Source organism: Plantibacter flavus (genome assembly GCF_900177615.1).
Classification (GTDB): domain Bacteria; phylum Actinomycetota; class Actinomycetes; order Actinomycetales; family Microbacteriaceae; genus Plantibacter; species Plantibacter flavus.
Genome location: NZ_FXAP01000001.1, coordinates 635312 through 691206, shown reverse-complemented (window position 1 = coordinate 691206; position 55895 = coordinate 635312). Strand labels below are relative to the sequence as shown.

The window sequence follows — 55895 nt, the reverse complement described above, 5'->3', positions numbered from 1 at the left end:
CGGCTGTCGCCGGAGCGCGGCGCTTCTGCTTCACGGTCACCCGGCCAAGCTAGCACGCAGCAGCACTCGGGGAGATCGGTGCGGGCCCTGCCTTCCGCGCATCCCGGAGGGCCTGCGTAGACATCCCGGAGCATGCTCGAGCCGCCAAATGAACGAAGCCTCGCCCCCTGATGATTCAGGAAAGCGAGGCTTCGTTCGGTGTTGTGACCCCAACGGGATTTGAACCCGTGCTGCCGCCGTGAGAGGGCGGTGTCCTAGGCCGCTAAACGATGGGGCCGTAAGCAACGGATATGAGTATGCCATACGATTTCGAGCCGTACAAATCGAGGCCACCAGCGGCATCCGACGGGCGTGTCGCGCGGTGGCCGCGGTCGGGCGGACAGGCTCAGGCGAGCACGCGGAGGGCACCGGGGACAACGTCGATCGTGACCGGCAGCGGACCGATCCGCTCCCCGTCGGCATAGGCGGTGATACCGTCCGCGGCGATCGAGACCGAACGGACCCGCGACAGTCGCACGATGTCGAGATCCGTGTGGGCACCCGAGAAGACCTTGGGGAACAGCCGGAGGAACCGGAACCGTGACACGGGTGCGACGACGAAGAGGTCGAATCGGCCGTCGGCGAGGTCCGCCTGCGGCGCGATGAGCATGCCGCCACCGATCGAGGTGTTGTTCGCGACGGCGAGGAGGACGGCGTCGACCGTCTCCGGCGCCCCGTCCACGGTCAGCTCGTATCGACGTGCGCGGAGGGCGAGGAGCTCACGGAGGATCGCGATCGTGTACCGACTGCGCCCGCGCGGCCGTCGCATGCGGTTCGCCCGTTCGTTGACGAGGGCGTCGAAGCCTGCGGACACCGCACCGACGAACCAGGTCGTCCGCTCGCCGTCCGTCACCGTGCCGGCGTCGATCACGCGCGGCTCGCCCTCGAGTGCACGGAGCAGGGACGCGATCGCGGCTGTGGGGTCCCCCAGCGGGATACCGAGTCCCCTGGCGATGTCGTTGCCCGTACCGGACGGGACCACGCCGAACGGCAGGCCCGAGTCGCGTACCGCCTCGACGGCCAGACTCACCATGCCGTCGCCACCGACGACGACGAGCGCGTCCAACCCGGCCTCGATCGCAGTCTGCACCGCACTCCGGAGCTGCCCGACGGTCTGCTCCTGCAGGCGGACGGCGCGGTGCCCGGCTTGCTCGAGGGCGTCGAGCACCATCGGGCCCACGGCTCGGGTCGAGCCGAACGACGCGGTCGGGTTGATGGCGACGCCGATGCGTCGGGGCTGCGTGGTCACCTGCCGATTCTGACAGGCCCACGGCGGGTGGACACCCGGACGACCGGGTTGCCCCCGGCGCTCCCACGGTATTCACTCGTCCTATGAGACTCACGAAGTTCGAACATGCAGCATTCCTCCTCGAGACGGACGGCACCAAGCTGATCGTCGACCCGGGTGCATTCACGTCCCCGATCGCCGATGTGGAGCACACCGCGGCGGTCCTGATCACGCACCTGCACCCCGACCACTGGACCGCGGAGCACCTCGACCGCATCCTCGCCGCGAGCCCGGAGGCAGTCCTCTACGGACCGGCCGGTGTCGCCGCCGCCGCGGATGGCTACGACATCACCGTCGTCGCCCCGGGAGACGTCGTCGAGGCCGGGCCGTTCACGCTCCGCTTCTTCGGCGGGACCCACGCGGTCATCCATTCGTCGATCCCGGTGATCGACAACGTCGGCGTCCTCATCAACGACCTCGTGTACTACCCCGGCGATTCCTTCGCCGTCCCCGAGGGGGTCGACGTCGACCTCCTGGCCGCGCCGGCGGGTGCACCGTGGATGAAGATCTCCGAGGGCATGGACTTCGTCACCGCCGTCGCGCCGAAGCGTGCGTTCGGGACGCACGAGATGGTGCTCTCAGGGCCGGGACAGAGCATGTCGCACGACCGCCTGCAGTGGGCGACCGAACAGGGCGGCGGGACCTACTACCCGCTCGCCCCGCTCGACACGCTCGAGGTCTGAGACCGGTCGACTACCGGCGGCGGAAGTTCGCCGCCGCCGGGCAGTCGAACGGGTCGCGTGCTGAGAGGCCGACCCGGTTGAGGTACTCGATGACGATGGCGTAGGACTGCAGCAGGGTCGTCTCGGTGTACGGCACCTGCTGGGTCTCGCAGTGCTCCCGCACGATGACGCGAGCGCGGGCCAGAGCCGGGCGAGGCATGCTCGGGAACAGGTGGTGCTCGATCTGGTAATTCAGGCCGCCCATGAAGGTGGCCATGCCGAAGCCGCGGACGTTGCGCGAGGTCAGCACCTGCTTGCGGAGGAAGTCGAGCTTCATGTCGGCCGGGATGATCGGCATGCCCTTGTGGTTCGGCGCGAAGGACGCACCCATGTAGACGCCGAAGACCGCGAGCTGGACGCCGAGGAACGCGAACGCCATGCCGACAGGCAGGAAGAGGAAGATCGCGGCCAGGTACAGACCGACGCGGGCGACGATCATGCTGATCTCGGCGGCGCGGCCGTCGACCTTGCCCGGACCGAAGAGGGTCTTGAAGGACAGCGCGTGGAGGTTGATGCCCTCCAACATGAGGAGGGGGAAGAAGAGGTAGCCCTGCTTGCGGGTGATGAGCGCCTGCAGGCCCTTGGCCTTGGCAGCGTCCTCCTCGATGAAGGAGATCGTGTCGATCTCGATGTCGGGGTCCTTGGTGACCTGGTTCGGGTTCGCGTGGTGGCGCGTGTGCTTCGTCATCCACCACGAGTAGCTGATGCCGACGATGCCCGCCGCGAGGAAGCGGCCGGCGCGGTCGTTCGCCCGGCCCGACTCGAAGACCTGGCGGTGCGAGGCCTCGTGGGCGAGGAAGGCGAACTGGGTGAGGATGATGCCGAGCGCGCCGGCGATGAGCAGCTGGAACCAGGACTCGCGGAGCAGGACGAACCCGGTGACGCAGCCGAGGAGCGCGATCACGAGGAACGAGAACGTGAGGATGTAGAACGTGCGGTGGCGGCGGAGGAGTCCCGCTTCGCGAACCGTCTTCAACAGCGACGAGTAGGAGCTGGTGACGTTCGCAGCGCCGGGCTTGCGGGGGCTCGTGGCACGAACCGGGCCGAGGATGGCTTCAGTTGACATGGGCACTCCGGAGGAATCGTGTCGACTTCCCAGCCGGGGCGATGAGCGGATGCTCGGTCGAGCGCGAGCTCTGCAGATGGCCACAGCCTACGGTCGGTGTCTGAAGAATCACCCCACATCACGACATCCGACCCCAGATCAGGCCACTCACCCGCCAGTTGTCGAGAAAAGACGCAGAATTGGCCAATCCGTTACGTGTTCGGCTGCCGTTTCGAGCCGCGATGGGCTAACGTGGATCGAAGTTGTTGTGTTGCGCAGGTATTTCAAGCCGCGTTTCCACCGATGGATACGCTGCTTTTCTGAGGAGCGAGCAAAGAACACCGCGACGAACGGGCCCGAAAGTCGGGAACGGTCACTCATGAAAGAGGAAATACATGTCAACTGGAACTGTGAAGTGGTTCAACGCCGAAAAGGGCTTCGGATTCATCACTCCTGACGACGGCAGCGCCGACGTCTTCGCACACTTCTCCGCCATCGCGACGAGCGGCTACCGCTCGCTCGAGGAGAACCAGAAGGTCGAGTTCGAGACCAACCAGGGCCCCAAGGGCCTGCAGGCCGAGAACATCCGCCCCCTCTGATTCTCTGATCAGTCGGAGCTGACGATCCGAGCGGCCGGTCATTCCAGCCCTCGCGTCTGAGACACCGAGAACCGCCCCTGACGTTCGCGTCAGGGGCGGTTCTGTGTGTCCGGGGTGGGTTTCGTGTTTTCTGGGCGGTTCCGCGCCTCCGGGCGACTCTCCTGCGGCTACTCCTGGACGGGGAGGATGAGCTCCGGCCCATCGCCCTGCAACGGCGCCACCCGGTGGAAGACGAGCTGCTCCGCGACGTCGGTCGCTGCGGACACCATCTCGTCGACCTCGTCCTGGTCGGCCTCGTGGTGCGGATCGAGCCAGGCGTCCCAGCATTCCGGAGGCAGCGTCACGGGCGTCCGTGGGTGCAGCTCCTGCAAGGGACCGACCGCCGGCCGCGTGAGGATGGTCGCGCTCAGCACCCAACGCCGCGGGTCGTCGTCCGGTAGCGAGCGGTCCCGCCACCACGAGTAGAGGGCCGCGAAGACGATCGGTTCACCACCAGCGGTCTGCACGTAGTACGGGGTCTTCGTCGCGCCCTCGGTGTGCCACTCGTAGTACCCGGCGGCAGGCACCAACGCGCGCTTCTGTTTGACCGATGGCGCGAACGTGGGCTTGGTGGTGACCTCCTCCGCGCGAGCGTTGAAGGTCGGGTACTGACTCTTCAGCTCGGTGGCGAACGACGGCACGAGTGACCACCGCGCCGATTCGAGCCGGCGGACCACCGGCCCCGTCTTCACCGAGTCGAGGATGATCGGGATCTGCTCGGTCGGGCGCACGTTGTACGAGGGCCCGGGCAGCTCGGCAGCCGCGTGGTCGATGTCGAAGAGCTCGATGAGTTCCTCGGTGGATTCGGTCACGACGAAACGTCCGCACATGGGCCCAGCGTACCGGGCGCCGCTGACACCGCGGACCGCGTGTCGGTGGGATGCGGGACCATGGTCGAGTCATCCGTCAGTCGTCGTCGAGACCGGATCGAGCCGGTTGACTTGTTCGAAGATATGTTCGAATATTGAGCCATGGCCCTCCGCGCACTCGTCGACTCCCCCGTCAGGGCGGACACCGCGACCGAGCTGCACGAACTCCAGGGGCGCATCAAGCGGATGCAGGGGACGCGCCTCGACACCCGATCCCTGCCGACCGCTCCTGAGCTCTCCCGGCTCCTGCCCGGTGGCGCCCTCCAGGCCGGAGGCAGCTACTCCGTGCTCGGCTCCACGGCACTCGCCATGTCGCTCATGGCCGGGCCGTCCGCAGCCGGGACCTGGTGCGCCGTGATCGGTCTCCCGTCGTTCGGCGTGGAGGCGGCGGCCTCCATGGGCATCGACCTCGAACGCCTCGTCCTCGTCCCCCAGCCCGGTCCGGACTGGCTCACGGTCACCGCGGCCATGGCCGACGTCGCCGGCGTGCTCATCACAGCGCCTCCCGGACGGATCGCCCCGAGCGACGCCGCCAGACTCGCGGCTCGCCTCCGGCAGCGCGAGGCCGCACTGATCGTCCTCGGTTCCTGGCCGCAGAGCGATGCGACGTTGCGCGTGACCGAGAGCTCTTGGAGCGGCCTCGGGGCGGGGCACGGACATCTCCGGCATCGGCGGCTCACCGTCAGCTCGATGCTCGGCCAGGGGGCTGCGGGCCGGCCCAGGACCGCGCACCTGACGCTGCCCCTGGGATCGACCGAGGATCGCACCACGCAGCTCGCCGGCTCCGGCCTCATCGACGACGACACGGTCGTCCGGCTCCCGATGGTCGTGAACCGATGACGACCGAACCACCTGCGGGACCGGTCGAGCGCACCATGGTCCTGTGGTGCCCCGACTGGCCGATCGTGGCGGCACGACTCTCCGGGACGCTGTCCGAGGACACGACCGACGCTCCACTGGCCCTGGTCGAGCATGGTGAGGTCCTGGCCTGCGACGCCCCCGCACGTCGAGCGGGAGTGCGGCGAGGACTCCGTGTCCGGGAGGCCGAGGCACGCTGTCCGGAACTGGCGACCGCCGACTACGATCCGATCGTCGACACCCGCGCCTTCGAGCCGATCCTCCTCGGCATCGAGGAGCTCATGCCGGGCGTCCAACCGTTCCGGGCCGGGCTCTGCGCCATCCGATCCCGAGGACCGAGCAGATACTACGGCGGCGAGTCGGCTGCGGCGGAGGTCCTCCTGGCCCGTCTCGACGAGCTCGGTGTCCCCGATGCACGGATCGGCATCGCCGACGGCCCCTTCGCCGCGGAGCAGGCCGCGAGGTCCACCGCGTTCCAGCAGGACGGTTCCCGGATCCTCGTCATCCCCTCCGGAGCCTCTCCCGCCTTCCTGGCCCCACTCCCCCTGTCCACCCTCGGGCGCCCCGAACTCAGCTCACTGCTGCACCGGCTCGGGATCAGCACCCTGGGGGCGTTCGGCGCACTGCCCGCGACCGAGGTCCGCGACCGCTTCGGAGCCGACGGCGCCCGAGCGCACCGCCTCGCAGCCGGCGCGGACGCCCGAAGCGTCGTCCCTCGCGTGCCACCCACCGAGCTGGCCGTGTCGATCGCCTTCGAGCCCCCACTCGACCGCATCGACCAGCTGACCTTCGGGTTCCGGCAGTCCGCGGAACGGTTCATCACCGGCCTGGCGGAGGCCGGCCTCGTGACCACCGCGATCACGATCAGCATGCGGAGTGAGCGCGGGGAGCGCTCCACCCGCACCTGGCTCCACCCACGCTGGTTCACCGCCGGCGACGTCCTCGATCGCGTGCGTTGGCAGTTGCAGGGCTCGTCGAACATCGATCACGGACTCGCCTCCCCCGTCGAACTCGTCGAGGTCGTCCCGGAGACCCTCGACGACGCCGCGGAACACGAGGAAGGGCTCTGGGGCAGCGGACCGGACGAACGCATCCACAGCGGACTCGCCCGCGTCCAGAGCATGCTCGGTCACGACGGCGTCGTGACCGCGGTGCCGTCCGGCGGACGCCTCCTCCTCGACCGCCGCATCCTCGTCCCCTGGGGCAGTGTCCCACCGGGTGGTGAGGCGGCCGTGGCCGAACGCCGGAACCGGCCGTGGCCCGGGACCATCCCGGGAGCGGCTCCGTCGACCGTCTTCGACACCACGGTGCCGGTCGAGGTCGTCGACGCGACGGGGCTGACCGTGGCGGTCGACGAGCGCAGCACCGTGAGTGCAGCGCCCGCACGGTTCTTCGCCCTCTCGGACTGGCACGTCATCGACGGCTGGGCCGGCCCCTGGAGCATCGACGAACGCTGGTGGGACGACGACGGCCACCATCGCGTCCACCGCCTCCAGGTCCTCGACGACTCGGGTGAGGCCTGGCTGCTCCTGTTGGAGGAGCAGCACTGGAGGGCCGAGGCCCGCTACGACTGAACCACATCACGTCCGCACCGCACCGCATGACGAAGGAGCCCAGCATGGGATGGAACAACCCCCCGGTCTCATGGTCGGAGTTCGAGCGCCGTCTGTCCGACGCGAGCCGTCCGGCCACCCTGCCGCTGGGAGCCGACGGCGGGGACAGCCCGGCCTGGTCGCGGAAGCGTCAACCGTACGTCCCCGAACCACCCGAGCAGCGCCCGCCGACGACGCGGGTCCCCTATGCGGAACTCCACGCGCACTCGAGCTTCAGCTTCCTCGACGGCGCGAGCCCGCCGGAGCGCCTCGTCGAGGAGGCTGCGGCACTCGGCCTGCACGCGCTCGCGCTCACCGATCACGACGGTTTCTACGGCGTCGTACGGATGGCCGAGGCGGCGGAACGGTTCCCCGACCTCCGGACGGTCTACGGTGCCGAACTGTCCATCGGCCTGGACCGGCCGCAGAACGGCGTCCCCGACCCCGTCGGGCATCACCTGCTCCTGCTCGCCCGTCGAGCAGAGGGGTATCACCGCCTGGCCGGCGCGATCACGGACGCACAACTCGCCGACGGAGCAGAGAAGGGCCACCCGGTCTACGACCTCGAGCGGCTCGCCGCCTCCGTCGCCGGCCACGTGACCGTGCTCACCGGGTGCCGCAAGGGGTTCGTCCGCACCGCGCTCCGTGAGCACGGTCTGGAGGCCGCCGCCGCGGCGGTCGACCGACTCGTCGCCCTGTTCGGTCCGGAGCACGTCGTCGTCGAGTTGAGCGACCACGGGCACCCGGAGGACTCGGCGGAGAACGATGCGCTCGCCGAGATCGCGGCGTTGCTCGACCTCACCGTCGTCGCGACGGGCAACGTCCATTACGCCACGCCCGAGCAGCATCGACTCCAGACCGCGCTGGCGGCCGTCCGAGCGCGACGCAGCCTCGACGAGCTCGACGGATGGCTTCCCGCGGCCGGAACCGCGCACCTGCGGAGCGGAGCCGAGATGGCGGACCGGTTCGCCAGATACCCCGGAGCGGTGGCACGGAGCGTCGAGCTGGCCGACGAACTCGCCTTCAGTCTGCGGGCGGTCCGCCCGAAGCTGCCGCGACAGCGCGTCCCGGAGGGCCACACGCCCATGAGCTGGCTTCGGCACCTCGTGCTCGAAGCCGTCCCCGTCAAGTACCCCGACGCCACTCCCGAACACCTCCGACGCATCGAACGGGAACTCGAGGTCATCGAGCAGAAGGACTTCCCCGGGTACTTCCTGATCGTGCACGACATCGTCAGTTTCGCCCGCGGCCGGGGCATCCTCTGCCAGGGACGCGGTTCCGCCGCGAACTCCGCCGTCTGTTACCTGCTCGGGATCACCGCCGTCGACTCGATCTTCTACGAGCTGCCGTTCGAACGGTTCCTCTCCAGCATGCGGGAGGAGGAGCCCGACATCGACGTCGACTTCGACTCCGACCGGCGCGAGGAGGCCATCCAGTACGTCTACGAGACCTACGGACGCCGCAACGCCGCTCAGGTCGCGAACATCATCAGCTATCGGCCGAAGTTCGCCGTCCGCGACACCGCCAAGGCGCTCGGGTACAGCCCCGGTCAGCAGGACGCCTGGTCGAAACAGGTCGAGCGTTGGGGCGGGGTCATGTCGAGCACCGACCACGACATCCCCGAGCGCGTCGTCGGCCTCGCGCAGCAGATGCTCACCCTGCCCCGGCACCTGGGCATCCACTCGGGTGGCATGGTGCTGACCGATCGCCCGGTCGGCGAGGTCTGCCCGATCGAGCACGGGCGCATGGACGGCCGCACGGTCCTCCAGTGGGACAAGGACGACTGCGCCTGGATGGGGCTCGTCAAGTTCGACCTCCTGGGTCTCGGCATGCTCTCGGCCATCCAGTACTGCTTCGACCTCGTGGCCGAGCACACCGGAGAGCGCTGGACCCTCGAGACCATCCCGAAGGACGAAGCAGGGGTCTACGACCAGCTCTGCCGGGCCGACACCATCGGGGTCTTCCAGGTGGAGAGCCGCGCGCAGATGGGCATGCTGCCACGCTTGCTCCCCCGCCGGTTCTACGATCTCGTCATCGAGGTCGCCATGATCCGCCCAGGGCCAATCCAGGGCGGCGCGGTGCACCCCTACCTGCGCCGGAAGACCGGCCAGGAGCCCATCACCTACCTCCACCCGAGCCTCGAACCGGTCCTCGAACGCACACTCGGCGTGCCGTTGTTCCAGGAGCAGCTGATGCAGATGGCGATGGCCGTGGGTGGGTGCTCGGCCGAGGATGCGGACCTCCTGCGCCGGGCGATGGGATCGAAGCGCGGCGAGGAGAAGATCGAGAGCCTCAAGGACACGCTGTACCTCGGCATGGCCGGTAACGGCATCGTCGGTGCGGACGCCGATGCCGTGTACGCCAAGATCCAGGCCTTCGCCAACTTCGGATTCGCCGAGAGCCACTCCCTGAGCTTCGCCCTCCTCGTCTACGTGAGCGCCTGGCTGCGCCTGCACTACCCAGGGGCCTTCCTCGCGGCGCTGCTCCGGGCGCAGCCCATGGGGTTCTACTCGCCGATGACGCTCGTCGCCGACGCCCGCCGACACGGCGTCTCCGTCCTGCGCCCCGATCTGCATCGCTCCGGCGCACAGGCCGGCCTCGAAGCGCTCGACCCGGAGGCCACCCCCGGCGCCCCGGTCACTCCCGGCGGGCGCACGCGCTGCCTCGAACACGAACAGGGACCGACCGGGCTCTTCGATCCACTCCTTCCCGACGATTCGGCAGGACACCGGCGCGACGGGGCACTCGCCGTCCGGCTGGGACTCTCCTCCGTCCAGGGGATCGGTGAGGAGCTCGCGAAGCGGATCGTCGCCGAACGGGAGTCCGGAGGGCTGTTCACCAGCCAGGCCGACCTGGCCAGGCGGATCGGCCTGAGCTCCTCGCAGCTGGAGTCGCTGTCGGCGGCAGGCGCGTTCGACGGATTCGGCCTCACCCGTCGTGAGGCGATGTGGGGCGCAGCGCAGGCCAGTCGGCATCGTCCCGACCAGCTCGAGGGGACGTTCACGACTGTGCAGCCGCCGTTGCTCCCGGTTCCGACGGCCGCCGAACAACTCATCTCCGACATCTGGTCGACCGGGATGTCGACCGACGACCACCCCATCCGCCACGTCCGTGCAGAACTCGCGCGACGAGGTGCGCTGCGGTCCGACGAACTCCTGACGGCGCAGACGGACCGTCGCGTGGAGGTCGGGGGTGTCGTGACGCATCGGCAGCGGCCGGCGACGGCGAGCGGCATCACCTTCATGAACCTCGAGGACGAAGCGGGACTCGTCAACGTGATCTGCACCGTCGGCGTCTGGAACCGGTATCGCCGCGTGGCCAGGGAAGCCCCGGCGATGGTGGTCCGCGGCATGCTGGAGCGATCACCGGAAGGCATCGTCAATCTGGTGGCGGATCGGTTGGAGGCGCTCCGGATCGGGGCGAACACCCGTTCTCGCGACTTCCAGTGACCGCTCACCACCAAACCGCGGCGGTCTCCTCCTCCGAACACCCACTACAGCACAGCACGAGACTCATGGGATTCCCAGGCAAGGCCAGGGAAGGAATGACCGGGAGCCACCCGGCGTTGTCCCCAGTGTTGAGTAGACCAGAAGGGGGTCACCCATGGCGAGAGTGTACGAAGAGATCGAAGGCCGGGCCGGCGAGGTGGAACGGTATCGTCACCACCCGAACGGCAAGGGCATGGTCGCAGCTCGTGCACTGATCGATCCGTCGGCGTTCATCGAACGCACCACGTTCGTGGAGGCTGACGCGGACATCCGTGCCAACGCCTGGATCGGTGCCGGAACCTGGATCGACCGGTCCGCGGTGATCGGCGAAGGCGCTTTCATCGGCGCGAACGTCCACATCGGGGAACGCTGCGTCATCGGACGCGGTGCGCGGGTCGGAAGCGACGCCCGTCTCGGGGCCGACGTTCAGGTCGCCCACGGCGCGAGCGTCGATCGTGATGCCCGAGTCGCAGACCGGACCGTCGTCGGCAGTGAACGCCCGGTCATGACCGAACCGACGGTCCGTCAGACGAACCGCGCCCCGCGCCGACCTCGTGCGAACGGCACCGACCGGTTCGGGAAGGCCGCCTGACCGGCGGACCACCCCACCACCGTCACGCAGGGCCCGGACTCGAGAGTCCGGGCTCTGCGTCGTTTCCGCCGGACGCGACACGCATGTCAGACGACTAACATATCAGGATGGACCTGAAGGACTACCTGCGCATCCTCCGCCATCGCTGGCTGCTCATCGTCGCGATCACCGCGGGAACCGCGGCGCTCGCCCACGGGTACACCCTCATCACCCAGCCCGTGTACCAGTCGACTGGCCAGCTCTTCGTCGCCGTCACCGGCGGCGACTCCGTCGGCGACCTCAATCAGGGCAACGCCTTCGCCCAGAGCCGCGTCGCCTCGTACGTGATCCTCGCCACCGGTTCGACCGTGCGGTCCACGGTGGCGGACCGCCTCGACCTCGACCCCGCATCGCTCATCGGGACCATCTCAGCGTCCAATCCCGCGCAGTCGGTCCTGATCGACATCTCCGCCGTCGACAGTGATCCGGTTGCGGCGGCCCGCATCGCGAACACCGCAGCCCAGGTGCTCGTCGACCTCGTCGACGACGTCGAGAGCGCCAACGAGGTGGACTCCCCCGGTGCGCTGGGCGATCCGACCCCGGTCGGGCTGACGATCGTGGAACAGGCGTCTCCACCCCGGTCCCCCATCGCGCCGAACGTGCTGCAGAACCTCGCGGTGGGCGTCTTCACCGGCCTCGCCCTGGGCGTCGGGATCACACTGCTCATCGAGGTCCTCGACACCCGACTCCGCGGTCGCTCGGCGATCGAGAAGCTCACGGACACGAGCATCCTCGGCGCCTTCCACACGGAACCCGCCGACGCGGCCCAACTCATCCTCGGATCGACGGAGAGCTACAGCCGGCGCGCCGAGAGCTTCCGGCAGCTTCGGACACACCTCCAGTTCGCCTCCATCGACGGCGGACTCCGCAGCGTCATGGTCACGTCCTCGGTCCCGGGCGAGGGGAAGAGCACCACCTCGGCGAACCTCGCGCTCGTCCTCGCGGAAGCGGGGAACTCCGTCCTCCTCGTCGATGCCGACCTGCGCCGACCTCGCCAGCACGAGATGTTCGGTCTCGAGGATGCGGTCGGGCTCACGACCGTGCTCACCGGCAGGATCAGCCTCGGCGATGCCGTGCAAGCGGTCAACGGGGCGGGGCGTCTCGCAGTCCTCACCTCCGGCGAGCTGCCGCCGAACCCGAGCGAACTGCTCGGATCAGCGGCGATGGAGCGCGCACTCTCAGAGATGGAACGCGCGTACGACGTGGTGGTCATCGACACGCCTCCGCTCATCAACGTCTCGGACCCGACAGCACTGTCGACCCTTGCGAGCGGCGTCCTGCTCGTGGCGTCGGCCGACGGCCGACTGCACCGCGACCAGCTCCGGCAATCCCTCGAGAACCTCAGCTTCGTCCAGGCGAAGCTCCTCGGGGTCGTCCTCAACCGCGTCGAAGTGGCTCGAGGGGAGCAGTCGTCGTCCTACGCGTACTACCACCGGACCGCCCCGACGCGTCGACCACGGCGGACCACGGCATGAACATCCCGGCCGGTCCGCCTCCGACCCGGATCCTGATCGTCTGCACCGGCAACATCTGTCGATCGCCGTACGCCGAGTTCCTCCTCGGCGGCGGGCTGGCGGAGGTCGACGCGTCCGGCTTCGAGGTGCGGAGCGCCGGGACGGGCGCGCTGCGCGGACACCCGATCGACGCCTCGAGCGCGGCGTTGCTCGGTCCACTCGCCGTGACGGCCGCAGGGTTCGCCGCAACGCAGCTCACCGCCGGCCTTGTCGGTCGACAGGACGTCGTCCTGACCATGACGCGGGAGCATCGCAGCGCCGTCCTCAGATCGTGCCCGGAGGCACTGCGTCGGACCTTCTCCCTGCGTGAGTTCGCGCGGCTCCTCGACACCGTCGACTCGGGACGACTCCCCCGCACGCGAGCAGCGCGCTGGATGCGTCTTGCCCCCGAACTGGCGGCCAACCGGACGAGCGCACGACTCCAGGACCCGGCCCAGGACGACGTCGTCGACCCGTTCGGTCAGGGCCCGGAGGTCTTCCGTCAGATGGAGTCGCAGATCGTCCCGGCGCTCGAGCGCATCATCGCATTCGAGCGCACTGCCGTCGAGGAGGATCCGGGGCTGCGATGAGGACGTCGGTGTGCCTCGGCGTCCACCGGCTCACGGACGGGCCGAGCACGCCGCAAACGACGAAGGCCCGCGAGGTGAACGCGGGCCTTCGTCGTGATGTTGCCGTCTGGCTGGGGTACCTGGACTCGAACCAAGAACAACTGAACCAGAATCAGTCGTGTTGCCAATTACACCATACCCCATTGTCAGAACCGAAGCCCCGACCGAAGAACAACACTAGCCTACGGAGGCGGCCGTCTCAAATCGAAGCGTCCCGGGCGCGTCGCGGATCACTCAGCTGGGGACACCCGCGAGGTCCCGGTTGAGTGCTCTGGACACCCGGGCGCCGTTCCCGGCCGCCACGATGAGTTGTTGCGGGCCGGGAGGCGTGATGTCGCCGGCGGCGTACAGGCCCGGCACGGACGTGCGACCCCAGGCATCGACCACGACGTACCCGTCCGTGTCGCGATCGAGGGCGAGCTGTCCCAGATATCCGAGGGGTGCGGCCCACTGCGGCCGGACGAAGCCCCCGGAGCGCGGGATGAGCGCACCGTCGGCGAGGCGGACACCCGTGAAGCCGTCGCGGCCACCCTCGAGCTCCGCGATCGCACCGCGCTCGACCTGGATGCCCGCGGAGGCGAGCGCGGCCTCCTCGGGGCCGGTGACGGTGTCGGTGCCGTTCGTGAAGACGATGAGGTCCGACGACCACTGTGCGATGAGGATCGCCCATTCCGCCAGGTCCGTCGTCTCGCCGATGAGCGCGAGCGGCGCGTCGGCCTTCTCGTACCCGTCGCACTCGACGCAGCTGTGCAGGTCCGTTCCGTAGAAGGCCCGCAAGTTCGCGACCTTCGGCAACGTCTCCGTGAGACCACTGGCGACGATGACCGTTCGGGTCACGACATCGCGATCCGGCTCGCCGCGGACCCCCTGGGCGACGACGTGGAAGCCGTCAGTCGTCGCCTCGATCGACTGCACGGACGCGAACTGGACCTCCGCGTTCTCGTACGCGGCCACCTCCTCGCGCCCCATTCGCCGGAGATCCAGCGGAGCGATGCCGTCGCGGGTGAGGAAGCCGTGCGAGCGCAACGTCGCAGCGTGCCGTGGGCGATTGCCGTCGAGCACGAGGATGCGCCGACGCGCGCGCGCCAGGTTCAGCGCGGCCGAGAGTCCCGCGGGTCCCGCGCCGACGACGACGACGTCGTACGAGTCGCTCATGACGCGAGGTGCGCGGAGAGCCGATCGAGTCGCGTGATCGATTCCGTCTTCCCGAGGATCTCGAGCGACTCGAACAGCGGCGGGGAGATCCGACGCCCGGAAGCGGCGACACGGAGTGGGCCGTAGGCGATACGCGGCTTCAGTCCGAGGCCCTCGATGAGCGCACCGGCGAGCGCGTCCTGGATCGATCCGGCCGTCCACTCCGGCTCGGGGACGAGCTCGAGCGCGCCGATGGACGCGGCGAGCACCTCGCCGGCGTTCGCCGGAAGACCCTTGAGCGCGTCCTCCTGGTACTCGAGCTCCGCGGCACCGCGGAACAGGAAGCCGAGGAGCGCGGGGACCTCGCCGAGCAGCGCGATGCGCTCCTGAACGAGCGGGGCGGCCTGCCCGAGCACGGCCTGCTCCGCCTCGGTGACGGGCTCGCTCACCACACCGGCCTCGACGAGGTACGGCGTGATGCGGCCGAGGAAGTCGGCCGGCTCCAGCAGTCGGATGTGGTCGCCGTTGATCGACTCCGCCTTCTTGAGGTCGAAGCGCGCCGGGTTCGGATTGACGTCGACGACGTCGAACGCGGCGATCATCTCCTCGATCGAGAAGACGTCGCGGTCGCCGCTCAGCGACCATCCGAGCAGCGCGAGGTAGTTGATGAGCCCCTCCGGCACGAAGCCGCGGTCGCGGTGGTGGAAGAGGTTCGCCTCCGGGTCGCGCTTGGAGAGCTTCTTGTTGCCCTCGCCCATGACGTACGGCAGGTGACCGAACCGCGGGACGAAGGTCGTGAGGCCGATGTCGATGAGCGCGTGATACAGCGCGATCTGCCGCGGCGTCGACGGCAGCAGGTCCTCGCCGCGGAGGACGTGGGTGATCTGCATGATGGCGTCGTCGACGGGGTTCACGAGCGTGTAGAGCGGCTTGCCGTTCGGGCGCACGAGGACGAAGTCCGTGAACGACCCGGCGGGGAAGGTGATCTCACCGCGAACGAGGTCGTCGAAGCTGAGGTCGTCGTCCGGGACCCGCAGGCGGAGCGCCGGCTCACGGCCTTCGGCACGGAACGCGGCGCGCTGCTCGTCGGTGAGGTCGCGGTCGAAGTTGTCGTAGCCGAACTGCTTCGGTCGGCCGGCCGCCTCGTTGCGCGCGTCGATCTCGTCGGCGTTCGAGAAGCTCTCGTAGAGGTGCCCGGCAGCCGTCAGCCGCGCGATCACGTCGGCATAGATGTCGCTCCGCTCGGACTGCCGGTACGGCGCGTGGGGTCCGCCGACGCCGACGCCCTCGTCCCAGTCGAGCCGCAGCCACGTGAGCGCGTCGACGAGCTGCTCGTAGCTCTCCTCGCTGTCGCGAGCGGCATCGGTGTCCTCGATCCGGAAGACGAGCTTGCCGCCCGTGTGCCGGGCGTACGCCCAGTTGAACAGCGCCGTGCGGACGAGACCGACGTGCGGTGTACCGGTCGGCGACGGGCAGAACCGGACGCGGACGTCGGTGCCGGAAGCCGTGGAGAAGGGGTGCGTAATCGTGTCAGACATCGCCTGTCATCTTAGTCGCGCCGCCCACGGACGCGGCGATCCGTAGGAGTGCAGCGACGGCGGGGATACGGTCCGCGTGCTCGGCGCTGACGAGGTGGAGCGCCCGGTCGTCGTCGTTGCGCGTCGGCAGCACGACCACCTCGGTCGGCAGCTGTGCGGCCGCGAGCGCGAGGGTGGGCAGTAGGGCGACGCCGAGCCCGGCCGCCACCAGGGCGGTGACCGCGATCGCATTGTCGGTCTCGTGCGCGATGACGGGCTCGAAGCCGCTCGACCGGCAGAGACCGAGGAGATGACCTCGGCAACGCGGACAACCCGCGATCCAACGCTCACCGGCGAGGGCCGCGAGGTCGACCTGTCGATCATCGGCTCGAGCGTGGCCGACCGGAAGCACGAGACGCATCGGGTCGGTTCCGAACCGGCGCACGCGGAGTCCGGCCGCGCTCTCCCGATGCGGGTCATCGGGATCGTCCGGATAGCTGAAGGTGATCGCGACGTCGGCTTCGCCGGCACGGACCGCGGCGACGGCCTCCGGCGGTTCAGCCTCGACGAAGGAGACCCCGATCCCCGGATGCTCGTCGGCCAGGCGAGCGAGGAGCTGCGGCACGAGCATGGACGACGCCGAAGGGAAGGCGACGAGACGCACCCGCCCACTCCGCAACCCCGCAAGTGCCGCGACCTCCTCGGAGGCCGCGCGGACCGCTCGGTCCACCGCCACCGCGTGTCCGGCGAGGATCGCACCGGCCTCGGTGAGGCGGACGCCGCGACCGACGCGCTCGACGACCGGCATGCCGAGCCGACGCTCGAGCCGGCGGAGATGCTGGCTCACCGCCGGTTGACTCGAGCCGAGCGCGTGCGCGGCGGCCGTGATCGACCCGGTCGAGGCGATGGCGCCGACGACGAGGAGGGAACCGGCGTCGAGGGCCGATGACGAGGGTTGCGGTGAAAGGGTGGACACCCTCGAAGCATAATCCCTCGTTATGGTTCTCATCGAGAGCCGGTCCTTGTCGCATGGATACACGGCGAAGAGACTGGATGCATGAGCACCCTCAGCCTCCAGGAAGCCAGCGGATCCTTCCCATCCGCACCCGGCTACCTGGCCGCCTGCACACTGGGACTGCCGACGATCGGCACGACGCACGCCATCATGGCCGACCTCTCCGCATGGCAGGCGGCTCGAACCGATGCAGCCGCCTACGGCGCCGTCGTCGAGCGGGTGCGCGGCTCCTTCGCCGAGCTGGTCCACGTACCGGTCCGCTCGGTGGCGATCGGATCCCAGACCTCCGCCATGGTCGCCATGGTCGCGGCGTCGGTGCCGGACGGCGCAGAGGTCCTCTGCGTCGAGGGCGACTTCAGCTCACTCGTCGCCCCGTTCCTCATGCAGGCGCACCGCGGCGTGCGTGTCCGCCACGCACCGCTCACCGAACTCGCCGCCCACATCGACGCCTCGACCTGGCTCGTCGCCTACTCCGCGGTGCAGTCCGCGACCGGCGCGGTCGCCGACGTGGTCGCGATCCGTGAGGCGGCGGCCGTCCACGGCACGATGACGCTCAACGACCTCACGCAGGCGGCCGGGTGGCTCCCCGTCGACGCCTCGGCCGACGACATCACCGTTTGCCACGCCTACAAGTGGCTCTGCGCTCCACGAGGCGTGGCGTTCATGACGGTGCGCGACGAGGTGATGGACCGCCTCCGGCCGAGCCAGGCCGGTTGGTACTCGGGTGACGACGTCTGGTCGTCCTGTTACGGCCCGTCGTTGCATCTCGCCGAGAGCGCACGACGGTTCGACGTCTCCCCCGCCTGGCAGGCCTGGGTCGGCGCCGAGCCCGCAATCGCCCTCTTCGCGGCGGTCGACGCCGTCGCCGTGTACGAGCACGACACCCGGCTCGCCGCGGCGCTTCGGGCGGGCATCGGCGAGAGCCGGTCGCTCCTCACCGGGACGGCCTCGGCCATCGTGACGTGGACGGATCCCGATGGACACGACCTCCGGGCACTGCAGTCGGCCGGGATCACGGCATCGGGTCGCGCCGGCCGGGCGAGGGTCGCGTTCCACCTCTGGAACACCGACGACGACGTCGCAGCTACGCTGACCGCTCTCGGTCAGCACAGCTGACGCGGGTCAGGGTCGGCGGCCGGTGTTCCGGAGGATGCCGATGCCCGAGACCTCGACCTCGACGACCTGGCCGTCGGTGAAGGGTCCGACGCCGGCCGGCGTCCCGGTCAGGATGACGTCGCCCGGGAGGAGCGTCCAGACGGCGGACGCGTACTCGACGATCGCGCCGATGGAGTGCACCATGTCGGAGAGCGGGGCGTGCTGGCGGACCTCGCCGTCGACGCGGGTCTCGATCGTCGCGCCGTCGAAGGAGAACTCCGTCTCGATGTAGGGACCGAGCGGGCAGAACGTGTCGAAGCCCTTCGCGCGGGCCCACTGGCCGTCGGACTCCTGGAGGTCGCGAGCGGTGACGTCGTTGGCGATCGTGTAGCCGAAGATGACCTCGTCGGCACGCTCCGCGCTGACGTTCTTGGCGACGCCGCCGATCACGATGGCGAGTTCGCCCTCGAAGTCGATGCGCTCGGACTGCTTCGGGAAGACGACGGCGTCCCCCGGCCCGACCACGGAGGTGTTGGGCTTGAGGAAGAGCAGCGGCTCGGTGGGAGCCTCCCCACCCATCTCGGCGGCGTGGTCGCGGTAGTTCTTGCCGACGGCGACGACCTTGGAACGAGGGATGACCGGCGCGAGCAGGACCGCATCCGCGAGCGGGACGCGCTCCCCCGTCGGTTCGAAGCCCGAGTAGAGCGGATCGCCGTCGAGGACGACGAGATCCGCATCGTCGATGATGCCGTAGCGGATGGCCTGATCGTGACTGAAGCGAGCGATTTTCACCAGGCCAGCCTATCCCGAGGTGCGGCGGCGACACGGAAGCCCCGCACGAGGTGCGGGGCTTCCCAGGCTGCTCGGAGGCTACTCGGCGTCGAGACGCGTCATCCACCCGTGACGGTCGGGCAGGCGGCCGTACTGGATGTCGGTCAGCTCCTGACGCAGCGACATCGTGAGTTCGCCCGCCGGAGCGTCGGCGTCGCCCACGGTGAAGTCCTTGGCCTTCAGCTGCGCGATCGGCGTGACGACCGCAGCCGTCCCGCACGCGAACACCTCGACGATGTCGCCGCTCTCGACGCCCTCGCGCCACTCGTCGATCGTGACCCGGCGGCGCTCCACCCGGTGTCCGCGGTCCTCCGCGAGCTGCAGGATGCTGTCTCTCGTGATGCCCTCGAGGATCGAGTCCGACTCCGGCGTGACGAGCGTGCCGTCGCGCTTGACGAGGACGACGTTCATTCCGCCGAGCTCTTCGATGTAGGTCGCCTCCTGTGCGTCCAGGAAGAGCACCTGGGCGCACCCGTGCTCGTACGCCTCGGCCTGCGGGAGCAGGGAGGACGCGTAGTTCCCGCCGGTCTTCGCCGCCCCAGTGCCACCCTTGCCTGCACGGCTGTAGTCGGTGGACAGCCAGATGGACACGGGGGTGACGCCGCCGGTGAAGTACGCGCCGGCGGGGCTGGCGATGACATAGTAGTTGACCTTCTTCGCCGGGCGGACGCCGAGGAAGGCCTCCTTGGCGAACATGAAGGGCCGCAGGTACAGGCTGGTCTCCGGCGCGGACGGCACCCAGGAGCCGTCGACGGCGATGAGCTGCTTGATCGACTCGACGAAGTACTCGACCGGGAGCTCCGGCAGCGCGAGCCGCTTGGCCGAGCGCTGCAGGCGGCGGCCGTTGGCGTCGGGGCGGAACGACCAGATGGAGCCGTCGGCGTGACGGTACGCCTTCAGTCCTTCGAAGATCTCCTGGGCGTAGTGGAGGACGGCGGCGGCCGGGTCGAGCGAGATCGGACCGTACGCCTGGACCCGTGGGCGGTGCCATCCACCGCGCTCGGACCAGCAGATGTCGACCATGTGGTCGGTGAAGTGCTGCCCGAAGCCCGGATCGGCGAGGATCGCGTCGCGCTCTGCGGCGGGGACGGGCTGCTCGTTGGGGGTCACGGTGAAGGCGAGTTCGCGCTGAGCCATGGGGAGGTTGATCGTCATGATGGTGTCTTCCGTCGTGATCTGCGTGTCTGGTGGGCGTCTACCGGTTCGCCGCGAGGGCCGCGATCGCATCGCCGACCTCGGTCGTCGTGCGCGCTGCGCCGGTGCGGGCGGCGATGTCGGCGGTGACGGCAGTGGCGACTCGCGCAGCCTCCGTCTCGAGGCCGAGATGCGACAGCATCAGGGAGACGGAGAGGATGGCGGCGGTCGGGTCGGCCAGCTGCTTCCCGGCGATGTCGGGCGCCGATCCGTGGACGGGCTCGAACATGCTCGGGTACGTGCCGTCCGGGTTGATGTTTCCCGAGGCCGCGAGTCCGATGCCGCCGCTGATCGCGCCGGCCAGATCGGTGAGGATGTCGCCGAAGAGGTTGTCCGTGACGATGACGTCAAATCTAGCAGGATCCGTGACGAGGAAGATGGTGGCCGCGTCGACGTGCAGGTAGTCGACCGCGACGTCGGGGAACTCCGCGGACACCGCGTCGACGACGCGCTTCCAGAGCGACCCGGCGAACACGAGGACGTTGGTCTTGTGGACGAGGGTCAGCTTCCCCTGACGCGCGGCGGCGGCGGCGAACGCGTAGCGCACCACTCGTTCCACCCCGTAGGCGGTGTTGACCGACACCTCGTTCGCGATCTCGTGCGGCGTGCCCTGGCGGATCGCTCCGCCGTTGCCGACGTACGGCCCCTCCGTGCCCTCACGGACGACGACGAAGTTCACGTCGCCGGGCTCGCTCAGCGGGCTCGGGACGCCCGGGTACACCACGGTCGGGCGCAGGTTGACGTAGTGGTCGAGGCTGAACCGGAGCTTGAGGAGCAGCCCACGCTCGATGTTCGCGTTCGCGAGGCGGGGGTCGCCGGGCACGCCGCCGACCGCTCCGAGGAGGATGGCGTCGTGCGAGGCGATCGCGGCGAGGTCCGCGTCGGTCAGCACGTCACCGGTCTCGAGGAACCGCGCCGCGCCGAGTGAGAAGGGCGTCTGCTCGAAGCGGACGTCGCCACCCTGCACCGCCGCATCGAGGACCTTGAGCGCCTCGCCGACGACCTCGGGACCGATCCCGTCGCCGGGGATGACTGCGAGCTTGACGGTGCGGGACATGCGACTCCTGAGGATGCGACGACGGTGTGCGCCCAGCTTAACGCCTCCGACCTCGGGCGGATCGTGCCACCCGTCTCCGGGTGGCACGATCGACGGAGCCCTACCGGACCCGGCGCAGACCGATCGCCGCGACGAGCATGGCGGCCACGATGAGGCCGACGCCGATCCACGCTGCGACACCGACTCCGCTGTCGAAGGCATGCCGCGCGGAGTCCATGAGCGCACCCGCGAGGTCGCCGGGCAGCTGCTCGGCGACGTTCGCCGCACCACCCAGGGTCTCCCCCGCCGCCTGCTGCTGGGCGGCGGTCAGTCCGTCCGGCAGGACGACCGACGAGCGGTAGGACGCGGTGAGCACGGTGCCGAGCGTCGCCGTGCCGAGCACCGCGCCCAGCTCGTAGGCGGTCTCGGAGACACCGGACGCCGCACCGGCCTTCTCCGGCGGCGCACTGGCGATCACGAGCTCGTTCGACACCGTCTCGGCGGAGCCGATGCCGAGCCCGAGGGCGACGAACGCGAGACCGATCCCGAGGGCCGACACGTCTCCCCCGGTGATCGCGATGGAGGCGTAGCCGACGGCGGAGACGACGAGTGCGATCGGGACCACGATGCCCGGACGGACCCGCTTGGAGATGGGCACGATCACGAGGCCGGCGATGATCATCACGATGAGCCCGGGGAGCAGGACGAGCCCGGCGTCGAGCGGCTGCAGGCCCAGCACCAGCTGCAGATGCTGCGACACGAAGAACAGCCCACCGACGAGCGCCGTCACGCTCAGCAGGTTGATGACCACGGCGCCGCTGAACGAGGCGCGCCGGAACAGGCTCAGGTCGAGCAGCGGGTGCTCGAGGCGGAGCTGACGGCGGATGAACAGGATGCCACTGACCACGCCGACGATCATCGAGACGACCGTGAGGACGTCGAAGCCGGCTTCCGCCAGGTGCTTGATGCTGAACACGAGCGGCGTCATCGTCAGGAGGATGAGCAGGATGCTCGGGACGTCGATGCGTCCGGGGTTCGGGTCCTTCGACTCCGGGATGAGGAAGGGCGCGAGGACGACGAGCGGCAGGAGGACCGGGACGGCAAGCAGGAACACCGCACCCCAGGCGAAGTGTTCGAGGATGATTCCACCGACGATCGGCCCGAGCGCACTGCCGGCGGCGAACCCGCTGGCCCAGACGGCGATGGCGAACCGTCGCTGGTCGCGGTCGAGGAAGATGTTCCGCAGCAGCGAGAGCGTCGACGGCATGAGCATCGCTCCGAAGAACCCGAGCGCCGCCCGAGCCGCGATCAGGAGCTCGGCACTGGGCGCGAACGCCGCGGCGACGGAGACGACACCGAATCCGATGGAGCCGATGAGCAGGAGGCGACGACGACCGATGCGGTCGCCGAGGCTGCCCATCGACACCAGCAGGCCGGCGAGGACCAGCGGGTAGATGTCGACGATCCAGAGCAGCTGCGTCCCGGACGGGGTGAGCGCGCTCGAGATCGCGGGCAACGCGAAGTTGAGGACCGTGTTGTCGACCGACACCAGCAGGACGGGGAGCATGAGGACGGCGAGCGCGAACCAGGCTCGCCGACCGGCACGGGGGGCTGTGACGGCGGTGGGTTCGGTGGCGGTGGACACGGTGACCTCTTTCAAAGCGTGGAGAACGGCGCCGGTCGGGCACCGCCCGCTCGACTATACCGTCCAGCCGGTATAGTATCAATCCGAATCCGACGAGCCGAATACGATGGAGCCATGGCGAAGCAGACCGCAGCCCGAGAACGCGTCCTCGACGCCTTCGCCGAACTCCTCATCGAGCAGGGCGAACGCGCCGCCACCCTCGACGCCGTCGCCGCGGCGGCCGGCGTCTCCAAAGGCGGACTGCTCTACCACTTCGGCAGCAAGGAGGCCCTCGTCGACGGCCTCATCGAGCGACTCTCGGACATGAGCGAGGCCGACACGGCGCGGATGCTCGCGGCCCCGGAGGGCGTCGTCGAGTACTTCGTGCGCACCTCCGTCGACTGCGGCACCCCGTTCGACCGGACGATCATCGCCGTCGCGCGGCTGGCGCAGGGACAGCACGCCCAGGCGAGCGACGCGATGGCGGACATCCGCCGGAGCTGGTTGCGCACGGTGGAGGACGCCGTCGGCGACCCCGACACCGCTCGTGCCATCGTGTTGATGTCCGACGGCCTCTACGCCAACACCGCGCAGCTCGGCATGGGCGTCAGCGACCCCGACGAGGGCAGCGACGAGTCGATCGAGCGGCTCCTGGCCGTCATCGCGCGGCTGCTTCCCGCCGGCGGGCGCTGAGCCGCGACGCCCGCTGGGCGCACCGGAACGGCGTCAGCGCCTCGGCCTACGGACGACGATGCCCCGCACCGGTCGGCGCGGGGCATCGGGTCGGAGCAGCGGTCGGGCTACTGCTCGGTGATGTCGATCTCGCGGAGCAGCGTCGCGTCGATCGTCTCGCGGATGACCTCGAGGACGTCGTCGGCGACCGGTGAATCGACCGTCAGCACGCTGAGCGCCGGGCCGCCGGCCTCGTGACGGGCGATCTGCATCCCGGCGATGTTGATGCCCGCCTCGCCGAACCGCTGACCGTAGACGGCCACGATGCCGGGCCGGTCGGTGTAGACCATCACGATGTGGTGCTTCGCGAACGGCACCTCGACGTCGTAGCCGTTGATCTCGACGATCTTCTCGGTCTGCTTCGTTCCCGTCAGCGTGCCCGACACCGAGATCTGCGATCCGTCGCTGAGGGCTCCGCGCAACGTGATGACGTTGCGGTACTCCTCGCTCACCTCGTCGGTGAGCAGGCGCGTGACGACACCGCGCTGCTCGGCGAGCAGCGGGGCGTTCACGTACGAGACCGTCTCGCTGACGATGTTGGTGAAGATCCCCTTGAGCGCGGCCAGCTTCAGCACGCTGACGTCGTACCCGCTCAGCTCACCGTGGACCTCGACGTCGACGCTCGTGAGCGACGAGGTCGACAGCGCGGCGAACACCTGCCCGAGCTTCTCGACGAGCGGGATGCCGGGACGGACGTAGGGGTCGATCACGCCGCCGGCGACGTTGACCGCGTCCGGGACGAGTTCGCCGCCGAGCGCGAGGCGCACGGACTTGGCGACCGAGACGCCGGCCTTCTCCTGTGCCTCATCCGTGGATGCACCGAGGTGCGGCGTCACGATGACGTTCTCGAGCCCGAGCAGCTTCGTGTCGGTGGGCGGCTCGCTGACGAAGACGTCGAGGCCGGCACCGGCGATGACGTGGTTGGACAGCGCCTCGTACAGCGCGTCCTCGTCGATCAGGCCACCGCGGGCGACGTTGACGACGTAGGCCGTCGGCTTCATGAGCGCGAACTGCGGGCCGGCGATCATGCCCGTCGTCTCCGGTGTCTTCGGCATGTGGATGGTGATGAAGTCGGACTGCGCCAGCAGCTCGTCGAGCGTGACCAGCTGCACCCCGAGCTGCTGCGCACGAGCGGACGTGATGTAGGGGTCGTACGCGATGACGTTCGTGCCGAACGCCTGCAGACGAGCAGTGATGAGGGCACCGATACGGCCGAGGCCGATGATGCCGATGGTCTTCTCGTACAGCTCGGTACCCGTGTACTTGGACCGCTTCCACTGCCCCTGGGCGAGCGCGGCGTGCGCGGCCGGGATGTGGCGGGCGAGGCTCAGGATGTGCCCGACGGTGAGCTCGGCCGCGGAGATGATGTTCGACGTGGGCGCGTTGACGACCATGACCCCGGCCGTCGTCGCCGCCTTGATGTCGACGTTGTCGAGACCGACACCCGCGCGCGCGACGACCTTCAACCGGGTGGACGCCTGGATGGCCTCCTCGTCGACCTTGGTCGCGGATCGGACCAGGATGGCGTCGGCGTCGGCGATCGCCGCGAGCAGAGCCGGGCGGTCCGTCCCGTCGACGGAACGCACGTCGAAGTCGGGCCCGAGGGCGTCGACGGTTGCTGGTGAGAGTTCTTCGGCGATCAGTACGACCGGTTTCGACACGGAACGGTTCCTTCGCAGTAGCAGTGGGGTGGGCAGCGCGTCGGTGTCCGGCGGCCATAGCAAGCCTATCGGAGGCGCACCGGGCGGTTCGTCGTGTGACGAGGCGACGGCCGGGTCAGACGGAGAGGTCGATCAGCTGCTGCGCGCCGAACATCGCGAGGACCGACAGCGAGATCGCCGCGACGACGCACAGGGCGACGAGGTAGCGCACGGCCTGCTCGCCGAGCGACCGGTCGCGACCGGTCCAGAAGGCGATCGCGAAGGCCACGATCGGCAGGAGCAGGCCGCCGATGAGGACGACCCACCCGAGCGGCAGGACCGGCACGGCGAGGCCGTTCGCCGTCCCGACGATGCCGACGAGGTTGCCGACGGCTTCGAAGACGTCATAGGCGAAGAACAGGCCGAACAGGACGGCGATGGACCAGCTGAGCCAGCCGGGTCGCTCGGCGGCGGGTTTCGACACGGGGTCCGCGGTGGTGGAGGGCATCAGGGTCACACTCCTCGGAGGAACGGCCAGGGCAGGATGAGCACGACACCGAGCAGGAGCATCGCGATCCTGACGACGGGTCTGCCGCCACGCGTCAACCAGAGCGTCGCGGCCATCCACACGGGTCCCGCGGCGACCGCGAGTCCCTGCCCGAGATCGAACATGAACCGCCCGACCGCATCGCTCGGGACGGCGGCGTCAGGACGGAACGCAGAGATCAGCCAACCGACGCTGTACAGCAGGAAGACCCCGCCGAAGATGCCGAGCGTGACGAGCATGACCGAACTCATCTGCTCGCGCTCCCCGGCGGCGGCCTCGTCCGTGACCCGGTCGGTGGGCTTCGCGACGTCGACCTCGACAGGAGGGGCCAGCGGTTCTTCGACCTGACCGGCCGACTCCGCGGCCGACGGGACCGCCGCGGTCGCCCGACCACGCGTGATCGGCTCCTGCGATGCGGGCTCGAGCGTGGTCCGGTCGCCGGAAGCCGAGGCATCGAGCGTCGGATCGTCGTCGCCCGCCCAGCTCAGCGCGTCTTCGTCCCGCGGCTCAGTCATACCGCCAGCCTATCGCCGCCGGGCCGACCACCGAGCGCGGCGATCCGGACTCGACGGAGCAGAATTGCCTGGTGAACCCGTTCCCGCTCCTGCAGTCCGTCCTGACCGTCGTCCTCGCGATCATGTTCATCGGCATGGGGGTCCTCCACTTCCTCCCGGGACCGGCGAGGACCATGGCCGCGATGATCCCGGCACCCTTCCGTTACAGCACCATCACACCGAGGACGCTCGTCGCCTTCACCGGTGTGTGCGAGATCGCGGGCGGCATCGGCCTGCTCGTCCCACCCACCAGGCTCGCCGCAGTGGTCTGCCTGATCGTGTTCCTCGTCGCGGTGTTCCCGGCGAACGCCGCAGCAGCGCGCCAGCCCGAGCGGTTCGGTCGCCTCGCCGTGCCGTTCGTCCCACGGCTCATCGGTCAGCTCGTGCTGATCATCGCCCTCGTCATCGTGGCGCTCTGATCGCTCGACGGGACCTGTCGACGATCCCGTCGGTGCCGACGGATCTCAGACGGCGACGGCAGCGCGCCTGGCCGCGGCCACCGCGCGAGCGACGGTCGTCGCGTCCGTGATGTCGTAGCTCGGCGACCCTCCGCCGGGGCCGGTCTCGGTGACCCGGCCGGCTCGACGCCGGGCGGAGAGGTGCACCGCGTCGACACCTGCCCGTGCGAGGGCGGGGATCGCATCGATCGTGACGCCGCCACCGGCCATGATCTGCATCGAGCTGTCGCCCCTCGAAGCCATCTGCGCGAGCTTCTCGGCACCGTCGATGCTCGCCCGCGCGCCGCCGGACGTCAGCAGACGGTCCACACCGGCGTCACGCAGCTGGTCGGCGGACCGGACGGGGTCGGTCGTCGCGTCGACGGCCCGATGGAAGGTCACCGCGAGCGAGCCCGCAGCCTGACGCAGCTGAGCCAGCGCCTCCAGGTCGATCGTGCGATCGGACCGGAGGGCGCCGACCACGATGCCCGCAGCGCCTGCGGCCTCGAGCGCGAGGATGTCGCCGGACATGACGTCGATCTCCGCGGGCGAGTAGACGAAACCGCCCTCTCGCGGACGCACGAGGACGTGCACGAAATCGCTGAGCCCGGCTTCGTCCGCAGCACGGACCGCCGCCATGACCAGTCCGATGGAGGGGGTGAGCCCACCGGTGCCGAGGGCCTGGCACAGCTCGACCCGCTGGGCTCCCTCGCGGATGGCGATGCGGACCCCCTCCACGTCCTGGACGGCGATCTCGACGGCGATTGGCGACTGGAGGCTCATTGGACCCATTGTTCCAGTGATCCGCTCGGGCCGAGGACGCGCACGCCGCTGCGCTACTTGTCCGTGCCCTGCGACACCGAACCCTGCAGCTGGCGCTGGAAGATCAGGTACACGATGAGCACGGGGACCACGGTGATCACGGACGCTGCGAAGAGCGCACCGAAGTCCACCGAGTACCCGGCCTGGGCGGCGAACGACGCCATCCCCTGCGTCAATACGTAGTTCTGCGGGTTCGAGTTGAGTGCCACCGGCAGGAGGAACTGGTTCCACAGCCCCACGAAGTTGAGGATCGCGACGGTCGCGAGCCCCGGCCTCGCCATGGGCAGCATCACCTGGAAGAAGGTCCGCCACTCCCCTGCTCCGTCGATCGCGGCCGCCTCCGCGATGGAGACCGGCAGCGACTTGAAGAACGAGAACAGGAAGAACACCGTGAACGGGAAGGCGAACGCCGCGTACGTGAGGATGAGTCCCGGGAGCGAGTTGAGCAACCCGAGGCTCTGCAGCACGAAGAACAACGGCACGATCGCGAGGAACACGGGGAACGTGAGGCCAGCGAGCATCAGGTAGTAGATCGCCCGGCTCCCGAAGAAGCGGAACCGCGCCAGCACGTACGCACACATCGAGCCGAACAGCATGGTCACGATGAGGGCGCCGAACACCACCACGATCGAGTTCAGGAAGAAGCTCCCGATCCCGGCCGTCGTCCACGCGTTCACGTAGTTGTCGAAGCTCCACTTCGATGGCAGCGAGAACGGCGAGGCGAAGATCTCGGAGCTCGTCTTGAACGACGACATGACCGTCCAGAGCAACGGGACGACGACCACGATCGACCAGATGATGAGCACCGTGTGCGATGCCGTCCCGACGACGCGGTCGCCCGTGGTCGGCTTGCGGCTGGCCGGTGTGCGCGTGCCGGTTCCGACGACCGCCGGGTTCGCGGTCGTCGCCGTGGTCTGGACGGTCATTCCGCCACCCCTTCATCGTTGCCGCCGGTGAGTCGGCTGACCAGGAAGACGACGCCCGCGAACATCAGGGTGACGAGCGCGAGCACGACCCCCATGGCGCAGGCGTAGCCGAACTGGCCCTTGGTGAACGCCGTCGTGAACAGCTGCTGCGACATCACGAGCGTCGTGTTGGACGGGCCGCCGCCGGGATTCAACGCGGCCATGTACACGAACGCGTCGAGGGCGAGGATGCCCATGTAGATGTACGCCGTCTGGATGTTGTCGCGGATCAGCGGGATCGTGATCGTGAGCGCGGTCCGCAGGCGACCCGCGCCGTCGATCCGTGCCGCCTCGTACACCTCGGCCGGCACGCCCTTGATCGCCGCGATGAAGAGCACCGTGTAGAACCCGATGAGTCCCCAGACGATGACGAACATGGTCGCGATCATCGCCGTGTCCGGCGAACCGAGCCAGGCGAAGGAGGTGAACTGGTCGAGCCCGATACCGGTCAGGAAGCCGTTCAGCAGACCGGACGACGGGTCGTAGATCTGCTTCCAGATGAGGCCGATGACGATGGCCGGCACGACATACGGGAAGAAGGTGATCACGCGGTACACGCTCGAGTTGCGGAGGCCGCGGATCGGACCGTTGCTCGGCCCGCCGATCGTGATGAGGGAGGCGAAGAGGAACGCGATCCCGAGGGTCACGAGCGGCAGGACGATCGCGAGCGCGACGCTGTTGCCCATGGACTGGAGGAAGGTCTGGTCCTGGAAGAGCTTCGTGTAGTTCGAGAACCCGACGAAGTCCATGCCCGGGGAGAACCCGGACCAGTTCGTCAACGAGTAGTACGCCGCCTGCGCGAACGGCGAGACCACGAAGACGACGTACCCCACCACCGGCACGATCAGGAAGACCAGGAAGAACGAGACCCGGTCGAACGTGAAGTCCCGGCGGCGCAACCGCCGGGCGGCGGGAGGGGTAGCCCCTCCCACCTTCCCGATCGGCGTGCCGACCGCCGTCATTTGACGGTGACCTTGTCCACGGAGTCGTCGTTACGGACCTTGTCGGAGATGTCCTGCATGCCCTTGGTGAGCGTGGCGACGTCGGAACCGCCCTGCAGGAACGTGTTCCAGAGGACGAGGAGGTCCGTGTTGAGTCCGTACAGGTCGATGAAGCTCCACGAGAACACGTCGGTGCCCGCGTCGTTCAACATCTTCACCTGGGACACGAGCGCCGTCGAACCGAAGCCGTCCTCGGGGATCGTGTCCTTGACGATCGTCGACGAGAAGGTCGTCTTGGCGAAGTTCACCGCGGCGTCGTTCGACAACATGGCCCGCAGGAACTCCTTGCCACCGCCGACGTTCTTGCCCTGCGACGGGACGATGAACCCTTCACCCGCGGTGCTGTGGAGCGCCGAGTACGGCAGGGCGGAGTCGGCGGAGACCGTCGGCTCGGGCGCGCCGGTCATCTTGAAGCCGTCCTTCGTCTGGGTCTTCATCTCGTTCTCGATCCAGCCACCCGAGGGGTAGAGGATGAAGTCCTCCGAGTTGCTCCACTGCGCCTGCGCAGCCGTGAACTGCGTTCCGGCGCCACCGGGCTTGACGTACCCGGCGTCGATGATCGCCTTGAGACCCTTGAGCACGTCCTGGACGGCCGGCTTCGACCAGCAGTCCGCCTCGAGGTTCTCGAGCGCCAGACGGACCTCGTCGCCACCCTCCTTGATCGCGGACGCGATCGCCATCGTCAGGTAGTAGGTGGCCGCCTCGGTACCCCAGCCGAACAGATACTTGCCCTGCGCCTTGGCCTTCGCACCGAGGTCGAGTGCCTCGGCCCAGGTCTTCGGGGGCGTCCAGCCGTTCGCCTCGAAGAGCGCCGCCGAGTACCAGACCGCGTAGACCGTCAGCACGTAGTTCAGCTGGACGAACTTGCCGTCGAAGGTGCCCGGCTCGACGACACCCGGGTAGAGGGTGTCCTTGATGACCTTGCCCTCGTAGTTCTTCGCTTCGATGACGTCCGTCAGGTCGGCGAGCTGCTCGCGGATGGTGTTGATGCCGATGAGGCCGGCGCCGCTGTTGTCGATGACGTCCGGCGGGTTGCCGGCGACGAACCGCGGCTGGAGGGTCTGCGCGATGTTCGTCGCGGCCGTGACCTTGACGGTCGAGCCCGCCTGCTGCTTCTCGACGAGCTTCCCGGCGAACTCGGTGTACTCGATGCCGTACCCGCCCTTGAAGATGACGGCGTCGACCGTCGAGTTGGCGGCCATGCCGAACGGGTTGTCGGCCGAGACCGGTCCGCCGGTGGTGGTGGCCCCGCCTCCGCCGCCGACACAGGACGCGAGCGTCCCGCCCAGCGGGAGGAGGATCGCGGTCGCGAGTGCTCCTCGCAGGAAATCGCGGCGTTGGAGCGTTGCTGGCTGCTTGTCCATCGGTCTACCTTCCAGTGATTCGAGTGTTGCCCGGGTGTGGTGCTGTCGGGGTGGTGGTGTCGGGTGTGTGGTGCGGGTGGTGCGACGCCTCGGGTTCAGGCGTCACGTCTGATCCGGCCTCGGTAGCGGTCCTCGAGCACACTGTTGTGCTCGTCGCCGCCCGGGATGTTGGCCGAGATGTAGAGCGGTGGGGTCTCGCCGGTCGCCGCGATCCTCGCCGCGACGCCGATGGTGAGGAGCTGCGCGAGGTAGGCCGCCGTGATCGAGGACACCGCGCCGACCGGGACACCGTCCTGGACCTCGATGGTCGCGTCGCCGAACGGAGCACGGTTGTCGAGCACCACGTCGGCCACCTCGGAGAGCCGCAGCCCACTCGGGTGCTTCGGCTCGACGCGCGAGGTGTGCTCGAGCGAGGTCACGGCGATGACGGGGTGGCCGTGCTCCTTGGCGATCAGGGCGAGTCCCACGATCGACCCGTTGACGCCGGAGTTCGACGCGATGATGAACACGTCGCCCTCCCCCACCGGTGAGATCGCGAAGAGCTCCGCCGCGACGTCGCCGCTGCGCTCCAGCGCGGCACCACCGAGGTCGTCGACGGACCGTTCGCCGCGGAGGACGACGTCCCGCAGGGCGATCTTGTTCGTCGGGATCAGTCCACCGGCGCGGCCGGCGATCTCCATTGCGAACGCCTCCGAGTGGCCGGTGCCGAACGCCTGGATGACCGCTCCGCGCTCGAGGGCCGCGACCAGCAGGTCGATCGCCGGATCGAGTTCGCCGGACCGTGCCGCCTGGGTGATGTCCGCGAGACGCGAGGTGACCTCGTCGGTGTAGCGATCGACGTGATCGGTCCAGGTGCTGGTGGATGTGGTGCTCATTCGGTTCCTCTCAGACGCCCACGGGCGAGGCGGTCTCGGACAGGGCTCCGGCCTTGGTCGGTCGGCGGTGCGGGGCGACCGCGAGGGCGGAGGCCGCGAGGCGCTTGGTCGTGCGCTCGAAGTTCTGCTGCGCGACGAACAGGTACAACAGATCCAGGACGAACAGCTGACCGTGCTTGGCGGAGAGGTCGTCGGGCTGCAGGAATCGTTCGTGGGCCGAGGTGATGATGGCCAGCGTCGACGCGGCGACGAGCGGGGAGTCCGGGTTGTTGCTGATCGCCACGGTGAGCGCGCCAGCGCGACCCGCCTGGCGGAGCATCTGGATGGTCTCCTCGGTGCGCCCGGTGTTGCTGATCCCCAGGGCGACGGAGTCCGGTCCCTGGATCGCCGCGCTGGTGAGGCCCGCGTGGACCTCCGACCAGGCGTGCGTGCTGATGCCGATCCGGTACAGCCTGGCCTGCATCTCGTCGGCGAGCATCGCGCTGCCGCCGACACCGTAGATGTCGACGTTCCGACTGCGCGCGATGGCTGCGGCGATCTCGAGCATGACCTCGAGGTCGATCACGTCGGCGGTCTCGCGCAGCGTCCGGGTGTGCGCGTTGAGCAGCGTGCTCAGGACGTCCGGAGCCGAGTCGTCGGGGCCGAACGCCCGGCCGATGTCGGTCTGCCAGGAGTCGCGTGCGGTGCTGCGACCGAAGTCCTTGGCGAGGTCGACCCGGAACGGCGCGTAGCCGGTGTATCCGATGATCCGGCAGAAGCGGGTGATGGTCGCCGCTGAGACGCCCGAATCGGCTGCGAGCTCACCGATCGTGAGGGTGAGGGGCGCGTCGGGGTTCTCCAACAGGTAGTCCGCGATACGCAGCATGACCCCGGACATCTCCGGCATCCGCGACCGAATCCGGTTGGTCACGCCGGTGGCGTGCTCGACCGGTGGGTCGGTGCGGATGGAAACAGTCATGGAAATTCCTTTTCTCCTTCGTTGGAGTGACGCGAAACTGATTCTTACAGTACGTTGTGGCCCACGGCAACATGTTTCGAGATGATGACGATGATGAAAACAACTCTGGCGGTCGACGCCGGCGGCACCTCGTCCCGCGCGGTGCTCGTTGACGCCTCCGGACGTCGCCTCGGTTCCGGGCGCGCGGGCGGCGGGAATCCGACGTCGTCCGGCGTGGACAGCGCTGCCACGCAGATCGCGCTCGCGGCTCGTGCAGCCCTCGACCAGGCCAGGACGACCTCGTCCATACCGCCCCTCCCGTCCGGGTCGCCCGTGGTGATCACGCAGGCGGGGCAGGTGTCCGACGCCTACCGCCGCGCATTGGACGCGCACCTCGTACCGCTCGGACTCGGACCGGTCGTGATCGAGCCGGATCTGCTCGGCATGTACGGCTCCGGCTCGGCGTCGCCGGACGGCGTCGTGCTCGTCGCGGGGACCGGGAGCGTCGCGGGACGGATCAGGGACCGTCTCGTCGTCCGGGAGGTCGGCGGCGCCGGCTGGCTCCTCGGTGACGGCGGCTCCGGGTTCTGGATCGCCCGACGCGTGATCCGCGCGGTCGCCGCCGACCTCGACGGCATCGGACCCCGCACGGGGCTCACCCCGCTGCTCTCCCAGGCGGTCGGGTTCACTCCGGACCCGTCTTCACCCGGTGACGCGGACCACCGCCGGTCCCCGGTACTCGACACACTCATCCGGTCGGTGAACGACGGTCCCCCCATCGCCATCGCCCGCCTGGCGCCGCTCGCCTTCCAAGCCGCGGACGACGACGTCGCGCGGTCCATCCTCGACGCTGCCGTCGACCGCTTGGCGGTCCTCGTGGAACGGGTGCTGGCTCCGGATTCCGACCACGGAGAGAGCACCCTCGTCGTCGGCGGCAGTGTGCTCGTCGACGGACTCCTCCCGTCCGTCCCCTCAGCCGCGGAGCGCCTGACATCGGCTGCCGCCGGGGCCAGACTCGTCCCGGTCGCCGACGGCCTCGTCGGAGCCGCCGCCCTGGGCATCAGGATGCTGGGCGGGGACGTCGACGACGCGACCCTCAGCCGCTTGCGCGAGGACCTGGCTGCTGGGGCGACGCGGTGACGGCGGACCGGATCGCCGTCATCGGCACCGGTGCCATGGGGCTGGCACACGTCCGCGCGCTCGCCGGACTCGGTGCAGCGGACAGGATCGCCTACCTGTGCTCGGCCCGGTCGCCGAGAGCCATGCCGGAGGCGCCGGCCGCACGACTCACCACCTCGGTCGACGAGGTGCTCCGGGATGCCTCCGTGGGGATCGTCGTCATCTGCACGCCGACCGACACCCATCGGGATCTCGCCGTCAGGGCGCTCCGTGCCGGCAAGCACGTCCTGCTGGAGAAACCGATCGCCCTGACGCTCGCCGACGCCCACACGATCCTGCGCACCGCCGACGAGTCCAGCCGGACGTTCATGGTCGCGCATGTCGTCAGGTTCTTCGGCGGGTACGAGGCGATCGACGACGCGGTGCGGGACGAGGCTGTCGGCACACCCCTCGCCGTCACGGCCGAACGGCTGAGCTCCCCCGCCGCCCCGTCACCGTGGTGGCAGGACGAGCGACGCTCCGGCGGCCCCCTCGTCGACTTCGCGATCCACGACTTCGACCAGCTGAACCAGCTCCTCGGTCAGCCGCGATCCGTGTCAGCACGACGCACCGGTACCGGTCGCCCGATCGAGACGACGGTCGACTACGCCGACGGCGGGATCGGGCGCGTCCTCACCTCCATGGAGCTCCCGCCGGCCTTCGGATTCAGCTCGGCCATCGAGGTGCTCGGCAGCACCGGGCTCCTCGCCCACCGATTCGTCGGCGGATCCCCGACCCACACACCGCCGCTCTCGGTCGACGCGCTCGGGTCGGCCGCCGCGCACGGCCCCTACGACCTCGACGAGACCGATCCCTACCGACGACAGATGGCCTCCTTCCTCGACTGCGTGGAGCGAGACGTCCAACCGTTCCGAGTGACCGGCCGGAGTGCCCTCGCGGCCCTGACGGTCGCGTTGGCGGCGAAGACATCGCTGGACACCGGCGTGCCCGTGCAGGTCGTCGAACCGCACGACGCCTGAACCGTCGACGCGCAGCCGGTCCGACGTCCTGACCACGCCGGCCCACCGGACAGCAGACATCCGACCTTTCGTGTTAGCCTGCCCCCGCACCGCCGTGAACCCACTCGACGATCGAAGGGCCGCCGTGACCGAGACCACCATCCCCCGACCCGACACCGCCTGGTTCAACGAGGCGAGATTCGGATTGTTCCTGCACTGGGGCCTCTACGCCCTCCCAGCACGCCATGAGTGGGTGCAGACGCGGGAACACCTCTCGGCCGAACACTACGAGCGCTACCGCGAGCACTTCGACCCCGACCGGTTCGACCCCCGCGCCTGGGCCAAGCAGGCCAAGGCGGCCGGCTTCCGGTACGCGGTCCTCACGACGAAGCACCACGACGGGTTCTGCCTGTGGGACTCGGCGCTCACCGACTTCACGTCCATGCACACGCCCGCCGGCCGTGACCTCGTGGCGGAGTTCGTGGAGGCCTTCCGCGCCGAGGGGCTCCGAATCGGCTTCTACCACTCGCTCATCGACTGGCATCACCCCGACTTCACGGTCGACGGCATCCACCCGCGACGCGACGACCCCGAGGCGCTCGCAGCGAACGCCGACCGGGACTGGTCCCGCTACCGGGACTACCTGCACGGCCAGGTGCGCGAGCTGCTCACCGGCTACGGCCCGATCGACTACCTCTTCTTCGACTTCAGCTACTCGCAGGGCATCGAAGGTCTGCCGGGGAAGGGCGCCGCCGACTGGGGCTCCGAGGAACTCGTCGAGATGATCCGCGGGCTGCAGCCGGAGATCCTCATCAACGACCGCCTCGAACTCCCGGGCGACGTCACCACCCCGGAGCAGTACCAGCCCGTGGTGACACCGGTCGGTCCCGACGGCCACCCCCTCCGGTGGGAGGCCTGCCAGACCCTGAACGGCAGCTGGGGGTACGACCGCGACAACCTCGACTACAAGTCGCCGGAGCTGCTCCTGCGGATGCTCATCGATTCGGTCTCGAAGAACGGCAACATGCTGCTGAACATCGGACCGACCGCGCGCGGGACGATCGATCCTCGCGCGATCGAACGACTCGAGGTCCTCGCCGACTGGTTCGCGCTCCACGAGCGCGCGATCCGAGGATGCGGACCGTCGGAGTTCAGCAGTCCGACCGACGTCCGATACACGCAACGCGGCGACCGGCTGTACGTGCACGTCTTCGCCTGGCCGTTCGTGCACCTGCACCTGCCCGGTCTCGGCGGCCGGGTGCGCTACGCGCAGCTGTTGTCGGACGGCTCCGAGGTGCCGTTCCAGGTGCATCGCCCGGAGCACGATCTGCCGAACCAGCACACCCAACCGAAGGGACTCGGTCCCGACACGGTGACCCTGCACCTGCCGATCGGTGAACCCGACACCCCGATCCCGGTCATCGAGATCTTCCTCGAGCCGGGCACGACCGGAGCAGCGACCGCCTGAGGGCTCCCGCAGACGACGGAACGCCCGCCCCGACGGATCGGGGCGGGCGTTCTGGCTCGGTGCCGCTGGGCGGCAGGACGAGCGGAGACTAGCGGGCGACGCTGCCGTCGACGTAGTCGTCGTCGTTCGAGGCGTTCCACGCGAAGAGCTTGCGCAGCTCGCGACCGGTGGCCTCGATCGGGTGGTCCTCGCCCTTCTTGCGCAGCTCGAGGAACTCGGGCGCGCCGGCGTCCTGGTCGTCGATGAAGCGCTTGGCGAAGGTGCCGTCCTGGATGTCCTTGAGGACGGCCTGCATGTTGGTCTTGACGCTCGGGTCGATGACGCGCGGGCCGGAGACGTAGTCGCCGTACTCAGCCGTGTCGGAGACGCTCCAACGCTGCTTGGCGATGCCACCCTCCCAGATGAGGTCGACGATGAGCTTCAGCTCGTGGAGCACCTCGAAGTAGGCGATCTGCGGCTGGTACCCGGCCTCGGTGAGGGTCTCGAAGCCGTACTGGATCAGCTGCGAGACGCCACCGCACAGGACGGCCTGCTCGCCGAAGAGGTCGGTCTCGGTCTCCTCGGTGAAGGTGGTCTTGATGCCGCCGGCACGGAGGCCACCGATCGCCTTGGCGTAGGACCAGGCGAGCGCCCAGGCTCCACCGGTCTCGTCCTTCTCGACGGCGACGATGACGGGGACGCCGCGGCCGGCCTCGTACTCGCGACGCACGGTGTGGCCCGGGCCCTTCGGGGCGACCATGAAGATGTCGACGCCCTCGGGAGCCTCGATGTAGCCGAAGCGGATGTTGAAGCCGTGGCCGAAGACGAGCGCCTTGCCCGGAGCGAGCTGGTCCTTGATGGACTCGGCGAAGATCGTGCGCTGGTACTGGTCCGGAGCGAGGATGACGATGACGTCGGCCCATGCGGAGGCGTCGGCGACGTTCTTGACGGTGAAGCCCTGCTCCTCGGCCTTGGCGATCGACTTCGAGCCGTCCTTCAGGCCGACGACGACCTCGACACCGGAGTCGCGGAGGTTGAGCGCGTGTGCGTGGCCCTGCGAGCCGTAGCCGACGACGGCAACCTTCTTGCCCTGGATGAGCGACAGGTCTGCGTCCTGGTCGTAGAAAATCTCAGTCACTGGTGGTTCTCTCCTTGGTTGTGGTTTCGCAATATGCCGCAGATGCGACTAGTTCTTGAAGACGCGTTCGGTGATGGACTTCGAGCCGCGCCCGATGGCGAGGAGACCCGATTGGGCGATCTCCTTGATGCCGTAGGGCTCGAGCACCTTGAGGAGCGCGGTCGTCTTCCCGGAGTCGCCCGTGACCTCGATCACGAGGGCGTCGGTCGCCACGTCGACGACGCGGGCCCGGAACAGGTTGACGGCTTCCAGCACCTGGGAACGGGTGGAGTTGTCGACGCGGACCTTGATGAGCAGGTGCTCACGCTGGACGGACTGCGCCGGATCCAGCTCGACGATCTTGATGACGTTGATGAGCTTGTTCAGCTGCTTCGTCACCTGCTCGAGCGGAAGCTCCTCGACGTCGACGACGACCGTGATCCGGGACAGGCCCTCGATCTCGCTGTGGCCGACCGCGAGGCTCTCGATGTTGAAGCCCCGACGGGCGAACAACCCGGCGACGCGGGTCAGCAGACCGGGCTTGTCCTCGACGAGGAGGCTCAGGACGTGGCTGCTCATGCTCAGGCCTCCTCATCGAACGACGGACTGTGGTCCTTGGCGTACTGGACGTAGCTGTTGCTGACACCCTGCGGCACCATCGGCCACACCATCGCGTCGGCACTCACGACGAAGTCGATGACGACCGGACGGTCGTTCGTCTCCAGGGCGAGCTTGATGGCGGCGTCGACCTCCTCCTCCTTCGTCACGCGGATCGCGAGGCAACCGTAGGCCTCGGCCAGCTTGACGAAGTCGGGGATGCGGATGGTGTCGTGCCCGGTGTTCAGGTCGGTGTTCGAGTACCGACCGTCGTAGAAGAGCGTCTGCCACTGGCGGACCATGCCCAGTGAGGAGTTGTTGATGATCGCGACCTTGATCGGGATGTTGTTGATCGTGCAGGTCGCGAGTTCCTGGTTGGTCATCTGGAAGCAGCCGTCGCCGTCGATCGCCCACACGTGGCGATCGGGCTGGGCCACCTTGGCACCCATGGCCGCGGGAACCGAGTAGCCCATGGTCCCGGCACCACCGGAGTTCAGCCAGGAGTTCGGACGCTCGTACTTGATGAACTGCGCCGCCCACATCTGGTGCTGGCCGACGCCCGACGCGAAGACGCCCTCCGGACCGGTGATCTCGCCGATGCGGGAGATCACGTGCTGTGGCGAGAGCAGACCGTCGGTCGGCTCGGCGTAGCCCAGCGGGAACTCCTCGCGGAGACCGTCGAGGTAGGACCACCACTCGGCGATGTCGGGGGTGACCTCGCGGGCGGCTGCCTCGAACGCCGACTGGAGGTCGACGATGACGTCCTTAGCGTCGCCCACGATGGGGACGTCCGCGATGCGGATCTTCGAGATCTCGGCCGGGTCGACGTCCACGTGGACGACCTTGGCGTTCGGCGCGAAGAGCGAGGCCTTGCCGGTCACGCGGTCGTCGAACCGGGCACCGAGCGACACGAGCAGGTCGGCCTCCTGCAGCGCGAGCACCGCCGGGACGGTGCCGTGCATGCCGGGCATGCCGAGGTGCTGCGTGTGCGAGTCGGGGAACGCCCCGCGAGCCATGAGCGTCGTCACGACCGGAGCCCCGGTCGCCTCGGCCAGCGCGAGCAGTTCCTCGGAGGCCTTGGAGCGGATCACGCCGCCGCCGACGTACAGCACCGGCTTCTTGGCGTTGACGAGCAGCTGCGCAGCGGCCTGGATCTGCTTGCCGTGCGCCTTCGTCACCGGGCGGTAGCCGGGCAGGTCGACCTTCGGCGGCCAGATGAACGGCGCCTCGGCCTGCTGGGCGTCCTTGGTGATGTCGACCAGAACCGGTCCGGGACGGCCGGTACCCGCGATCTCGTAGGCCGCGGCGATGGCCGCCGGGACCTCCTCCGGGGTCTTGACGAGGAAGGAGTGCTTCGTGATCGGCATGGTGATGCCGACGATGTCCGCCTCCTGGAACGCGTCAGTGCCCATGAGGGTCGAGAACACCTGACCGGTGATCGCGACCATCGGCACCGAGTCCATGTAGGCGTCGGCGATGGCGGTGACGAGGTTCGTCGCGCCGGGGCCGGACGTCGCGATGCACACGCCGATCCCGCCACCGGCGGCGGCGTATCCTTCGGCCGCGTGGCCGGCGCCCTGCTCGTGTCGGACCAGGATGTGACGGAGCTTCGTCGAGTCCATCAGCGGGTCGTAGGTCGGCAGGATCGCTCCGCCGGGCAGACCGAAGATGTCGGTGACCCCGAGGAGCTCGAGCGATCGGACGATCGCCTGGGCTCCCGTCAGGATCTCCGGTGCGGCCGGGGCCGCAGGTGTTCTGGGATGAGGCACGGGTTGGGATTCCGTGGGCATGATGATTCCTTCAGCGATGAGATGCACGAACGAGATGCTCGGTTATCCCGTGATCGCGCCCTCCGCTGCGGAGTGCACGAGACGAGAGTACTTTGCGAGAACGCCACGGGTATAGCGCGGGGGAAGAGGCGCCCAGCCGTCGCGGCGGGCTTCCAGCTCTGCTTCGTCGACGAGTAGGTCGAGCGAGCGGCCAGCGATATCGACCCGTATCAGATCACCATCGCGCACGAAGGCGATTGGACCTGCGTCCACCGCTTCGGGTGCTATGTGGCCGATGCACAGTCCGGTTGTGCCGCCTGAGAATCGACCGTCCGTCAACAGTAGTACATCCTTGCCGAGTCCGGCGCCCTTGATGGCGGCCGTGATCGCGAGCATCTCGCGCATCCCCGGCCCACCCTTCGGGCCCTCGTAGCGGATGATGACGACGTCGCCCTTGTTGATCTTGCCTTCGGTGAGCGCGTCCATGGCTCCGCGTTCACGTTCGAAGACCCGCGCGGGTCCTTCGAAGACCTCGGCGTCGAAACCGGCCGTCTTCACGACGGCGCCTTCGGGCGCGAACGACCCCTTGAGGATCGTGATGCCGCCGGTCGCGTGGATCGGGTTGTCGAGCGTGCGGATGACCGTGCCGTCGATCGGGTCGGGGTTGATGTCGGCGAGGTTCTCGGCGACCGTCTTGCCGGTGACCGTGAGGCAGTCGCCGTGCAGCAGACCGGCGTCGAGCAGCGCCTTCATGACCACGGGGACGCCGCCGTGACGGTCGACGTCGTTCATGACGTACTGGCCGAACGGCTTCAGGTCGCCGATGTGCGGCACCTTGTCGCCGATGCGGTTGAAGTCGTCGAGCGTGAGGTCGACCTCGGCCTCGCGGGCGATCGCGAGCAGGTGCAGGACCACGTTCGTCGATCCGCCGAATGCCATCGCGACGGCGATGGCGTTCTCGAACGCCTCCTTCGTCAGGATGTCGCGCGCGGTGATGCCCAGTCGGAGCATGTTGACCACGGCTTCGCCCGAGCGGTGCGCGAAGTAGTCGCGACGGCGGTCGGCCGAGGGCGGCGATGCCGAACCCGGGAGGCTCATGCCGAGCGCCTCGGCGACCGACGCCATCGTGTTGGCCGTGTACATCCCGCCGCAGGCACCCTCGCCCGGGGCGATCGCGCACTCGATGCGCTTCAGGTCCTCTTCGCTCATGTTGCCGGCCTTGCAGGCCCCGACCGCCTCGAAGGAGTCGATGATCGTGACCTCCTTCTCGGTGCCGTCGGAGAGCTTGACCCAACCCGGCGCGATCGATCCGGCGTAGAGGAAGACCGAGGAGAGGTCGAGACGCGCGGCGGCCATGAGCATGCCCGGCAGCGACTTGTCGCAGCCGGCGAGCAGGACCGTGCCGTCGAGGCGCTCGGCCATGACCACGGTCTCGACGCTGTCGGCGATGACCTCGCGCGAGACGAGCGAGAAGTGCATGCCCTCGTGGCCCATGGAGATGCCGTCGGAGACGGAGATGGTGCCGAACTGCAGCGGGTATCCCCCACCCGAGTGCACGCCCTCCTTGGCACCCTGTGCGAGGCGGTCGAGCGAGAGGTTGCAGGGCGTGATCTCGTTCCACGAGCTCGCGATGCCGATCTGGGGCTTGTCCCAGTCCTCGTCGCCCATGCCGACGGCGCGGAGCATGCCGCGCGAAGTGGTCGCCTCGATCCCGTCGGTGACGGCACGACTGCGTGGTTTGATGTCGATCTCTGGCATTTTAAGAGTCTACGGCTTCCTTGTTGCTTCGATATTCCGCGAGCATGCCGAGGACGCGCGCGATCTCGGAGGGTCCTTCGACCCTGAAGTCGGCGGCGGTCACGCCGGTGCCGCTCTTCACCCCGAGGTCGCCGGGGCCGAGTGCGCCGAACGCGTCCTCGTCCGTGACGTCGTCGCCCGCGTAGAACACGGCATCTGCTTTGGTGTACCGCCGGAGGTGTTCGACGGCTTCGCCCTTGGTCGCGCTCCTGAGCGAGAACTCGAGGACGTTCTTGCCCTCTCGAACCGTCAGGGCGCCGAACTCGTCCTTGGTGTGGGCGAGTGCTTCGAGGTGGGCGATCCTGGAGTCTTCTTCACTGGCGAGCCTCGTGTGCAGGGCGAACCCTGCCGGCTTCCGCTCGATCCAGACATTATCGTAACCCTCCGCGACGTCCTGGAGGATCCGTTGGAGGGTCTCCCGCTGTTCGCGTTCCTCATCGTCGAGGGCGAGGGCGTCGTCGGGGTTGTCGAGGCGGATCTCGACGCCGTGCGAGCCGGCGAACAGGGCGTGGTCGGGCAGCTCGGCCACCGCCACGAGACTGTCGATCGCGCGCCCGGACACGAGTGCGACGCGCGTCCCTGGCAGGTCCATCAGCGCTAACACGGCCTTGCGGGCCGCGGGCAGCGCGCGCGCCTGATCCGGGTCGTCGACCTCTGGGGCCAGCGTTCCGTCGAAGTCCAGGGCCACCAGGAGCTTCGGGACGTCGGCCAGGCGGCGGAGTTCCGCACGCAGTCCGAGGGGAAGCCCCCCGAGGGTGTCGGTGGGCTCGTCGGTGGTGCTCATGACTGGGTGGTGCTCCCCTGCTCGATGGTCGGTGACTGGTCGCGCACACGCTGCAACTCGTCGAGGAACGACGCCGACCACCGCGCGACGTCGTACTCCATGACGCGCTTGCGCAGCGCCCGCATGCGACGACCACGCTCGGCCTTCGTCATGTGCACGGCCTGGAGGATCGCCGACTTCATCCCCTCGATGTCGTGCGGGTTGATCTTGAGGGCCTGCTTCAGCTCGTCGGACGCGCCGGCGAACTCGCTCAGCACGAGGACGCCGTCGTTGTCGTAGCGAGCGGCGACGTACTCCTTCGCGACGAGGTTCATGCCGTCGCGCAGTGCCGTGACGAGCATGACGTCGGCGGCGAGGTAGAGGGCAGCCATCTCCTCGCGGGGGTACCCGTGGTGCAGGTACTGGATCGCGGTGTGGCCGATGGTGCCGAAGTCGCCGTTGATCCGGCCGACCGTCTGCTCGATGTCGTCGCGGAGCTGACGGTACGTCTCGACGCGTTCGCGGCTGGGGCTGGCGACCTGGACGAGCGTGACGTCCTCGACCGCGAGCTTGCCCTGTGCGAGGAGTTCGCCGAAGGCCTTGAGTCGGTGTCCGATGCCCTTCGTGTAGTCGAGGCGGTCGACGCCGAGCATGATCGTCTCCGGGTTGCCGAGCTCCTCGCGGATCTGCTTGGCACGGGCGATGATCTCGGGGCGCTGCGCGAGGGCCTGGTACCCCTTGCTGTCGATCGAGATCGGGAAGTGCCGGGCGATCACCGTGCGGTACGGGGCGCCACGCTTCGAGGCGACGGGTGCCGCATCCGTCGTGACCGACACGAGTGCCGCATCGAGCGGGACCTGGATCGCGGCCCCCTTCGTCTCGTACCCGAACAGGCGGCGGACCGCCCGGGAGAAGTTGCCCGCGTCCGCGACGCGCTGGAAGCCGATGACGTCGGCGCCGAGCAGTCCCTCGATGATCTGGCGTCGCCATGGGAGCTGCGAGTAGATGCCGTAGGCCGGGAACGGGATGTGGTTGAAGAAGCCGATCGTGAGATCGGGTCGCAGCTCACGCAGGATCTTCGGAACGAGCTGCAGCTGGTAGTCCTGCACCCAGACCGTCGCGCCGTCGGACGCGGCCGCTGCGGCCGCCTCCGCGAACCGTCGGTTCACGGCGACGTAGGAGTCCCACCACTCGCGGTGGTAGCTCGGCGGAGCGATGACGTCGTGGTAGAGCGGCCAGATGGTGTCGTTCGAGAAGCCCTCGTAGTAGCGGGCGATCTCGTCCTCGGACAGCGGGACGGGGATGATCCACATGTCGTCGTTGTCGAACGGCTCGATCTCGAGGTCGGCGGAGCCGGCCCATCCGATCCATGCGCCGTCCGCACCGCGCATGACGGGTTCGAGGGCGGTCACGAGTCCACCGGGTGAGGTCCGCCAGCTCTCGGCACCGTCTGCATCGACGACGCGGTCGACCGGCAGCCGGTTGGATACCACGATGAAGTCGAAGGTCGACGCTGATCCGCCGTCAGGCGCGGAATATCTGGTGATGATGGCCCTCCCGGGGTACTCGGGTTCGCTGTTCAGGCTAGCAGCGTTCCGCATGGCGAAACCGCGTGTTCAGACGGCGAGCATATGCTTGCGCTGATGATCCGCCATGGCATGAGCACCTCCTGCGTCTACCCGCTGGGAACCCGGCGCGCGTTCGAGTTGGCCGTCGAAGCCGGCTACGACGGCGTCGAGGTCATGGTCACCCAGGACCGCGTGACGCAGGACGCCGACGCCCTCCGCGCCCTCGCCGCCGAGTCCGGGCTCGACATCCTCTCGATCCACGCGCCGGTCCTGACCCGGACCGCGTTCGTCTGGGGCCGCGACCATCGGGAGAAGCTCCGCCGCTCGGCTGAGCTGGCCGTCGCCGTCGGGGCGTCGACCGTCGTCGTCCACCCGCCGTTCCGGTGGCAGCGGCGCTACGCGCACGCCTTCGTCGACCTCGTCGCGGAATTGACCGAGACGCACGGACTCGAGCTGGCCGTCGAGAACATGGCGTGCTTCCAGAGCCGCGGGCTCCGGGTGCAGCCGTTCGCCTTCGGCTACGACCCGGCCCCACTCGCCTGCGCCGCCCTGACGCTCGACTTCTCCCACGCGGCCCTCGCGGGTGAGGACTCGCTCGAGATCGCGACCCGCTACGCCGGCCGCCTCCGACACGTGCACCTGTGCGACGGGACCGCTCCATCGCCGCGTGGTGCCTTCCTCGACGAGCACCTCCTCCCGGGCGACGGTGAGCAGCCGGTCGCCGAGGTCCTCGAGCTGCTGCGCGCGGCGGACTGGTCGGGAAGCATCGTCGCGGAGGTGCACCTGCCCGCGACCGGCGGCGACGCGCTCCGCCTCGCCCAGCTGCGGGCCTCACTGGCCTTCGCGAAGCGTGCTTTCGCTAGCACAGGCGAGAACCCGAAGGAAAGCCCGGATGCGGGGGGCCTCCCCTACCGGCTAGCGTGAAGTCATGCGCAAATTCCTCTTCAACGGCAGCATGATCTCCACGGTCTTCGGCGGGATCTCCGCTCTCCAGGCGACCCGACAGGGACCGCGGGACTGGAAGCTCGCCCTCCTCTGGGTGAGCTGGGGCATCTCGCTCGCCCTCGCGATCAGCTCGGTGCTCGACGACAGCAAGCAGGCGGAGATCGGCCGCTGAGGTCGCGCCGCCCGCGCTACCACGACCGCCCGGAAAACCCGAGAATTGGGACGCTCACCCGCGTGTCTCCGCGTCGTTCCGCGCCTGGTGATCGACAATGAAGGCAGTCCAGCCTCACGGATGATCCGCTTTCGATGAAGGGCCCGCCATGTTCGGTCGCCGACGCCACGCAGCACCAGTCTCCGCATCGAAGCTGACCGAGAAGCAGCTGTTCGACCTCGTCCACGCTCGACTGGCGAGTGAGCTCGGTGCCAACGGCGCCTGGGTGCTGTCGCGCCGTACCCCGAGTTCCGGCGACGAGATCTTCCACGAGGTCTACGCCCAGCAGCTCGCCCACGACATCGCGACGGACATCGACCTCGAGCAGGCTGCGGTGACGGTCCGTGCCGAGGCCGCTCCGGCGCGCGGATGGCGGTTGTGGTCTCGTGGCCAGGAAGAAGCCGCGGTCGATGTCGCTGACGAGGTCGAGACCGTCGAGGTCATCGAGCCGGCTGCCGCCGAGGAACCTGCCGCCATCACCGAGACGATCGACGCGCTGTCCGAGGTGAAGGCCGATGACGACCACCCCGAGGCGGCGGCTGACGACACTGAGCCGACGCTCGTCGAGCGGACCCTCCTCGAGCCGCAGCACTACCCCATCACCGTGTGGGCCGAACCCGAGTTCATCGACGCGAGCCTCGTCAACCCGGTGCCGGCGCGCCGCAGCTCGGTCGCCTGACCGGCGACGCACGTCGACAACGGCCGTCCACTCCGGTGGGCGGCCGTTTCGTCGTACCGGGCCGTTGAGCGGGCATGACGCCTCATCGAACCCGAATCGATGAGGCGTCACGGCGCTGGTGGGCACGAATGCCCGACCGTCGCTCTGCTCCGCACGGTGGGGTGACCACGCGGAGGCTTTCGTCGGCAAGGGCAGGACCCGATCCCGCCATGCTGCCGACCCTTCCAGGGTCTCATGCCTCGGCCCGACTCCGGCCCGATGACGCGAATCGGACGGGAGCTGTCGCGAAACGTCACCGGAGCGTTTCGTCGGGCCGCAGGCTCGAACACGAGTCGAGCCGAAACGCAGAACGGCCCCGTCCGAAGACGAGGCCGTTGCTGGCGTGGTGCACCCCCCCGGACTTGAACCGGGAACCCACTGATTAAGAGTCAGTTGCTCTGCCAATTGAGCTAGAGGTGCGTGGTTTCGGAGTGTTCCGAACCGAGATATGACACTAGCACCCAACTGGCCCGGGTGCGAAATCGAGTCGGTCGGCGTGTCGCGGAGGCACGTCGCCGGCCCCTCGAGCGTCGTTCGATCAGGCCCGCGCGACCCTATCCTGGAGAGGTGACCGAACCCGTGACCGTCTCCCCCGCCGACCTCGATCTCGCGCTCCGGCTCGCCGACGCGGCCGACCGCATCGCGATGGACCGCTTCGAGGCCCGCGACCTCGAAGTCTCCACCAAGCCGGACCGCTCGCACGTCACGGACGCCGACCTCGCCGTCGAACGCGCCATCCGTGGCATCCTCGAGACCGAGCGCCCGGACGACGGCGTGTTCGGCGAGGAGTACGGCGCGCAGGGCCCGACGGATCGCCAGTGGATCATCGACCCGATCGACGGGACGGCGAACTTCCTCCGCGGTGTCTCGAACTGGGCGACGCTCATCTCCCTCGCCGTCGACGGCGTGCCTGTCGTCGGCGTCGTGAGCGCACCCGCCATGCACGCCCGCTGGTGGGGTGCCATCGGGCACGGTGCGTGGGGCGTCCGGTTCGGCGAGACCACCCCGCGCCGGCTGTCCGTCTCGGGGGTCTCCGACCTCGCCGACGCGTCCTTCAGCTTCCAGAGCATCGCGCAGTGGGCCTCGGTCGGGCGGATCCCCCAGCTACTGGCCCTGTGCGGCTCCCTGTGGCGCGATCGGGCCATCGGTGACATGTGGCCCTACATGCTCCTCGCAGAGGGCTCGATCGACGCTGTGGCCGAATTCGGCGTGCAGGAGTACGACCTGGGCGCCCACGTGCCGATCGTCCTCGAGGCCGGCGGTCGCTTCACGGACATCGACGGCATCGAGACCATCTCCACGCGGAGCTCCCTCGCGACGAACGGGCGCCTGCACGACGCCTTCCTCGCCGAGCTGCCACCCGTCGGCTGACACGAGCGCACGGCACCGCGCAAGCCCGCCGAGCGGGATCCGGCCGCGTCGTACGCTGGGCGGATGGTACGACTGAGGCGCAGCGACGTGAACGGACAGGGCATCCGACGGGTTCGATCCGGGCGCGGTTTCAGCTACCGGTTGCCGGACGGCTCGCTCCTCGACGATCAGGAGATCCGAGCCCGGATCGAAGGCCTCGTGGTGCCTCCCGCGTGGAACGAGGTCTGGATCACCCCCTACGCGAACGGGCACATCCAGGCGACCGGGATCGATGCGGCCGGGCGACGGCAGTACCTCTATCACCCGTCGTGGCGCGAGCGTCAGGACCGGAGCAAGTTCGACCGCGCCCTGGCCCTCGCCGAGGCCCTTCCTGCCGCGCGAGGTCGGGTCACGCGGGACCTCCGGCTCGAGGGGTACCCACTGGCACGGGTGTCAGCCGGCGCATTCCGCATGCTCGACACCGGCTCCCTGCGCGTGGGCGGCGAGCAGTACGCGGAGGCGAACGGCAGTCATGGCCTGTCGACCCTCGAGGGTGCACACGCTCGCGTGAGCGGCGACACCGTCGCGCTGAAGTTCCCGGCGAAGAGTGGACAGCCCTGGGAGTCCGACATCGTCGACGCCGACCTGGCCTCGCTCATCCGATCCTTGAAGCGCCGTGGACCGCACGCCCGCCTCCTGGCCTGGAAGGACGGGAACCGGTGGCGCCACCTCCAGGCGAGCCAGATCAACGACTACGTCCGGGCGCAGACGAACGGCGAGTTCACCGCGAAGGACTTCCGGACGCTGCACGGCACCGTCGCGGCCGCGGAGAGCCTGGCGAAGGCCGGACCCGTGCAGAGCAAGACAGCGCGCTCGAAGGTCCTCGCACAGGCCATGCGCGACGCGGCTGCGGTCCTCGGCAACACCCCGGCGATTGCGAAGTCCAGCTACGTCGACCCGCGGGTCGTCGATCGCTACACGCACGGCGAGACGATCCCACCGGACGGTCGCGGCTCACCGGAGACAGCGCTCCGCGTCCTGCTCGTCGGGACGGACGACCCGTCCTAGCCGTGGTCCTGGTCGTGAGGCTCGGTGCCCGCGGCGCGCGACGCCCCGTTCCCCGCGAGATACCCCTCGACCTCGGACTCCGGGATGAGCTGCAGCCCTCGCGGGGTGTGCGATGAATCCGAGAGGACCTCGAGCCACGCGCGGTTGAGTTCCGGCGGGCGGCTCCCGAAGAAGCGGAACTGCAGCGGGATGCTCGGGGACAACCAGAGCGAGCGTCGTCCCGAACCGTGTTCGGGATCGTTCGCCCAGCTGAGGAAGAAACTCTCCTGTCGGCGCAGCTTCGCCCCGATGACGGCCTTCAGGTGCGCGAGCGCGCGGTCTTCGATCTCGTACTCGTCGCCGGACCCGTAGATGAGCATTCCCATGGGGACATTGTGCCGCTATTCGGGCGTGTGGCCGGGATGTCGTTCCTCGCCGAGTTCTTCGCGTCCCGCGAGCTCGTCGCGGACGAGGACGGCCGCGTCGAAGTTGCCGCTCCGGTACGCCGCCCGGGCGACCATGTGCGCGGAGATCGGCGCGGTGAGGCTCTGGAACACGATGATCGCGATCGCGATCGTGATGGTCCCGACCGTCGGGCTCGAGACGGCGACATCGGCCATGATCGCGATGAGCCCGAGGATCTGCGGCTTGGTGGCCGCGTGCAGGCGGGACAGCACGTCGGGGAAGCGCAGGAGGCCGACGCCGGCGGCGAAGCACATGATCGCCCCGACGAGCACGAGGGCGCCGGTGACGATGTCGCGGATCAGCTCGCCGGTCATGCGTCGTCCTGCTTCGACATGAAGCGGGCGACGCTGACCGAGCCGACGATCGCGAACATCGCGAGCGCCAGGAGGACCGGCAGGCCGTCCGTGTGACGGTTGATCGCCATCTCGGCCCCGATCGCGCACATGACGGTGGCGACGAGCACGTCGGAGGCGATCACGCGGTCGAGGAGGCTCGGCCCGCGGATGATCCGGTAGACCGCTGCGAGAGCCGCGGCACCGAACAGCACGGCGACGATGATGATCACGACGAGCATCACTGCCCCCTTCCGATCGAGACGTGGTCATGGTCGTGGCGGAGGGCGTCCGCCTCGGCGCGGGATCCGATCGCGAGGATGAGCCGTCGCTCCGTTCCGAGGACCTCGGCGACGACCTCGTCGATGTCGGCGTCGTCGTGCACGTTCAACGCGTGCAGGTAGAGCGTCGAGGCCGTGCGGTCGAGGTCGACCACGATCGAGCCTGGGACGATCGAGACCGCCTCGGCCGTCCAGCTCATGATGAGGTCGGAGGTCGTCCGCAGACGGACCGCGATCACCGCGTTACTGGAGCGGAACCTCGGTTTGAGGACGAGCCACGCGATCTCCGCACTCGCCCGCACGATGTCGACGAGGAGCTTGCCCAGGAAGATCGCGGTCCGCCAGAGGTTGATGCGGCCGCTCAGCTCGACGGCCGGCAGGTAGAACAGGAACGACACCAGCAACGCGACCCCGAGGCCGGTGACGAGGGTGAGCAGGTCGAACATCCCCCACAGGAGACACCAGAGCAGGATGAGTCCGGCCAGCAGGAGGGCCTGGCTGAACAGTGCGCGACGACGTGACGGTTGCATTACTTCAGGTGCTCCGTTCCGTCGGGGAAGACCGCGGTGATGTAGTTGTCCGGGTCCTCGATGTTCTCAGCCGCCCGCGTGGCCAGTCCGAAGAGCGGCCCCGCGAAGACCGTCAGGGCGAGGGTCAACGCGACCATGCCGGTCGTGGCACCGATCATCGGGCGCGAGATGGTCTTGGTGTCGACCGAGCCCGAGTCCTCGGGGCTCTCCGCGAGCTGGTCGAGCAACGGCGACGAGTATCCGGCGACCTCGTCCTTCCCACGCCAGAAGCCCATGTTCCACACGCGCGCCAACGCGTACAGGGTCAGGAGCGAGGTCGCGGCTCCGGCGGCGATGAGGATGTACGACAGCGGGTCGCCCAGGGCGACACCCGCCTGGAACAGCCCGATCTTGCCGAGGAAGCCCGAGAACGGCGGGATGCCGCCGAGGTTCATCGCTCCGATGAAGAACAGCACGCCGACGATCGGCGAGGCCTTCAGGATCCCGCCGAGCCGGGAGATGGAGGTCGTCCCACCGATCCGCTCGACGAGACCGGTGGTGAGGAACAGCGTGGTCTGGACGACGATGTGGTGGACGATGTAGTAGATCGTCGCGGCGGTCCCGGCGACCCCGCCGACGGCGATGCCGAAGATCATGTAACCGATATGGCTTACCAGGGTGAACGACAACAGTCGTTTGATGTCGGCCTGGGCGACCGCGCCGAAGATGCCGATGAGCAAGGTCAGGAAGGCGATGACCATCAACGGTGTCGCCAGCGGCACGTCCTTGAAGATGAGTGTGTCGGTCCGGATGATCGCGTACACACCCACCTTCGTCAGCAGGCCCGCGAACACCGCCGTGACCGGCGCCGGCGCGGTCGGGTAGGAGTCGGGCAGCCAGAACGACAGCGGGAACACCGCCGCCTTCACCGCGAAGCCGAGCAGCAGTGCGGCGCAGAGGATCGCCTGCACCTCCATCGGCAGGTCGCGCACGCGGTCCGCCACGAGGGCGATCGTCACCGTGCCCGTCGCGCCGTAGATGAGGGCGATCGCGGCGACGAAGAGCAGTGACGACATGAGGCTGATGACGATGTACGTGACGCCGGCGCGGATCCGCGCTCCGGTGCCGCCCAGGGTGAGGAGGACGTAGCTGGAGGCGAGGAGCATCTCGAAGCCGACGTACATGTTGAAGAGGTCGCCCGCGACGAAGGCGTCGAACAGCCCGGCCGCCAGCACCAGGTAGGTCGGGTGGAAGATCGACACCGGCGTCTCGCGGTCGCCGTCGACGATGCCCTGACCGATGGCGAAGATGAGGACGCCCAGCAGCATCAAGGCGGCGACGAGCAGCATGATCGCGGACAGCCGATCGACGACGAGCACGATCCCCCACGGCGGGGACCAGCCGCCCAGCTCGACGACGATCGTGCCGCTCTGGTCGACGGCAGCGAGCAGGATCGCGCTGATCACGGTCACCGCGGTGAGCGCGACGACGCTGATCGCCACCTGCGTCTTGCGGCGGTTGCGGAACATGAGCGCGATCGCCGAGCCGATCAGCGGGATCATGACCACGAGTGGGACGAGTGCGTTCATTCGCCTGCCCCCTTCCTGGTCGTGTGACTGTCGTCGCCGTGCTCGTTGCTCTCGTCGAGGACCCGTTGGATGGCCTCGTCGTCCAGGTCGACCTGGTTGAAGACCGCCTCCGTCGCCGCCTCCGTGTCGTCGGCGTGCTCGTCGCTGAGGGTGTCGCCCTCGTCGCCGAGCTGTGCCAACCACCAGGTCCGGTAGATGAGGGCCAGGATGAAGGCGGTCACACCGAAGTTGATGACGATGGCCGTGAGCATGAGCACCTGCGGCACCGGATCGACCATGCGGTCGTCGGAGGCGGTGCCCGTGACGAGCGGTGCGGTGCCGCTCGGGCCGCTCATGATCAGGATGAGGAGGTTCGTCGCATTACCGACGAGCACGAATCCGATGAGGAACCTGGTGAGGCTCCGCTCGAGCATGACGTACACCCCGGTGCCGTACATGACGGCCATCAGGACGACGAGGGTCAGTGAGGCGCTCATTGCTCGGCCTCACTCGCCGAGAACTCGTCCGTACTCTGCTCGTCGATGTCGGCTTCCTCCTGTTGACGGTCGACTTCGGCCCCGAGACTGCGCAGGATGTCGAGCGCCAGTCCGACGACGACGAGGTAGACGCCGATGTCGAAGATGCTGGACGTGCCGAACGAGAGGTGTCCGAGGATCGGGACGTCGGCCGAGAAGTACGCGGACTGGAGCGCCTCACCGCCGAAGAACAGGGACCCGACCGCCGTCCCCACCGCCAGCAGCAGACCGATGCCGAGCACCTTGCCCGCGTCGATCGGCACGGCTTCGCCGAGCTCGTAGCGTCCGCCGGCGAGATACCGCATCACGAGCGCGAGGCCCGCGAGCAGACCGCCGGCGAAGCCACCGCCCGGCTCGTTGTGGCCGACGAAGAGGAGGAAGACGGAGACGACGATCGCCGGGTGGAAGAGGAGCCGCACGAGGACCTCGAGGAGGATCGAACGGTTCGCCTCGGCGATCGCCCGGCCACCGATGAGCCATGAGTGCCGTCCTACAGCGTCGCGGGGCGCCTCCATCTCGCTGTCCGCGAGGTGGGGGTCCGACACGACCTGGGATCGGAGGCCCGGGATCCGTCGACGCCGCGCACCGCTGAGGCGCGGGACCTCGGCGCCCCGCTGTGAGACGAAGAGCAGGCTCGCGATACCGGTGGCCACCACGACGAGCACGGAGATCTCGCCCATGGTGTCCCAGGCCCGGATGTCGACGAGCATCACGTTGACGATGTTCTTGCCGTGGCCCTCCTCGACGGCGAGCCGTGGCAGCTCGGTCGCGATGCTCTCGGCCTGTCGGGCGCCCAGGGCGATGACTCCGATGAGTCCCATGACCAGGCCGGTGAACGTCCCGATGACGACCCGACGGACGCGGTGGACCGGAGCGTTGCGCTGGGCGATCTTGGCCGGGAGTCGGCGGAGCACGAGGACGAACACCACGATCGTGATCGTCTCGACGAGGGCCTGGGTGAGCGCGAGGTCGGGAGCGCCGTGCAGGGCGAACAGCGCGACGAGCCCGAACCCGGTGACGCCGACGAGCAGCACGGCGGCCATGCGCTGCTTCGCCCGGGCGGCCGCGATCGCCGCGGTCGCCATGATGAAGGCGATGGCCACCTGGGCGGGGTAGTCCCACAGCCGGATCTCACTCGGCCAGGCGCGCCCGAGGAGGGCGATCGTGCCGAGGGTCAGGACGAAGACCACGAGGATGGTGGACAGGTACTGGACGAGCCCGCCGCGCTGGGCGAACAGGGTGACCTTCGCGGAGAGCCGGTCGATGCCCTGGGTGGCCGCCCAGTACCCCTTCGAGGAGTCGATGAGGGGTGGCAGGCGGTCCTGCAGACGCGCGACCGGGAGCCTCCAGCGGAAGAGCAGCAGACCGAGCAGCACGACGACGGCCGAGATGCCGAGCGCCGGCTCGAGGCCGTGCCAGAGCGCGAGGTGGTAGTCGCCCTCCCCCACGGAGTCCGCGTAGGGCGCGAGCACCGTGTCGATGGGCTTCGTCGCGAAGCCGAGAGCGATGGTCGCGACGGCGAGGATGCCCGGCGCGATCATGATCGTTCCGGATTCGGCATGCAGTTCGGTCGGCGCGGCGCCGCGCCGGTCTCCGAAGGCGCCCCAGAGGAACCGGGCGCTGTACGCGACGGTCAGCACGGACCCGACGGCGGTCCCGATGATCGCGACCCAACCCCACACGTCGCCCTCGAGCGCGCCTTCCAGCAGTGAGGTGAAGACGGCCTCCTTCGCGACGAACCCGAAGAGCGGTGGGATGCCGGCCATCGAGGCGACCGCGATCGCCGCGATGACGGCGAGCACCGGCGTCTGACGCCCCAGGCCGGAGAGGTGCCGCCAGTCACGCGTCCCGGCACGGTGGTCGATGATGCCGACCACGAGGAAGAGCGCCGCCTTGTAGATGGCGTGGGCGAGCAGGAGCGCGACGGCGGCCAGAGCCGAATCGCGGGTGCCGTATCCCGAGATGACCATCAGGAATCCGAGCTGGCTCACCGTCCCGTAAGCCAGGACCAGCTTGAGGTCGTACTGACGCAGCGACCGCCAGGCGCCGGCGACCATGGTGAGGACGCCCAGACCGACGAGCATCGCGTCCCAACCCGGGGTGTCGGCGTAACCGGGAGCGAGTCTCGCGACGAGGTAGATACCGGCCTTCACCATCGCCGCAGCGTGCAGATAGGCGCTCACGGGCGTCGGTGCGGCCATCGCGGCGGGCAGCCAGAAGTGGAACGGGACGAGCGCCGACTTCGAGATCGCGCCGACGAGGATGAGGAGGATGGCGACGGTGGTCGCGGGGCTGGTCAGGCCCTGCTCGACGATCGAGGCGAGCGAGGTGCTCTCCGCCTGCACGGAGATCATGATGACGCCGACGAGCATGACGAGCCCGCCGAAGGTCGTCACCAGGAGCGCCTGGAGCGCGGCACCGCGACTCTCCTTGCGATCGGTGTAGTGCCCGATCAGCAGGTAGGAGAGCACACTCGTGATCTCCCAGAACATGAACATGACGATGATGTCGTCGGCGGTCACGAGGCCGAACATCGTGCCGGCGAAGGCGAAGAGGAGCGCGGCGAAGCGACCGAGGCCGGGCTCGGTCGAGGAGAAGTAGCGGCCGCAGTAGAGCAGCACCAGGGCACCGACGCCGGTCACGACGAGGGACAGCAGCCAGGCGAGCGTGTCCATCCGGAACGAGAGCGCGATGCTCAGTTGCGGGATCCACTCGATCGTCTCGACGACCGTGCCGCCGGCCGTGACCGTGCCGGTCTGGAAGAGCGTCCAGACGAATGCCGCCGCGGGCATACACGCGATGACGTAGAAGACCTTCGTCGACAGCACTCGAGTGAGTGTGGGCGTGGCGACGGCGATCGCAGCAAAAACAAGCAGGATTGTCGCCATGCAGGTCTCCCGGGTGGTGGCGGCCTCTGGACTCCCAGGTTAGCAGCCCGTCGGTACCCCTCCGACCCCAGGAACGACGACAGGCCCCCACAAGAGCGAGGGCCTGTCGTCGACTCGGCAGCGTGTGACAACGTCCGGAGTGGAGATGGGGGGAATTGAACCCCCGTCCACTGCTGTGATTCTGCGCCTTCTACGGGCGTATCCCTTAATGCGTTCTACTCGGCCCCGACCATTGACAAGGGCATCTTGGTCGACGGGCCCAGCCGAAGAAAAGTCCCGGATGACGTCGCGGCTCCGTCATCCAGCAAGTCCCCTAGATGACGCCAGGATCCGAGACGGGGACACGCTCGGTCTGACGGACTATCGGGCTCGCTTAAGCAGCGAGGGCGAAGTCAGTGCGCTTAGAGTTGGCACTTGTTGTTTTGCAGAGATCGTTGACGAGATAACCCTGCATCCTCGACCCGCTTCTCGCAGTTTCGCAGGCAATGTCGAAACCGATCATCCCCATGGACTCAGCGCCTCGGAGAACGAGGCGAAGAGGGTCGTTGTCACACGCTGTCGAGTTGTCAATCCACCGCGAACGGTGGACGAGCACCTTGCGGTGCAGCTTTCAAGTGTACCGCGCCCGAGGGGCACTGTCACCTATTCGCCGAGCCGGTTCCTGGTGGCCATCGCGCGCGCGGCCTCACGGGTGTCCTGCTTCTCGCGCAGGGCATGCCGCTTGTCGTATTCCTTTTTACCCTTCGCCACGGCGATCTCCACCTTGGCCTTGCCGTCCTTGAAGTAGATCTTCAACGGCACGAGGGTGAAACCTCCGGGGGCGATCTTGTGGGCGATCTTGTCGATCTGCTCACGGTGCAGCAGCAGCTTGCGCTTCCGCCGCGGCGGGTGGTTCGTCCACGTGCCCTGACCGTACTCGGGGATGTGCACCGCGTCGAGCCACGCCTCACGGCGGTCGATGAAGGCGTACCCGTCGACGAGCGACGCCCGCCCGGCTCGCAGCGACTTCACCTCGGTACCCGTCAAGACCATGCCGGCCTCGTAGGTGTCCTCGATCGTGTAGTCGTGGCGGGCCTTGCGGTTCGTGGCCACGACGTTCTCGCCCCGTTCCCTCGGCACGGTGTACTCCTGACGTTCTGGTTCGGATCCATCGGAACGGACCGGCCGCGATCGCGGCAGCCTGTCAGTCTAACGCAGAGCGAGCGGTGCGGTGGCCGCACCGCTCCCCCGTTAGACCTTGAGGTACCGCGAGATCGCG

At 68.6% G+C, this 55895-nt stretch carries 54 protein-coding genes, 3 tRNA genes and 1 other RNA gene (2 of these 58 running past the window's edge); 19 read left to right on the top strand and 39 right to left on the bottom strand.

Translation table 11 applies throughout. The annotated features are described in order from the left end of the window. The 3 genes from B9Y95_RS03295 to B9Y95_RS03285 form a co-directional block, all read right to left on the bottom strand. Positions 1–40, bottom strand: partial view of a trypsin-like serine peptidase gene (locus B9Y95_RS03295; RefSeq protein WP_085510604.1) — the 5' portion only. Its footprint begins 1016 nt before the window's first position; only the first 40 of its 1056 coding nucleotides appear in the window; its start codon is at positions 38–40; its stop codon lies beyond the left edge, outside the window. A gap of 164 nt (positions 41–204) precedes the next feature. Continuing rightward, positions 205–277: transfer RNA gene (locus B9Y95_RS03290), tRNA-Glu, on the bottom strand. A 108-nt stretch (positions 278–385) separates the two neighbouring features. Continuing rightward, positions 386–1288, bottom strand: a complete 903-nt coding sequence (locus tag B9Y95_RS03285; RefSeq protein WP_085510603.1) for a diacylglycerol/lipid kinase family protein — start codon at positions 1286–1288, stop codon at positions 386–388. 83 nt (positions 1289–1371) lie between these two features. Between B9Y95_RS03285 and B9Y95_RS03280 the strand changes: the two genes are divergently transcribed. Next, on the top strand, positions 1372–2010 hold the full coding sequence (locus tag B9Y95_RS03280; protein WP_085510602.1) for an MBL fold metallo-hydrolase: 639 nt from the start codon (positions 1372–1374) through the stop codon (positions 2008–2010). A 10-nt stretch (positions 2011–2020) separates the two neighbouring features. On the opposite strand, the gene B9Y95_RS03275 is transcribed toward B9Y95_RS03280, so the two are convergent. Beyond that, entirely contained in the window at positions 2021–3115 is a 1095-nt protein-coding gene (locus B9Y95_RS03275; RefSeq protein WP_085510601.1) for a fatty acid desaturase family protein, read from the bottom strand. Positions 3116–3489: 374 nt separating this feature from the next. Between B9Y95_RS03275 and B9Y95_RS03270 the strand changes: the two genes are divergently transcribed. Then, the gene (locus tag B9Y95_RS03270) at positions 3490–3693 is read left to right on the top strand and encodes a cold-shock protein (RefSeq protein ID WP_056006986.1); all 204 of its coding nucleotides are present in this window, start codon (positions 3490–3492) and stop codon (positions 3691–3693) included. A gap of 167 nt (positions 3694–3860) precedes the next feature. On the opposite strand, the gene B9Y95_RS03265 is transcribed toward B9Y95_RS03270, so the two are convergent. Continuing rightward, positions 3861–4562, bottom strand: coding sequence for an SOS response-associated peptidase (locus tag B9Y95_RS03265; RefSeq protein WP_079705628.1), 702 nt, complete (start codon positions 4560–4562; stop codon positions 3861–3863). 141 nt (positions 4563–4703) lie between these two features. On the opposite strand from B9Y95_RS03265, the gene B9Y95_RS03260 reads away from it, so the two are divergent. The 6 genes from B9Y95_RS03260 to B9Y95_RS03235 all read left to right on the top strand — a co-directional run bounded on the left by B9Y95_RS03260 (position 4704) and on the right by B9Y95_RS03235 (position 13253). Then, the gene (locus tag B9Y95_RS03260; RefSeq protein ID WP_200811344.1) at positions 4704–5441 is read left to right on the top strand and encodes a hypothetical protein; all 738 of its coding nucleotides are present in this window, start codon (positions 4704–4706) and stop codon (positions 5439–5441) included. Further along, the gene (locus B9Y95_RS03255; protein WP_085510600.1) at positions 5438–7033 is read left to right on the top strand and encodes a DNA polymerase Y family protein; all 1596 of its coding nucleotides are present in this window, start codon (positions 5438–5440) and stop codon (positions 7031–7033) included. The genes B9Y95_RS03260 and B9Y95_RS03255 overlap by 4 nt, the downstream gene beginning before the upstream one ends. Positions 7034–7077: 44 nt before the next feature. Next, a complete protein-coding gene (locus B9Y95_RS03250; protein WP_085510599.1) occupies positions 7078–10500 on the top strand; it encodes an error-prone DNA polymerase in 3423 nt (1140 codons plus the stop codon). A gap of 154 nt (positions 10501–10654) precedes the next feature. Further along, complete coding sequence (locus tag B9Y95_RS03245; protein ID WP_085510598.1) at positions 10655–11131, top strand: DapH/DapD/GlmU-related protein; 477 nt, start codon at positions 10655–10657, stop codon at positions 11129–11131. Between the two features lie 107 nt (positions 11132–11238). Next, positions 11239–12645 carry a tyrosine-protein kinase domain-containing protein gene (locus B9Y95_RS03240; protein WP_085510597.1) on the top strand — a complete coding sequence of 469 codons (1407 nt, stop codon included), beginning with the start codon at positions 11239–11241 and terminating at the stop codon, positions 12643–12645. Next, entirely contained in the window at positions 12642–13253 is a 612-nt protein-coding gene (locus tag B9Y95_RS03235; protein ID WP_085510596.1) for an arsenate reductase/protein-tyrosine-phosphatase family protein, read from the top strand. The genes B9Y95_RS03240 and B9Y95_RS03235 overlap by 4 nt, the downstream gene beginning before the upstream one ends. 107 nt (positions 13254–13360) lie before the next feature. On the opposite strand, the gene B9Y95_RS03230 is transcribed toward B9Y95_RS03235, so the two are convergent. The 4 genes from B9Y95_RS03230 to B9Y95_RS03215 all read right to left on the bottom strand — a co-directional run bounded on the left by B9Y95_RS03230 (position 13361) and on the right by B9Y95_RS03215 (position 16919). Further along, positions 13361–13435: transfer RNA gene (locus tag B9Y95_RS03230), tRNA-Gln, on the bottom strand. A gap of 91 nt (positions 13436–13526) precedes the next feature. Next, on the bottom strand, positions 13527–14447 hold the full coding sequence (locus tag B9Y95_RS03225) for an NAD(P)/FAD-dependent oxidoreductase (RefSeq protein WP_085510595.1): 921 nt from the start codon (positions 14445–14447) through the stop codon (positions 13527–13529). Next, positions 14444–15964, bottom strand: coding sequence for a glutamate--tRNA ligase (gene gltX / locus B9Y95_RS03220; protein ID WP_085510594.1), 1521 nt, complete (start codon positions 15962–15964; stop codon positions 14444–14446). Before gltX ends, B9Y95_RS03225 begins: the two co-directional genes overlap by 4 nt. Beyond that, on the bottom strand, positions 15957–16919 hold the full coding sequence (locus B9Y95_RS03215; RefSeq protein WP_234993945.1) for a LysR family transcriptional regulator: 963 nt from the start codon (positions 16917–16919) through the stop codon (positions 15957–15959). The genes gltX and B9Y95_RS03215 overlap by 8 nt, the downstream gene beginning before the upstream one ends. Positions 16920–17000: 81 nt before the next feature. Between B9Y95_RS03215 and B9Y95_RS03210 the strand changes: the two genes are divergently transcribed. Then, positions 17001–18074 (top strand): aminotransferase class V-fold PLP-dependent enzyme, encoded by a 1074-nt coding sequence (locus tag B9Y95_RS03210; protein ID WP_085510592.1) that lies wholly within the window; start codon positions 17001–17003, stop codon positions 18072–18074. A 6-nt stretch (positions 18075–18080) separates the two neighbouring features. On the opposite strand, the gene B9Y95_RS03205 is transcribed toward B9Y95_RS03210, so the two are convergent. The 4 genes from B9Y95_RS03205 to B9Y95_RS03190 form a co-directional block, all read right to left on the bottom strand. Continuing rightward, a complete protein-coding gene (locus B9Y95_RS03205; RefSeq protein ID WP_079705619.1) occupies positions 18081–18845 on the bottom strand; it encodes a fumarylacetoacetate hydrolase family protein in 765 nt (254 codons plus the stop codon). A gap of 78 nt (positions 18846–18923) precedes the next feature. After that, positions 18924–20039, bottom strand: coding sequence for a branched-chain amino acid aminotransferase (locus B9Y95_RS03200; RefSeq protein ID WP_085510591.1), 1116 nt, complete (start codon positions 20037–20039; stop codon positions 18924–18926). Positions 20040–20079: 40 nt separating this feature from the next. After that, positions 20080–21135: a 3-isopropylmalate dehydrogenase gene (locus tag B9Y95_RS03195; RefSeq protein WP_085510590.1), complete on the bottom strand. Its 1056-nt coding sequence runs from the start codon at positions 21133–21135 to the stop codon at positions 20080–20082. 100 nt (positions 21136–21235) lie between these two features. Beyond that, on the bottom strand, positions 21236–22759 hold the full coding sequence (locus B9Y95_RS03190) for an MFS transporter (RefSeq protein WP_234993944.1): 1524 nt from the start codon (positions 22757–22759) through the stop codon (positions 21236–21238). A gap of 114 nt (positions 22760–22873) precedes the next feature. Here B9Y95_RS03190 and B9Y95_RS21080 point away from each other — a divergent pair, with 114 nt between their 5' ends. Then, positions 22874–23431 (top strand): TetR/AcrR family transcriptional regulator, encoded by a 558-nt coding sequence (locus tag B9Y95_RS21080; RefSeq protein WP_079705616.1) that lies wholly within the window; start codon positions 22874–22876, stop codon positions 23429–23431. 107 nt (positions 23432–23538) lie between these two features. On the opposite strand, the gene serA is transcribed toward B9Y95_RS21080, so the two are convergent. The 3 genes from serA to B9Y95_RS20825 form a co-directional block, all read right to left on the bottom strand. Continuing rightward, positions 23539–25131 (bottom strand): phosphoglycerate dehydrogenase, encoded by a 1593-nt coding sequence (gene serA / locus B9Y95_RS03180; protein WP_085510589.1) that lies wholly within the window; start codon positions 25129–25131, stop codon positions 23539–23541. A 115-nt stretch (positions 25132–25246) separates the two neighbouring features. Beyond that, the gene (locus tag B9Y95_RS03175) at positions 25247–25618 is read right to left on the bottom strand and encodes a hypothetical protein (RefSeq protein ID WP_085510588.1); all 372 of its coding nucleotides are present in this window, start codon (positions 25616–25618) and stop codon (positions 25247–25249) included. Between the two features lie 5 nt (positions 25619–25623). Beyond that, a complete protein-coding gene (locus B9Y95_RS20825) occupies positions 25624–26172 on the bottom strand; it encodes a hypothetical protein (RefSeq protein ID WP_170169546.1) in 549 nt (182 codons plus the stop codon). Between the two features lie 71 nt (positions 26173–26243). Between B9Y95_RS20825 and B9Y95_RS03165 the strand changes: the two genes are divergently transcribed. Beyond that, entirely contained in the window at positions 26244–26630 is a 387-nt protein-coding gene (locus B9Y95_RS03165) for a DoxX family protein (protein WP_234993943.1), read from the top strand. 45 nt (positions 26631–26675) lie between these two features. Here the strand turns inward: B9Y95_RS03165 and B9Y95_RS03160 are convergent, their stop codons facing one another. From B9Y95_RS03160 to B9Y95_RS03135, 6 genes are all read right to left on the bottom strand, one after another. After that, on the bottom strand, positions 26676–27431 hold the full coding sequence (locus B9Y95_RS03160; protein WP_064296255.1) for a copper homeostasis protein CutC: 756 nt from the start codon (positions 27429–27431) through the stop codon (positions 26676–26678). Between the two features lie 53 nt (positions 27432–27484). Beyond that, positions 27485–28396, bottom strand: coding sequence for a carbohydrate ABC transporter permease (locus B9Y95_RS03155; RefSeq protein ID WP_085510586.1), 912 nt, complete (start codon positions 28394–28396; stop codon positions 27485–27487). Next, positions 28393–29397 (bottom strand): carbohydrate ABC transporter permease, encoded by a 1005-nt coding sequence (locus B9Y95_RS03150; RefSeq protein WP_079705610.1) that lies wholly within the window; start codon positions 29395–29397, stop codon positions 28393–28395. Before B9Y95_RS03150 ends, B9Y95_RS03155 begins: the two co-directional genes overlap by 4 nt. After that, positions 29394–30800: an N-acetylglucosamine/diacetylchitobiose ABC transporter substrate-binding protein gene (ngcE, locus tag B9Y95_RS03145; RefSeq protein ID WP_079705609.1), complete on the bottom strand. Its 1407-nt coding sequence runs from the start codon at positions 30798–30800 to the stop codon at positions 29394–29396. The genes B9Y95_RS03150 and ngcE overlap by 4 nt, the downstream gene beginning before the upstream one ends. Before the next feature lie 95 nt (positions 30801–30895). Beyond that, positions 30896–31675, bottom strand: a complete 780-nt coding sequence (locus B9Y95_RS03140; RefSeq protein ID WP_085510585.1) for a sugar isomerase domain-containing protein — start codon at positions 31673–31675, stop codon at positions 30896–30898. 10 nt (positions 31676–31685) lie between these two features. After that, entirely contained in the window at positions 31686–32633 is a 948-nt protein-coding gene (locus B9Y95_RS03135) for a MurR/RpiR family transcriptional regulator (protein ID WP_079002196.1), read from the bottom strand. A gap of 93 nt (positions 32634–32726) precedes the next feature. Here B9Y95_RS03135 and B9Y95_RS03130 point away from each other — a divergent pair, with 93 nt between their 5' ends. The 3 genes from B9Y95_RS03130 (at position 32727) to B9Y95_RS03120 (ending at position 36197) form a co-directional block, all read left to right on the top strand. Beyond that, positions 32727–33752 (top strand): N-acetylglucosamine kinase, encoded by a 1026-nt coding sequence (locus B9Y95_RS03130; protein WP_159453323.1) that lies wholly within the window; start codon positions 32727–32729, stop codon positions 33750–33752. After that, positions 33749–34750, top strand: a complete 1002-nt coding sequence (locus B9Y95_RS03125) for a Gfo/Idh/MocA family protein (RefSeq protein WP_085510583.1) — start codon at positions 33749–33751, stop codon at positions 34748–34750. The genes B9Y95_RS03130 and B9Y95_RS03125 overlap by 4 nt, the downstream gene beginning before the upstream one ends. 124 nt (positions 34751–34874) lie before the next feature. After that, positions 34875–36197, top strand: coding sequence for an alpha-L-fucosidase (locus B9Y95_RS03120; RefSeq protein ID WP_234993942.1), 1323 nt, complete (start codon positions 34875–34877; stop codon positions 36195–36197). An 88-nt stretch (positions 36198–36285) separates the two neighbouring features. On the opposite strand, the gene ilvC is transcribed toward B9Y95_RS03120, so the two are convergent. From ilvC to otsA, 6 genes are read right to left on the bottom strand one after another with little or no spacing between them, the layout of a single operon-like run. Beyond that, entirely contained in the window at positions 36286–37314 is a 1029-nt protein-coding gene (gene ilvC / locus B9Y95_RS03115; protein ID WP_085510582.1) for a ketol-acid reductoisomerase, read from the bottom strand. Between the two features lie 48 nt (positions 37315–37362). Continuing rightward, entirely contained in the window at positions 37363–37872 is a 510-nt protein-coding gene (ilvN, locus tag B9Y95_RS03110) for an acetolactate synthase small subunit (protein ID WP_064296248.1), read from the bottom strand. Between the two features lie 2 nt (positions 37873–37874). Beyond that, positions 37875–39680, bottom strand: a complete 1806-nt coding sequence (locus tag B9Y95_RS03105) for an acetolactate synthase large subunit (protein WP_085510581.1) — start codon at positions 39678–39680, stop codon at positions 37875–37877. A gap of 42 nt (positions 39681–39722) precedes the next feature. After that, positions 39723–41417: a dihydroxy-acid dehydratase gene (gene ilvD / locus B9Y95_RS03100; protein ID WP_064296246.1), complete on the bottom strand. Its 1695-nt coding sequence runs from the start codon at positions 41415–41417 to the stop codon at positions 39723–39725. A 1-nt stretch (position 41418) separates the two neighbouring features. Next, entirely contained in the window at positions 41419–42240 is an 822-nt protein-coding gene (gene otsB, locus B9Y95_RS03095) for a trehalose-phosphatase (RefSeq protein ID WP_079705605.1), read from the bottom strand. Then, the gene (otsA, locus tag B9Y95_RS03090; RefSeq protein ID WP_085510580.1) at positions 42237–43820 is read right to left on the bottom strand and encodes an alpha,alpha-trehalose-phosphate synthase (UDP-forming); all 1584 of its coding nucleotides are present in this window, start codon (positions 43818–43820) and stop codon (positions 42237–42239) included. The genes otsB and otsA overlap by 4 nt, the downstream gene beginning before the upstream one ends. 42 nt (positions 43821–43862) lie before the next feature. Here otsA and B9Y95_RS03085 point away from each other — a divergent pair, with 42 nt between their 5' ends. From B9Y95_RS03085 to B9Y95_RS03075, 3 genes are all read left to right on the top strand, one after another. Then, positions 43863–44711: a sugar phosphate isomerase/epimerase family protein gene (locus tag B9Y95_RS03085; RefSeq protein ID WP_085511037.1), complete on the top strand. Its 849-nt coding sequence runs from the start codon at positions 43863–43865 to the stop codon at positions 44709–44711. A 4-nt stretch (positions 44712–44715) separates the two neighbouring features. Then, a complete protein-coding gene (locus B9Y95_RS03080; RefSeq protein WP_079705603.1) occupies positions 44716–44904 on the top strand; it encodes a hypothetical protein in 189 nt (62 codons plus the stop codon). Between the two features lie 148 nt (positions 44905–45052). Beyond that, complete coding sequence (locus B9Y95_RS03075) at positions 45053–45622, top strand: hypothetical protein (RefSeq protein ID WP_085510579.1); 570 nt, start codon at positions 45053–45055, stop codon at positions 45620–45622. Between the two features lie 383 nt (positions 45623–46005). Here the strand turns inward: B9Y95_RS03075 and B9Y95_RS03070 are convergent. Beyond that, positions 46006–46081: transfer RNA gene (locus B9Y95_RS03070), tRNA-Lys, on the bottom strand. Positions 46082–46228: 147 nt separating this feature from the next. Here B9Y95_RS03070 and B9Y95_RS03065 point away from each other — a divergent pair. Then, a complete protein-coding gene (locus tag B9Y95_RS03065; RefSeq protein WP_085510578.1) occupies positions 46229–47032 on the top strand; it encodes an inositol monophosphatase family protein in 804 nt (267 codons plus the stop codon). A gap of 63 nt (positions 47033–47095) precedes the next feature. After that, positions 47096–48079 (top strand): DNA topoisomerase IB, encoded by a 984-nt coding sequence (locus tag B9Y95_RS03060; RefSeq protein ID WP_085510577.1) that lies wholly within the window; start codon positions 47096–47098, stop codon positions 48077–48079. On the opposite strand, the gene B9Y95_RS03055 is transcribed toward B9Y95_RS03060, so the two are convergent. From B9Y95_RS03055 to ftsX, 10 genes are all read right to left on the bottom strand, one after another. Continuing rightward, a complete protein-coding gene (locus B9Y95_RS03055) occupies positions 48076–48444 on the bottom strand; it encodes a DUF7882 family protein (protein WP_085510576.1) in 369 nt (122 codons plus the stop codon). The genes B9Y95_RS03060 and B9Y95_RS03055 overlap by 4 nt on opposite strands. A 15-nt stretch (positions 48445–48459) precedes the next feature. Then, positions 48460–48837, bottom strand: a complete 378-nt coding sequence (gene mnhG / locus B9Y95_RS03050; RefSeq protein ID WP_085510575.1) for a monovalent cation/H(+) antiporter subunit G — start codon at positions 48835–48837, stop codon at positions 48460–48462. Further along, the gene (locus B9Y95_RS03045; RefSeq protein ID WP_085510574.1) at positions 48834–49097 is read right to left on the bottom strand and encodes a monovalent cation/H+ antiporter complex subunit F; all 264 of its coding nucleotides are present in this window, start codon (positions 49095–49097) and stop codon (positions 48834–48836) included. The genes mnhG and B9Y95_RS03045 overlap by 4 nt, the downstream gene beginning before the upstream one ends. Then, positions 49097–49666, bottom strand: coding sequence for a Na+/H+ antiporter subunit E (locus tag B9Y95_RS03040; RefSeq protein WP_085510573.1), 570 nt, complete (start codon positions 49664–49666; stop codon positions 49097–49099). The genes B9Y95_RS03045 and B9Y95_RS03040 overlap by 1 nt, the downstream gene beginning before the upstream one ends. After that, positions 49666–51234, bottom strand: coding sequence for a Na+/H+ antiporter subunit D (locus B9Y95_RS03035; protein ID WP_079705597.1), 1569 nt, complete (start codon positions 51232–51234; stop codon positions 49666–49668). Before B9Y95_RS03035 ends, B9Y95_RS03040 begins: the two co-directional genes overlap by 1 nt. Continuing rightward, positions 51231–51710: an NADH-quinone oxidoreductase subunit K gene (locus B9Y95_RS03030; protein ID WP_079705596.1), complete on the bottom strand. Its 480-nt coding sequence runs from the start codon at positions 51708–51710 to the stop codon at positions 51231–51233. Before B9Y95_RS03030 ends, B9Y95_RS03035 begins: the two co-directional genes overlap by 4 nt. Beyond that, positions 51707–54637, bottom strand: a complete 2931-nt coding sequence (locus B9Y95_RS03025) for a Na+/H+ antiporter subunit A (protein ID WP_085510572.1) — start codon at positions 54635–54637, stop codon at positions 51707–51709. Before B9Y95_RS03025 ends, B9Y95_RS03030 begins: the two co-directional genes overlap by 4 nt. Before the next feature lie 137 nt (positions 54638–54774). After that, positions 54775–55143, bottom strand: a transfer-messenger RNA (tmRNA) gene (gene ssrA, locus B9Y95_RS03020). 136 nt (positions 55144–55279) lie between these two features. Further along, the gene (smpB, locus tag B9Y95_RS03015) at positions 55280–55756 is read right to left on the bottom strand and encodes an SsrA-binding protein SmpB (protein WP_056007115.1); all 477 of its coding nucleotides are present in this window, start codon (positions 55754–55756) and stop codon (positions 55280–55282) included. A gap of 111 nt (positions 55757–55867) precedes the next feature. After that, positions 55868–55895, bottom strand: the 3' portion of a protein-coding gene (ftsX, locus tag B9Y95_RS03010) for a permease-like cell division protein FtsX (protein ID WP_085510571.1). It continues 887 nt past the right edge of the window; the window shows 28 of its 915 coding nt (coding positions 888–915); its start codon lies off the right edge, out of view; the stop codon is at positions 55868–55870.

Excerpts from the sequence above, each read along its gene's own strand:
- B9Y95_RS03105 (WP_085510581.1), bottom strand. The coding sequence starts at position 39,680 with ATGCCCACGGAATCCCAACCCGTGCCTCATCCCAGAACACCTGCGGCC.
- B9Y95_RS03035 (WP_079705597.1), bottom strand. The coding sequence starts at position 51,234 with ATGAACGCACTCGTCCCACTCGTGGTCATGATCCCGCTGATCGGCTCG.
- B9Y95_RS03245 (WP_085510598.1), top strand. The coding sequence starts at position 10,655 with ATGGCGAGAGTGTACGAAGAGATCGAAGGCCGGGCCGGCGAGGTGGAA.
- B9Y95_RS03265 (WP_079705628.1), bottom strand. The coding sequence starts at position 4,562 with ATGTGCGGACGTTTCGTCGTGACCGAATCCACCGAGGAACTCATCGAG.
- B9Y95_RS03200 (WP_085510591.1), bottom strand. The coding sequence starts at position 20,039 with ATGACGATCAACCTCCCCATGGCTCAGCGCGAACTCGCCTTCACCGTG.
- B9Y95_RS20825 (WP_170169546.1), bottom strand. The coding sequence starts at position 26,172 with ATGACTGAGCCGCGGGACGAAGACGCGCTGAGCTGGGCGGGCGACGAC.
- B9Y95_RS03155 (WP_085510586.1), bottom strand. The coding sequence starts at position 28,396 with ATGACCGTCCAGACCACGGCGACGACCGCGAACCCGGCGGTCGTCGGA.
- B9Y95_RS03150 (WP_079705610.1), bottom strand. The coding sequence starts at position 29,397 with ATGACGGCGGTCGGCACGCCGATCGGGAAGGTGGGAGGGGCTACCCCT.
- B9Y95_RS03060 (WP_085510577.1), top strand. The coding sequence starts at position 47,096 with ATGGTACGACTGAGGCGCAGCGACGTGAACGGACAGGGCATCCGACGG.
- B9Y95_RS03030 (WP_079705596.1), bottom strand. The coding sequence starts at position 51,710 with ATGAGCGCCTCACTGACCCTCGTCGTCCTGATGGCCGTCATGTACGGC.
- ilvD (WP_064296246.1), bottom strand. The coding sequence starts at position 41,417 with ATGCCAGAGATCGACATCAAACCACGCAGTCGTGCCGTCACCGACGGG.
- B9Y95_RS03280 (WP_085510602.1), top strand. The coding sequence starts at position 1,372 with ATGAGACTCACGAAGTTCGAACATGCAGCATTCCTCCTCGAGACGGAC.
- B9Y95_RS03025 (WP_085510572.1), bottom strand. The coding sequence starts at position 54,637 with ATGGCGACAATCCTGCTTGTTTTTGCTGCGATCGCCGTCGCCACGCCC.
- B9Y95_RS03160 (WP_064296255.1), bottom strand. The coding sequence starts at position 27,431 with ATGAGCCTCCAGTCGCCAATCGCCGTCGAGATCGCCGTCCAGGACGTG.
- B9Y95_RS21080 (WP_079705616.1), top strand. The coding sequence starts at position 22,874 with ATGGCGAAGCAGACCGCAGCCCGAGAACGCGTCCTCGACGCCTTCGCC.
- B9Y95_RS03225 (WP_085510595.1), bottom strand. The coding sequence starts at position 14,447 with ATGAGCGACTCGTACGACGTCGTCGTCGTCGGCGCGGGACCCGCGGGA.
- B9Y95_RS03195 (WP_085510590.1), bottom strand. The coding sequence starts at position 21,135 with ATGTCCCGCACCGTCAAGCTCGCAGTCATCCCCGGCGACGGGATCGGT.
- B9Y95_RS03040 (WP_085510573.1), bottom strand. The coding sequence starts at position 49,666 with ATGCAACCGTCACGTCGTCGCGCACTGTTCAGCCAGGCCCTCCTGCTG.
- B9Y95_RS03250 (WP_085510599.1), top strand. The coding sequence starts at position 7,078 with ATGGGATGGAACAACCCCCCGGTCTCATGGTCGGAGTTCGAGCGCCGT.
- gltX (WP_085510594.1), bottom strand. The coding sequence starts at position 15,964 with ATGTCTGACACGATTACGCACCCCTTCTCCACGGCTTCCGGCACCGAC.
- B9Y95_RS03255 (WP_085510600.1), top strand. The coding sequence starts at position 5,438 with ATGACGACCGAACCACCTGCGGGACCGGTCGAGCGCACCATGGTCCTG.
- B9Y95_RS03270 (WP_056006986.1), top strand. The coding sequence starts at position 3,490 with ATGTCAACTGGAACTGTGAAGTGGTTCAACGCCGAAAAGGGCTTCGGA.
- ilvN (WP_064296248.1), bottom strand. The coding sequence starts at position 37,872 with ATGAGCAGCCACGTCCTGAGCCTCCTCGTCGAGGACAAGCCCGGTCTG.
- B9Y95_RS03085 (WP_085511037.1), top strand. The coding sequence starts at position 43,863 with ATGATCCGCCATGGCATGAGCACCTCCTGCGTCTACCCGCTGGGAACC.
- B9Y95_RS03240 (WP_085510597.1), top strand. The coding sequence starts at position 11,239 with ATGGACCTGAAGGACTACCTGCGCATCCTCCGCCATCGCTGGCTGCTC.
- otsB (WP_079705605.1), bottom strand. The coding sequence starts at position 42,240 with ATGAGCACCACCGACGAGCCCACCGACACCCTCGGGGGGCTTCCCCTC.
- B9Y95_RS03210 (WP_085510592.1), top strand. The coding sequence starts at position 17,001 with ATGAGCACCCTCAGCCTCCAGGAAGCCAGCGGATCCTTCCCATCCGCA.
- B9Y95_RS03275 (WP_085510601.1), bottom strand. The coding sequence starts at position 3,115 with ATGTCAACTGAAGCCATCCTCGGCCCGGTTCGTGCCACGAGCCCCCGC.
- B9Y95_RS03055 (WP_085510576.1), bottom strand. The coding sequence starts at position 48,444 with ATGGGAATGCTCATCTACGGGTCCGGCGACGAGTACGAGATCGAAGAC.
- B9Y95_RS03140 (WP_085510585.1), bottom strand. The coding sequence starts at position 31,675 with ATGAGCACCACATCCACCAGCACCTGGACCGATCACGTCGATCGCTAC.
- B9Y95_RS03130 (WP_159453323.1), top strand. The coding sequence starts at position 32,727 with ATGAAAACAACTCTGGCGGTCGACGCCGGCGGCACCTCGTCCCGCGCG.
- B9Y95_RS03045 (WP_085510574.1), bottom strand. The coding sequence starts at position 49,097 with ATGCTCGTCGTGATCATCATCGTCGCCGTGCTGTTCGGTGCCGCGGCT.
- ngcE (WP_079705609.1), bottom strand. The coding sequence starts at position 30,800 with ATGGACAAGCAGCCAGCAACGCTCCAACGCCGCGATTTCCTGCGAGGA.
- otsA (WP_085510580.1), bottom strand. The coding sequence starts at position 43,820 with ATGCGGAACGCTGCTAGCCTGAACAGCGAACCCGAGTACCCCGGGAGG.
- B9Y95_RS03235 (WP_085510596.1), top strand. The coding sequence starts at position 12,642 with ATGAACATCCCGGCCGGTCCGCCTCCGACCCGGATCCTGATCGTCTGC.
- B9Y95_RS03080 (WP_079705603.1), top strand. The coding sequence starts at position 44,716 with ATGCGCAAATTCCTCTTCAACGGCAGCATGATCTCCACGGTCTTCGGC.
- B9Y95_RS03075 (WP_085510579.1), top strand. The coding sequence starts at position 45,053 with ATGTTCGGTCGCCGACGCCACGCAGCACCAGTCTCCGCATCGAAGCTG.
- B9Y95_RS03175 (WP_085510588.1), bottom strand. The coding sequence starts at position 25,618 with ATGCCCTCCACCACCGCGGACCCCGTGTCGAAACCCGCCGCCGAGCGA.
- B9Y95_RS03135 (WP_079002196.1), bottom strand. The coding sequence starts at position 32,633 with ATGACTGTTTCCATCCGCACCGACCCACCGGTCGAGCACGCCACCGGC.
- mnhG (WP_085510575.1), bottom strand. The coding sequence starts at position 48,837 with ATGACCGGCGAGCTGATCCGCGACATCGTCACCGGCGCCCTCGTGCTC.
- B9Y95_RS03260 (WP_200811344.1), top strand. The coding sequence starts at position 4,704 with ATGGCCCTCCGCGCACTCGTCGACTCCCCCGTCAGGGCGGACACCGCG.